The sequence below is a fragment of the Alcaligenes sp. DN25 genome (assembly GCF_023674485.1).
Lineage (GTDB): Bacteria > Pseudomonadota > Gammaproteobacteria > Burkholderiales > Burkholderiaceae_B > Alcaligenes > Alcaligenes phenolicus.
Genome location: NZ_CP098408.1, coordinates 3,306,378 through 3,364,048 on the forward strand (window position 1 = coordinate 3,306,378; position 57,671 = coordinate 3,364,048).

The following is a 57,671-nucleotide window of genomic DNA, read 5'->3' on the forward strand; positions in this document are numbered from 1 at the left end:
CACGGCCATATCAATATCGCCGTGGCCGGTAATCAGCACGACGGGCTGCTCGGGATCGCGAGCATGCAAGGCCTGCATCAGCGCCAGCCCGTCCATGCCCGGCATGCGAATATCCGTCACCACCACGCCGGAATAATCCTTGGGCAAGCGGCTCAAGGCCTCCTGCCCGCTGGCACAGGCCACTACTTTCAGGCCCGCCAGTTCCAGACTTTGCACCACGGCGGCACGCAAGTCCGCATCATCATCAACAAACGCGACTTCCATTCTTATCTCTCTCCCTGGCCCAGCTCGCTATCGGCATTGCGCAGCACGATATGGAACGTGGCGCCACCCAGGCGCGAAGGCCCTTCTTCCAAACGGCCACCCAAGGCCGCCACAATATCGTGCGAGATCACCAGCCCCAAGCCCACACCTTGACGGCGGCTGGAGCTAAAGGGCGTAAACAGACGCTGGCGGATTTCCGGGCTCAGGCCGGGGCCGTTGTCGGAAACAACAATGCGCACATGCTGCTGCTCGCTCATGACTTCTATACGGATACGCCCTTGACGGCTCCCATCCAGAGCATCGAGCGCATTACGCAGTAAATTCACCAGAACCTGCTCCAGACGTACCGGCAAGGCCCATACACGCACAGACTCGTTCACGCCCTCCAGTTCCAGGCCCACACCTTGGGCCCGCGCCCTGTGCTCCAGCAATTGCCAGGCGCTATCCACAGCCGAACGAACCCGTACCGGGCCTTCCTGTTCCTGGGGCTTGCGGGCGTAATGACACAGTTGGGAGGTAATACTGCCAATGCGTTGGGTCAGCGTCTGGATGCGGGACAGGTTCTGCCGTGCCGTTTCCGTCTGGCCCTGATCCAGCAAGCGCAAAGTGTTGTCCGCATAGACTTCAATCGCCGCGACAGGCTGGTTGATCTCGTGAGCCACCCCGGCCGTCACCTGCCCCAGAAAGGACAGCTTCTCGGCCTGCTCCAACTGCTCACGCAGATCACGCGCACGCGTACGGGCTTCTTGCAGGGCCTGCATCTCCTGCTCCAGGCGACGACGCGCCACCTGCAACTGAGCGGTCCGGGACTCTACCGCTTCTTCCAGCGCATCACGCAGTAGCTCCTGACGCGCCTGTGCTTCCCGGCGCTGTTGATTGCGTTGCAGGGCCAAGGCCGTCAGTACCAGCGCTGCACATAACAACCCCATCACCGTCAGACGGGATTGAAAGGCCTGGGTCTGCAATGCAGCATCCATGGGAGCCATCGCGTGCAAAACCCAATCACTGCCTGCGACAGGCTGCTGCACATGCAAAAAGCGCTCCTGCCCCAATGTCCAGAAGGAGGCCCGTTCGCCGGAATCCGACATATTCAAGCCCACTGACTCCAAGGGCTCATTACCAAACTGCTGACTGGCCCGCAGCTTGACCAGTTGCTCGGGCGCGGCTTGATCCAGACTATGCAAACGCCAGTCCGGTTCACCGCTTAGCAAGATCACGCCATTGGGATCGCTTACAAACATGCGATCGCCATAACCTTCCCATTCTTTTTCCAGCAGATCGAATACCAGCTTGATGACGACCACACCAACCGGCTTGCCGTCCTGATCTTGCACCATGCGTGAAATGTACAAACCCGCCTTGCCGCTGGCAGTCCCCAAGGCAAAGTATTCCGCATGCCCCTGCTCCAGGGCTTTGGTGAAGTAAGGGCGGAAACCGTAGTGATTGCCCACGAAGCTGTCGGGCTCCTGCCAGTTACTGGACACCAGCGTCTGCGAATGAATATCCAGCAGGTACAGAACAGGAGCGCCCGTATCTTCGGCCAATTGCTCGAACTTGCGATTCAAAGCCTCGGCATCCCCATAGGCAGGATTGCCCATCAGGTATTGGCGCAGAGCCTCGTCCTGTGCAAGAGCAAAGGACAAGGTACGAAATTTGTCTCGGATAGTCCTGATCCAGCCGGCATTACCGCGCATCAAGGAATCAAGCCGCTGTTCGCTTTGTGTCAGCAAACGAGCCGTGCCCAAATCGGCCGAACGCCAGAAGGCAAACAGCCCCAGCACGACGGCCAAGCTCAGCAGCAGCAACCATTCGAGCCTGAAGCGCCGCCGCATGCTCGAAGAAACCGGAATGGAGTTCATGAAACCTGTGCGAAATATCGCCAAAAATTAGTAATAGCTGTGCGGATTTTCGCACACATAAGCAGATAGCGGGGAAGTCTCCTGTCCGCAAGCCGCTTATTTACTGGTTTTCTGCCGGCGAACAGATTGGCACGGATGTTGCTTTAGTCATGAGCTTATGGGCCGGGACAAGGATCCCGGCGAGCTTAAACCGCCTGCCCACACACAATTCCAAGCAGGCCACCAGCTGACTGCCAGGTCGGCTACATCAAGTCACGGAGACGACATCATGATGGATATAAGCACAGGAGACCGTTCGGTACCGCAGATCGTCAAAATCAAGTGGTATCGAATTTTGTACGTACAGGTCATCATCGCCATCACTATCGGGATTTTGCTGGGCCATTTTTACCCCTCGCTGGGCGAGAGCATGAAACCTTTGGGCGATGCCTTCATCAAGCTGGTCAAAATGATTATTGCGCCCGTCATTTTCCTGACGGTAGCCACCGGCATTGCCGCCATGACAGACCTGCAAAAAGTGGGCCGTGTGGTGGGCAAGGCCATGATTTACTTTCTGACTTTCTCCACGCTGGCCCTGATTGTAGGCTTGGTGGTCAGCAATATCGTGCAGCCCGGCCATGGCATGAACATTGACCCCAGCACCCTGGACCCCAGCTCTATCCAGGGCTACGTGCAGCAAGCCCATGACAGCACGCTGACGGGCTTTTTGATGAACATCATCCCTGCCACCCTGATCAGCCCCTTTACCGGCGGCGACATCCTGCAGGTGCTGTTTGTGGCCGTGCTGTTTGGTATTGCCCTGGCCGCTGTGGGCGATCACGGCAAGCCCGTGCTGAAACTGCTGCAAGCCTTGATGACGCCTGTTTTCAAGTTGGTTGCCATCCTGATGAAAGCCGCTCCCATCGGGGCCTTCGGTGCCATCTCTTTCACCATCGGTAAATACGGGATTGAATCCGTGTCCAGCCTGGCGCTGCTGGTGGTGACTTTCTACGTCACCTCCGTGCTGTTTGTGCTGATCATTCTGGGTGCCGTGGCCCGCTACAACGGCTTTTCCATCACCAAGCTGATCCGCTACATTCGTGAAGAACTGCTGCTGGTGCTGGGTACCAGCTCCTCGGAAGCGGCTTTGCCTACCTTGATGCAGAAGATGGAACGCGCCGGGTGTGCCAAGTCGGTTGTCGGCCTGGTTGTACCTACCGGCTACTCCTTCAACCTGGACGGCACCAATATCTACATGACCATGGCGGCCCTGTTCATCGCCCAGGCTTGTGATATTCCACTGACCTTGCAGCAGCAGGTTCTGCTATTGCTGGTTGCCATGCTCAGCTCCAAAGGCGCGGCGGGTGTAACGGGGGCCGGTTTCATTACCCTGGCGGCTACCCTGTCCGTGGTGCCTTCGGTACCTATCGCTGGCATGACTCTGATCCTGGGGATTGACCGCTTCATGTCCGAATGCCGTGCGCTGACCAATCTGGTGGGCAATGCGGTTGCCACCATTGTGGTTGCCCGCTGGGAAGGCGAACTGGATACCGATCAACTCAACAGCGCCATGAATGGCGAGCTGCCACCGCTGGATACCAGCGTCACCTTGCATCAGCGCGGTGACATGGAGATTCCCGCACAAGAGGCCAGCGAGCCGCGCGCGACTGTTGCAGCCTGATTCGGGCACTTGAAAAAGAAAGGCCGGTTTTCAATTGAGAACCAGCCTTTTGCTTGTCTGCTTGTTCTTGCCAAGCTGCTCCCGCTCGTATTGCTTTGGGCAGGTCGTTAGCGACTCAGTCAGACAGAAGGAAACCGCACAATCTCGCTGTCTGGCGTCCAGGCAGGGTATTTATCCATGATGCTCAGGAACAAAGGGCTGGACTGAAAGTTCAGCAACCAGGTCGACAAGGCCGTCCAAGGCTGCGCATCAAACCAGTCCCTGTTCACTTGTGCGAATTGCCGCACAAAGGGGGCAATCGCCAAATCTGCCAGACAAGGACGCTGTCCCATCAGGTAGCCCTGCTGTTCGATGCGGGCATTCAGGCCCATCAATAATTCACTGGCTTGGGCTCTATGCAGGGCCGAAAAACTGGCGGCATCCGTGAATTGTTCATCCTCGGTATGGCGATCCGGGTATTTATAGCAATCCAGATGCCGCTTGAAAGGCCCGTCATTGGCCGCAATCAGGGCCAGCATTTGCTCGACATCGCCCTGCTCAGGCTGCAAATACTGCTTGGGATCTTGAATCGCCAAAGCCCAACGCATGATGTCCAGGCTTTCATCAATAACCTTGCCATCGGGCAAGACCAGCACCGGGACGGTGGCTTTGGGAGAGGCCAGGCGCAGGGCCTCGGGTTTGTCGCGCAGTACGACTTCGCGCAACTGACAAGTTACGCCGCTGGCCGCAATAGCCAGCCGTGCCCGCATGGCATAGGGGCAACGGCGAAAGGAATACAAAATGGGCAGATCAGATAAGGACATGCTCAATCCCGTTAAAAAGCCGCGCCACAGGCACGGACTTAAAGCGCTGGCGTTTATGCAAAGCGCCCTTCTGTAGCAGAAGGGCGGACTATAAACGACGCAGCGCCAGAATCAAGCTAGTAGAGGTAACACAGTGGCCCGATCAGGGCTAGGCGTCCTTGCCTTGCTGAGCCAGCAGGCGTTGCTCTTCCGCCTTGCGGCGGGCGGCCTCACGGCGCTCGGTCAACTCGTCCATGCTGACGCCAATGTGACGCTCTTCACGCTCGCGCGCCAAGGCCACTTGCTTTTGACGCTCGCGGAAACGCTCGATCTGCTCGGGGGAACTGTGGCCGTGGCAGTAGGGACAGCTGACGCCTTCTTCGAACTGGGGCGAGGCTTTTTCCTCTTCGCTGATAGGCATGCGACAGGCACGGCAGAAATCATAATCGCCGGGTTCCAGACCGTGACGCACCGATACGCGCTCGTCGAACACAAAGCAGTCACCATCCCACAGGCTTTCTGCTGCTGGAATCTCTTCCAGATATTTCAGAATGCCGCCTTGCAGGTGGTAAACCTGATCAAAGCCTTGCGAACGCATGAAGGCTGTGGATTTTTCACAGCGGATACCGCCGGTACAGAACATGGCCACGCGCGGTTTGCCATGCAAGACACCGCCTTCCTTGGACTGCTCGGCCACCCACTGAGGAAACTCGGTAAAGCTTTGGGTCTTGGGGTTGATGGCACGGTTAAAAGTGCCAATACCCACTTCGTAATCGTTGCGGGTATCCACCACCACCACGTCCGGATCGCTGATCAGGGCATTCCAGTCTTCGGGAGCAACATACTCGCCCACCATTTCGGCGGTTTTCAGATCCGGTACACCCAGGGTAACGATCTCTTTTTTCAGCTTCACCTTGAGGCGGTAAAACGGAGCCTTGTCGGCATAGGATTCTTTATGCACCAGGCCAGAAATACGTGGATCGGAGTTCAGATATGCCAAGACGGCACGAATACCCTCCTGAGGGCCGGCAATCGTGCCGTTAATCCCTTCGCGCGCCAGCAACAGCGTGCCTTTGACTTCATGCTGCTCGCAAAAAGCAAACAAGGGGTCGCGCATTTGTGCGAAATCGGGCAATTCCACGAACTTATATAAAGCCGCGATCAGGTAGGTAGACATAGGTAAACGAATTCTCTGGATAGAAGCGGTGGCGCAGCCCGCAGGCGGTAGGACAGCGTAGGCCGTCGTACACTATACGCGACTGATACCCCTTGGGCCTTTGACGCCCGTCAAAAAAATAGGGCGGGCCGGGGATTCAACTTTAAAATCATAACGCTAAAGCCGTCAGGCCGCATCTGGCCCCGGTCCCTGTTTCACTTTGCACGAGAGCTATGGATTCCGTAACACAAGCAGTCCTCGGTGCCAGCATCTGCGGCTCCCTCCTCGGGCGGCAGTATGGCCGCAAGGCGATCCTGTCCGGTGCCATCATCGCCACCCTGCCCGATCTGGATGTCTTCATTCAATATGGGGACCCGATTACCTCCATGGTCAGTCATCGCGGTTTCTCGCACTCTTTATTTGTGTTGAGCGCGGCAGGCATCCTGATCACCCTTTTATGGCGACTGCTGTTTCCACAAGCACGTGCCTCTGCGGGGAGGCTGGGGCTGGCGGTCTGGCTGGCGCTGATTACCCACCCTCTTCTGGATGCCTTCACCAGTTACGGAACGCAATTGCTGTGGCCTTTGGCCGCTACCCCGGCAACCTGGTCCAGCATCTTCATTATTGACCCGCTCTATACCGTGCCCTTACTGATCGCCACGATCATAGGCTTGATACGTGGACCGGCACCCGCAACGATACGGGCCTGCAACTGGGCCTTGCTCTTGAGCAGCCTGTATCTGGCAGCCTCGGTAGGTGCCAAGTTCTGGGCCGAGCAACAGGCGACCGCACAGCTCAAACAAGAGCAGGTGGAAATCACGCGGGTATACTCCGCCGCCCAACCCATGAACATCCTGCTCTGGCGTGTACTGGTGCGCGACACACAGGACCGGGAATGCGAAGTCATGGTGGGCCTGCTGGACCGGCTGCGTGCACCCAAGGGGCATCAATACGAATCCCTGTGCCTGCCCGTTCATAGCGACTACACCCAGTTGTTCCCCCCCTTGAAACAGCTGGAGCAACTGCGCTGGTTTTCGGACGATTGGCTGCGCTACGACATCATCGATGACCTGCTGGTGGTCAGTGATATACGCATGAGCCTGGGCCCCGGCCAGTACAGTTTCCGCTTTGTCGTAGCCGAACGCATTGCAGACGACACCTGGTTGCCCGTGATTCCGTATCGTTGGGCCAGTGGCCACAATATTGCTTTGCTAAAGCCCGTTCTGCGTCGTATTTGGGAGCCGACTCCACCGCTACCGCTACAAGAATGGGCCAAACGCATTGATGCCGGTGTACCTATTCCCAGGGCAAGCCCAGACTTCCAGGACATGGATTAAGCAAGGCCAAAAACCAGAGATGGAGACGGGCCTGTGCAAGGTGGGCATAGCAAACTCTTGCTAGCCCGCCCGGCCGCGTGTAGCACGCCCTCCTGAAACATAAGGTCCTAGCTTGATACAAAATACGAAGTGGTGAAGCTATAAAATTGCGTCCTGCCCGATAGGGGTTTTAACGTATTGCCAACGCATCAAAAGCATCAATCACTTTCATCATGAATTTAAAAAAAATATCTGTTTTCGCCACGCTGGGCCTTTGCATCGCTATTGCGGGCTGCAACAGCGAAGAAGCGACAGAAGCACCATCTCAAGCGGTCTCATCCGAGCAAGGCTTTATCCAGAAATACAATGCCTATGTTGAAGTTGCCAATAGCTTGCATACGCCTTTCTACCGTGCGCTTTCCGATTATCAAACCGTCTACGAGCCTGCCGTGCGCTCGGGCAAGAAGCTGGATAACTATTCCGTTGTTTCACTGGTAAGCATCAAGAACACCCAGGAAAAACTGAAGTCCGCCTTGGCACTGGAAGCCAATATGCCGGAAATAGATGGGCCAGCAAAGCAGTTTGACGACTCCTTGACCAAGCTGGCACCTCTCAATTCCGAGTTGAACAACTATGCCGAATCAAAAGAGTTTCTGACGGATGGCGGCAAAAAGGCAGCCGACAATAACGAGGCGTTCGTCAACGCCCTGACAGAAGTCGTACAGGCAGAGGCTGCATTTCTCCAAGGCATTCAGAAACAGGATGAGATAAACATCCAGACCTCTTTCGATAAAGCTCCCAAGGACTCCATGGAGCATTACCGTTTGGGTGCCGTGCTGTTCAGCAAGCAGGCCATGAACAAAGTCGACGCTATTTTCGAGCAGCAGGGGGCAAAAGAGAGCATCCCCCCCTTCCAGGAAAGTCTTGACCAGGCAGCTGCGATGATCAGTAACTGGGATAAAAAATTCAAGGAAGAAACGCCGCAAGGATGCCCACGAATCATGTCGAAAATGAATGAATTCCTGGCCCAGGGCAGAAGCGTCATCCAGCATGCCTCTGAAGGCAATTACGTACCTCAGGAAGGCTCGATCAGCTGGCAGATCAATAACCCCATAAAAAATGACGCCAGCAGCTTGCAATTGAAATTCAATGCAATGATCGGGGCGCTTAACTATCCCCGTTGCTAATGGCACCCAGAGACTGAGCTTGAAGCCGTAAACCTGGCGTCAGGCTCCAGTCTCAATGCAGGCAGTCATGCCGGCTCTGGCGGGCACGCTTCGTCTTGAAGCGATCCACACAATAAGCCCCCACGCTGCGCCTTTGGCTTAGTGCCTCCGAGGGGCTTTTTACCGGGGGCGCCGAGCTTTAGGGCAGCACGGCGCCAAAAAAAACCCTGGACGATTACGTCCAGGGTTTAAATTTACCCACTACGGTCACTACAAAATGACACCCGGCGCTCTGTCAAACCCGAGGATCACAAACAAGCCTTATTTCAGCATCCCTTCAACACGCTGGCGCAAGGCCGGGTCCTGCTGAATCGCCAGACTGATGCCGTTGTAGTCCGCCAGATCCATGCCATTGGCACTGACCACGCCTACCAGGCGCTGGTCGGCTTCCTGAACAATAGCCTGACGCTCTGCATCACTTTTGGCCGCATCCAGACGCGGCTGATATTCCGAAGCAGTTTGGGCGACCTTCTTGTAGGTGCGCGCATATTGCTCCAGCTGAGAATCCGTAGGTTTAACGATCTGGGTGGCAGCAGGGGCTGCCGAGTTGGCCGGAGCCGCATTGCCCTGGGCCATCGCAAAAGGGCTGTACATGCCAAATGCGACTGCGGTAGCAGCAAGAAAAGCTTTAACTGAGGGCTGCATGGATAGAACCTCCTAAACAGAGTCAATGAACGATCATCATGACAAGAGCGGCAGCAGCTTACAAGTTTCTCAATGTAGTTTCGTGTATCTGCATGCCACCCTTCCCGTTACAGACTTCAGTCGCGCGAGTAAGGACGTCCATTAAAGTCCACGGTTACCAAATTGCCGTCCATCTGGCCCATGCCGGGTGAATTGGCGGGCATGCCTGGCGCGGCCACCCCACGCACACTGCCATCATTCATCATGCGTTTGACGACCTTGGCAGGCACATGGCCTTCAATCAATTGCCCCGTCTCTTCAATCATCGCGGTGTGGCAGGACGCCAGGTTCTCCGGCACTCTCAAAAGCCGCTTCACGTCTTGAATCTTCACGACCTTGACCTCTTTGACCTCAAAGCCTTCATCGCGCATGTGCTGTGCCCAGCCCCCACAACAACCACAGTTAGGATCCTGGTACATCGTAATAGCGGGACCCTCTGCCAACGCCATGGAACTGAAGGCCATCAGGCTGGCCGTCAACAATAAAGGTTTAATCACAATTACATTCCTGTTTTGCAGCGCCACGGCGCTCTGGTTGACACTCTCATGCACTTGACTAAGACTAGGCACTCGCAAAAAAGTTTAACAAAACACACTAATCCGTCCTGATCCGCCATGAGTCTTGATTCCGTCAAACAGTTTTTTAACGAACACGCTGCCGATATTCAGGTAATTGAAACCACCGAAAGCACAGCCACCGTCGTGCTGGCTGCGCAAGTGCACCAAGTCGAGCCGGGACAAATTGCCAAGACGCTTAGCTTGAAAGTGGGCGATAAAGTAGTACTGCTGGTCGCTCGAGGTGATGCCCGTCTGGACAACAAGAAGCTGCGTACCGCCTTCGGTACGCGCGTAAAAATGCTGGACCTGGAAAGCACTGAAGCCTTGACGGGTCACCCGGTTGGCGGGGTCTGCCCCTTTGGTCTGGCTACCCCGCTGGAGATTTACTGCGATCTGTCCTTGCAGGACTACGACACGGTCTTGCCCGCAGCAGGCTCTATTAATTCTGCGGTACGCATCACCCCGCAGCGCCTGGCCGAGCTGACCCGCGCGCAATGGATTGATGTGACTCAGCCGCCTCCAGCTCAGTCCTGACCCCCACCTGCGATTGGGTCAGAGGTTGACCTGCTGCCTTGTGCCCCCCAGGCGCAGGCAAACCTGCCCGTCGCTGACAGGTAAACAGATGTGTAAGTTGAATACGTACATGACCAGGCGACAAAAAACGCCATAAGAGCTCAAGGCATGGGGACGCGGCCATAAGGTATTTTCAGAAAATAAGCGGGTTCGTCCTTGCCATATCTGGTAACGAATGCCCTTTCTATCCTGATTAGGATAAGACATCGGATCTCAAATTAACTTTGTCTATCCCAGAGGAAAAAATGCCCCACCTATTATTGCTGGAGACAGATTCAGCTTTTATAAGCCTTTTTTTGGCATTGGCGCGGCAGATGAACTTTTCCGCCATCGCTGCAAATACGCCAGAAGATGTTCTGATCCGTTATCACCAGAAAACTCCTGATGCCCTGCTGTTTGGCCCCAGTGTCAGCGCCCTGCAGGCTCAGGAGTTGAGCCGTCGCATCGGACTGGATGCGGTGGAAAGCTATACCTTGCACGCCTACAGTGGCTCGACCCGGCAAGACCAGGCGCAATTGCGCACCTTGCTGGAGCAATTAAAAGCCAAGTATCAAAACGGTGCCTGTGCTTTTCAAGCCGAGCAGCATCATGACTTTGGCGAGTTTGTAGGCTGTTCCGCCCCCATGAAAAAACTCTATGAAAAGATCAGCAAAGTGGCCAGCACCGACCTGCCTGTGCTGCTGATTGGCGAGAGTGGCACCGGCAAGGAACTGGCGGCCCGGGCCATTCACCGCTGCAGCGCTCGCAAGGAACAGGCGTATGTACCTATCAACTGTTCAGCCATTTCAGAACAACTGATCGAAAGCGAGCTGTTCGGCCACGAAAAAGGCAGCTTTACCGGAGCCGAACGTAATCGGCAGGGCTACTTTGAACTGGCGGACCAGGGCACGCTGTTCCTGGACGAAATAACCGAAATGCCCATAGACGCCCAAACCAAGCTGCTGCGCGCATTGGAAAATGGCGAATACATGAAGGTAGGTGGCGACAAGTTGATCAAACATGATGCCCGCATCATCGCTGCGACCAATCGCCCGCCCATGCGCGCTATTGAGGACAAGAAACTGCGCGAAGATCTGTATTACCGCCTGGGGGTCTTTCCGATTCAAATTCCCCCCCTGCGTGAACGCGGCGACGATGCCGTCCTGATCGCCAAGCACTTGGTAGAACAGCTGAACCAGGAGCATCAGCAGAACCGCTCACTGAGCCTGGCCAGCATGAAGGAGATCGAGCGCTATCACTGGCCGGGCAATATACGCCAGCTACGCAATGCAGTATTGCGCAGCTATGTAATGAGCAACAGCGATCAAGTGGAAATCAATATGGAGGCCGACCCCATGGAATAAATGCTTGCCCAGTGTGGAACTGAGCAAGCTTGGCAAAAGCTTACTGGGCCACGGCAGGCTTCATGGAGTCTGCCAGCGCATGAGCATGCCGCAAGTGTTGCTGCAGCATGGGCAAAGCGTCCTGAGCAAAACCCATGACTTCCTTGTCTTTGCCATCCTTGATGTAGTCCTCAAAGAGCTTGATGGTGTCCTCATGCGCTTTGACTGCCGCTTCGTTGGCATAGTCCGCATCGAACTGTTCACCCTCCGCGCCCTCTAGCATGGAGATCTTGCCGCGCTGCATCAGGCTGGGCTCGGTGGGCAGTTCCACCTTGCGGGCCTGTGCCAGCGTCTGCAGTTCCTTGGCCAGCTGCTCGTGGTCGTCGATCATCATTTGTGCAAATTCGACCACTCTATCGTTGTTGCTGCGCTCCAGAGCCAACTTGGCAGCCGTCACTTCAAAATGTCCCGATTGTGCCGCATCTCTCAAAAACCCTTTATCCGGAGAAAACAGCTCAATGGCAGAAGCACTGCGAACACTCAAACCCAATACCAGACCCGCCGCCACCGCCAAACACATCAGATGTCTTACTCGCATCGCACACCTCCAAAAACGTCAGTCATTGCCTGAAGCCAGAACATCTTTGCTGACCTGAGGCCAATCCGCATGGCCAGCAAAGCCTTGACGGTGTCCTAGCAAGGGCCGTACCCGCGCCTTCAACCTTGGGGCAGGAACGGAACTTGCTATGTAAATAGCACAGGGCCCGGATCATCCCGGCAACTGTGTCCGAAGAACTGTCGGTTCGCATCACCAAGCACAAGGAGACGCCACCATGAAGCTGGAAATGGTTCCGCAGCTGCACATGCAGCAAACCCTCTCGCAGCGACTGCAACAGTCCGCACAAATCCTGCAGCTCTCGGCGCAGGAGCTGCAAACGCTGGTACAAGACAGCCTGCAAGACAATCCCCTACTGGAACCCGCTCCAGAACCCGCCGCCCCCGTACGAGAGGGCCTGTCCCATCCTGGGTCCAGCCAAAGCGCTCACCTGATCGATAAGCACGACATAAGCCCGGCTCCGCGCAGCCGTGACGAACAGATCCTGGAGCATGTACGTTTGAGTCACGCCAGTGAGCGCTGCAAGGCCTTATGTGCCCTGATCGTGAACGCCCTGGATGACAACGGATACTTGCGCGATCACTTTGAAGACCTGCTCCCCACCGGCTACGAACACATCCCCCTTGCCGAATGGCAAACCGCGCTGGCGCTGGTCCAGTCCCTTTCTGTTCCCGGTACAGGTGCCCACTGCCTGTCCGACGCGTTGCGCTTGCAGATCCAGGCGCGTCAGTCTCTAGACCCGGTTCTGAAACAGAGACTGCTCAAGTTAGTGGCTACCGAGCTGCCCGCGCTGGCGCAAGGCGAGTGGTCACAAGTGCAGAGCCGCCTGAATCTGTCCGATGCAGACTTTCATCAGGCGCTGCGCGAACTGCAAAGCCTGGACCCCAAGCCCGGTCTGGCTTATCTGGAGCCGTTACGCCAGGCCATTACGCCAGACGTCCACGTCTACCGCGATGGCAAGCATTGGCGTGTGCTCGCGGACCCTCGCAGCCTGCCACGCGTTCAGGTGCATCAAGAATATGCCGCCACCCTGGAGCAACAGGCACGCACGCAACAGAACCGCCCTTTGCACAGCGCCCTGACTCAGGCTCGCTGGCTGGCCGAGAGTCTGGCGATGCGACGCAGCACGGTGTGCCGTGTCGCTGAATTCATCGTCCGGCACCAGATCCTTTTTTTCGAGCTAGGTGAGCAAGGCCTGCAACCCCTGCGCATCAGCGATCTGGCCAAGGAGCTGGATCTGCATCAATCCACCATCTCCAGAGCGACTGCCAACAAGTACATGAGCACTCCCTTTGGCACCTTGAGCTTCAGGCATTTTTTCTCCGGCGAGCTGGAGACTGATTTCGGTGGCAGTTGCTCCACCGCCCTGGTCAAGGAGCAGATACGCCGGCTGATTGCCAGCGAACCAGAACGTCAGCCTTTAAGCGATGTCGACTTGCATCAGGCGCTGCGTCAGAACAGTGTGGAGCTATCCAAACGAACCGTCACCAAGTACCGCCTGCAACTGGGTATTCCCAATGCCCGCGAACGTTTGCAACGGGCACGCCTGCGTGCTGTCAGCGGGCAGGATGTGCACCCCTTGAATTGAACGGGTACGCAATTTGCTGATTCTCCAACGAAGATCCCTTAATAAAACAAAGCGAGAATCAGCATGAGCAAAATCATTGTGGTGTCCGTACGCGTGGCCAGTTCCGATCAACCTTGCACAGGCGGGCTGGCCGTCGCAGTAGATCAATTGTTAAAGCACCCGCAGACCCAGGGCATCTGGCTGGGGTGGAATGGTCAATGTGATTCACAGCCGGGTTCGCTGCGTACCGAAGATCGGGGCAGCTACCAAGCCGTCACCTTCTCCTTCACCCAGGAGCAATACGAACAGTTTTACTGCGGTTACGCGAACACCTGCCTTTGGCCCGCCTTTCACTACCGCCTGGACCTGATGGACTTCCAGACCCACCACTTCCAGCAATACCTGGAGATCAACCGGCAAATTGCCGCTTATTTGCGCCAGATTGCCGAAGAGGACGACTTGATCTGGGTCCATGACTACCACCTGATGCCATTAGCCCATTTTTGCCGAGAGCAAGGAATGCAGCAGGCCATTGGCCTGTTCTTTCACACCCCCTTTCCGTGCCCGGAGATTCTGCGCTCTATTCCCCGCTATGAACAATGGCTGCCCATGCTGCACCATTACGACCAGATTGGCGTCCAGAGCCGTGGCGACCATCATGCGCTGACAGCCGCACTCCAGACCTTAGTGCCACCGCGTACGAGCGAGTCAGGCGCCCGTACCGTCAGCACAGACGTCTATCCCATCAGTATCGACGTGGATCTGGTTCAGGCTCTGGCCAAGGCCCCCTCATGGACCGACAGCGCCACACCAATCGAGCCAGTCAACGGGCCTGACACCATTATCAGTGTGGACAGGCTGGATTACACCAAGGGTCTGTCCTATCGGCTGCGCACCCTGGATACGCTGCTGCGTAGTTACCCGACGCTGCACGGGCAAACAACGTATGTCCAAATCGCCCCCTCTACCCGCGGCGATATTCACGATTATCAAGTCATGCGTGAAGAGCTGGAAAGTCTGGCCGGACAGATTAACGGTCAATTTGCCACGCCAGGCTGGAGTCCAGTGGTGTACATGAACCGCGCCTTTCCGGCCGGCCAGCTGATGCGCATGTTGCGCCGCGCCCGCGTCGGTTTTATCGCGCCCTTGCGTGACGGAATGAATCTGGTGGCCAAAGAATATATCGCTGCCCAGGACCCCGCCGACCCCGGTGTCCTGGTTCTGTCCACCTTTACGGGCGCGGCACAATCCCTGCAAGGCGGCTACCTGCCCGTCAACCCATTTGATGCGGACGCCACCGCCCGCAGCCTGTATCAGGCCTTGAACATGCCGCTAGAGGAACGACGCCGACGCCACCAGCATTTAATGATGCAACTGCGACAGCAGGACCTGAGGCAGTGGTGCGAACAGTTCCTGCATGATCTTGGCATCAGCTCGGGCTTGAATCAGGCCCATGACCCTCTGGCTGAGCTTCCAGCATCCTGACGCGTACAAATGCATCCGGTTGGTGCTGACCCAGATAGGCCACCAAGCGCTCGCGCAACAAACAGCGCAAGTCGAACAAACGGCCCGAGTCGGCAGCACTGACCAGAAAGCGCAACTGCATCCCCCACTCATTGGTATCGGTCACCTGCAACACCTGAACGCGCCCATCCCACAATTCAGAGGACTCGCACAAGTCCTTGAATGCCGTGTTCAAGCCCTGCATTTCAACCTTGTAGTCCACCCATAGAAATACCGTGCCCAGCAAAGAGGCGCTGCGACGGGTCCAGTTCTGGAAGACAGTTTCTACAAACCATTGCAAGGGAACGATCAGACGGCGCTCGTCCCACACACGTACCACCACATAAGTGGCCGTGATTTCCTCTATCCGGCCCCACTCCCCTTCCACAATCACCACATCGTCAATGCGTATGGGCTGGGTGAATGCGATCTGCAAACCGGCAATAAAGTTACCCAGCACCGGCCGGGCAGCAATACCGGCTACCAGCCCCGCTACCCCGGCCGATGCCAGCAGGCTGGTGCCCAGTTGCCGTGCGCCGGGTAGAACCATCAAAGCAAAGGACAAGCCCAGCAAGACCAGCAAGAAATGCACACTGCGTGCCAGCACACGCGCCTGGGTGTAGATCTGACGCGAACGCAGATTGTCGGACACATTCAAGGGGTGACGCACCACCACAAGCTGGAACAGAGATTCGACTGCACTCATCAGCATCCAGGTCGTGCAGATAATCAGCACCAGCATGTCCCCAACGATCAGATAGGACTGCCACTTGGCCGAAATGGGGGCCAGCGGAATACATATGCGCAAAAATACGGCCAGAAAAAACAGCCGCGACGGCCAGCGTATCCGTTCGCTGAAAAACCGCAGAAAGTGCTCTGGCGAGGCCAGTCTTTCAATAATCTTGCCACCCAGAAAATGCACCAGCAGCAGTATCGCCCAGCCGCCCAGCAATAACAGCAGCCACATCCACCACGTCATTGACATCATGATTGCTCTCCTGAAAACCATGTCTCCAGATACAGCAACTTGTGTGCCGCGCCCCGCCCCCAGGCAGTCAGGCACGCTTTGTGCTGGGTCAGTCATAACCAATCACGTGATTGGTGTTCTTTCTCAAGGAGAGTTATATGACCCAGCACACCAACAAACAGGATCATAAAGATCAACGTGGCTTTGCCTCCATGGACGACAAAAAGCAGCGCGAGATTGCTGCTGAAGGTGGGCGTGCCTCGCACGAAAAAGGCACCGCGCACGAGTTCACCCCGGAAGAGGCCCGTGAGGCTGGCGCTAAAGGCGGCCGTGTAGCCCATGAACGCGGTACGGCGCACGAGTTCAACTCTGAAGAAGCTCGCGAAGCCGGTGCCAAGGGCGGTCGCGCCGCTCATGAAAAGGGCACAGCTCACGAGTTCACTTCTGAAGAAGCCCGTGAAGCCGGTGCCAAGGGTGGCCGGGCAGCCCATGAAAAGGGCACGGCCCATGAGTTCGACTCCGAGGAGGCCCGCAAGGCCGGCGCCAAAGGTGGCAAGGCCACCCAGGACCAGCGACGCTAAGCCTTAACCAAGCCCCAGTTGGACGCGGCGCACCCACCAGGGCCGCCGCGCCCTGTCCCATTCCTTGTCTATTTCAGGAGCCGTCATGACAACGCGTCAAACAGTGAAAGAGCAACGTCACCTGCAAGAACAGCAGGACCAGAAGGACAAGAACGGGGTCGGCCAGAACGAGCCCGTCACGCACGATAAGAGCCACCCAGGCAGCGATTACCCCACTCCCCCCCTGCCGCAACAACACCTGGAAAAGCCTGGGTGTGAAAGTGATCTGGACCCGGCCCCCCGCTACGAAGCCTCCAGCTACAAGGGCAGCGGCAAGCTGGAAGGAAAAGTAGCCGTGATTACCGGTGGGGACTCGGGCATAGGCCGGGCCGTTGCCGTGCTCTATGCCCGAGAAGGTGCCGATGTGGCGATTGTGTATTTGCACGAGGATGAAGATGCCGGACGCACTCGTCTGGCCGTCGAGGCCGAAGGCCGCCAATGCCTGACACTGCGCGGCGATGTGAAAGACCCTGAATTTTGCCGACAAGCGATTGAGCAGGTACTTGACCGCTTCGGTCACCTGAATATTCTGGTCAACAATGCCGGCTTTCAGGAACATGCCCAATCCTTGCTGGACCTGACCCCGGAGCGGCTCAATGAAACCTTCCACACCAATATCTATGGCTATATCTACATGGCCCAGGCCTGCCTGCCGCACCTTCACGCGGGCGATGCCATCGTCAATACCAGCTCGGTCACAGCCTTGCGCGGGGCCGCTCATCTGCTGGACTACTCCAGCACCAAGGGCGCCATTATTGCCTTCACGTACTCCCTGGCGGCCAACCTGGCGCCCAAAGGTATACGTGTAAACGCGGTCGCTCCCGGACCCGTCTGGACCCCCTTGAACCCCGCTGACTCCCCGGCCGAAAAAATCCCCGAGTTTGGTGCCGATACGGTCTTTGGCCGCCCCGCCCAGCCGGAAGAACTGGCGCCTGCCTATGTCTACCTGGCCAGCCCGATCACCGCCAGCTACATCACCGGCACCGTGCTCCCCATCACGGGTTACCCAGGAAGCTGATATGAATAACGCTCTGCATTTGGATCAGACCGCCTTGTTTCTGGATCTGGACGGTACCCTGGTCCCCTTGGCTGCGCGGCCTGACCAGGTATTTCTTCCCCCGTCCACCGCCGGCCTGCTGCTGAATCTGCACGCTGCCTGCGACGGCGCGGTGGCACTGGTTTCAGGCCGCGACCATGACAGCCTGCATATCGCCTGCACCAAGCTTCCGCTTGCCATGATCAGCAGCCACGGCGCAGCCATGTATGACGCCGAGGGTCAGGAATGCTGGAACATCCCGATCAACCCGGCTGAGCACCACAGCCTGTCCCGCTCTGTCGCCGCCCTGATCCACCCCTACTCACTGGTTTGGATGGAGCGCAAATCGCACGGTGTGGCTGTGCACTTTCGGCAACGCCCTGAAGTTGGCGAGGCCTTGGCCACGGAACTGCACGTGCTGTGCTCGGAATATCCCGGCTTTGATCTGATCCGCGGACATTGTGTCATCGAACTGCGCATGAGCGGCTTTGACAAAGGCCAAGCCCTGGCCCGGGCCCAACGCCTGCCCGCGTTCGCCGACCGCAAGCCCGTCATGATTGGCGACGACTTGACCGATGAGGCCGCCTTTGAGTTTGTGAACCAGAAAGGCGGGCTGAGCATACGCATCGGTCCTCAGGAGCCAGCCAGCGCGGCCCAGCTTTCCTTGCCACACCCCTCTGACCTGCTGACACTTTTGCAAACCAGTCTGCTGGAGACGCGCTTTTTCTCCGAGCTGGCACAGCGAACGCCCTCAGGCGCCAAAACGGTTGCGCCATGACTCGCTGACACTGGCCGCACTCTCTTTACTTAAAAGGATGGCCCCATGAGCAAGATACTTACCTCTACGCCCAAGACCTCCTTGCAAATCAGCCTGCCCAGCAAGGGCTGCAACAAGGGCGCGCTCCAAAGTCTGGAATTCATGGCCAGGGAACTGGCGCAATTCCTGGATCTGCCTCGAGTCCATATTGACTATGAAGACCAGCTAAAGCCCAGCTCCGGAAACACTTACTACCTCCCCCTGCAGACCTTGAGCCTGGAGCAGGCGCGACAACTGGGTATCGAACAGGCCTCCCAACTGTATGGGGGTGTAGTGCCATATGACTTTCTGGCCCATAAAACCGTCGCCCATCCCCTTCCCCAGGACGATATGGACCGCCCGGAAGGCTGGAACAATGAGCTGGGCCTGGCGTTACGGCACACGGTCTTGCCAGGCTACAGCGTCTTTTCAAGAAACGACGCGCTACGCATAATGAGCCTTCTGGATGAAGCAGGCCAGACCGGCATACGGGCCAAACTGGCCAGTGCTAATGCAGGCAAAGACCAGAAGGTGATCTACAGCCGTCAAGAGCTGGAAGAGCTCTTGAACCTGCCGCCGTGGCAGAGTCAACTGGAACAGGGTCTGGTACTGGAGGAGAACCTGCTCGATGGCGAGACCTTCAGCATCGGCCAGACCCAGGTGGGCGAGCATCTTTTTTCCTATATCGGCCAGCAACACCAGACCACCAACCTGCAGCACGAGTCCGTATATGGCGGCTCCAGCTTGCTACTGGTTCGCGGCGGGTTTCAGCAGTTGCTGCAGCTCTCGGGCATGAAGCGCATTGAGCATCTGCTTGAGCTGACCATAAGCTACGAAAAAAACATCAGGCAGGCCTTTCCTGAACTGTATGCCTCACGTCGCAACTATGACCTCATCGTCGGTAAAAATGCGCGTGGCCACTACAAGGCAGCCGTACTGGAACATTCCTGGCGTTTTGGCGGAGCGTCCATTGCAGAGATTCTGGCCATCCGCACCCTGCAACGCCACCCTGAGCTCCAACATACTCACGCATGGACACGCGAGCGCTATCTGGACGATGCCAGCCTGGTGAAAAACTCCCCTCATCTTTACAGCCTCGACCAAGAAGACGAGGCGTATCTTGCCCGCTTCGGCGGCCCACTGCCATCATGAGTACGGAAATTTTCAACACCACCATCAAAGTGCCCCATCAGCACCTGGATGCACGCCTGCTAGTCCCCCAATCCCCTGTCCCTGGCATTTTGTTCGTGCACGGTTGGGGCGGCAGCCAGCACTTTGACCTGAAACGCGCCCACACCATTGCCGGTATGGGCTGTATTTGTCTGACCTTTGATCTTGCCGGACACAATTCCAATCAGCACGAGCGCGAGAACGTCACCCGAGAACAGAACTTTCAGGATATCTGCGCGGCCTTCGACACCTTGAGCAGCCACCCTATGGTGGACTCCAGCTCCATCGCCATTGTGGGGCACAGTTATGGCGCCTATCTGGCCTGCCTGTTAAGTGAATTTCGATCGGTACGCTGGCTTAGCTTGCTGGCTCCTGCCTTGTACCCGGACGACGACTGGCTGTCTCCAAAGGATCAGCTCAATCGAGAGTTGCTGCAGGACTACCGTCTGCATACTCATTCTCCGCAAGAGAACCGCGCCTTGCAGGCCTGCTCCAAATTCACGGGAGATGTTTTGCTGTTTGAAGCGGAATACGATGAGCTGATTCCCCGCCAGACCTTGCTAACGTATCGCCAAGCCTTCAGTCAGGCTCATTCCCTGACACATCGAGTGCTGGAAGGCAGCAACCACGCACTGGACGAGAAAGTCGCCCAGCGTGATTACTCCGTGCTGCTTTACCGCTGGATTCAGGAAATGATTATTGGCGCCCGTATTGGGCACCTGCCCAACAACACCACTTGACTCACGCGACAGCCGGACGGTTGGCATAGCCGGAGACAAACTCCTTGGCCTGCCCAGTCTGCGGGTCAAAGACGTGACGGCGTACCTTGCCGATATCCGCACCATAAACGTGAATGCTGATGGATACCTGGTCGTCATACATATTGGAGACCTCGTGTATATCACCCACCGTGGGTGACACCACTTCCACCACGCCTGGTTCCAGAGTCTGTGTGTCTTGTTCTGTCATATGGCCGGTATCGGGATCACGGTCAAAAGGCCGGGAGCGTTCCGCGCCACGCAACATACCAATCAAGCCCCACACGGTATGGTCGTGGATAGGGGTTTTCTGGCCGGGACCCCACACAAAGCTGACCACGGAAAAGCGTTCCTGCGGACAGCAATACAGCAAGTACTGCTGATAAAACTGGGGATGGGGCTGGGTGTACTCCGGGGCCAGCCAATCGTCCTGGGCCACCAGTTCGCCCAGCAGGACACGGCCATCACGCAGGATATCCGCCTCGGCGACAGCCGGGCGGACGGTCAATTCATTCATCCCTTGAATAAAACGCTCAAAACGGGGGTGCATAAGGGGATGTCTCCATAGTTGACTGGGCCTTGCGGCCCAATTCGTGAATCAGTTCTTATTTGTTCAGATACACCGGGGCACGTTTTTCTTTGAACGCGTTCATCCCTTCCTTGGCATCATAACTATCCTCGATCGCTTTCAGTTGCCGCATGGTGCGCGCCATTTGCTCGGACGGGCCGCGCGTCAGCACTTCATTATTGATAAAGCGCTTCAAGGTTTGCAAAACACGCGGCGACATCTTGGCCAAGTCCTGCGCCATACGCACAGCAGCCTGGACTTGCTCGCCTACCGGCACCACTTCATTGGCAAAACCCAGATCGTAAGCACGGCGGGCTTCCAGCGTACGGCACAACAAGATCACTTCCATGGCGGCATGATGCGGAATGCGCGAGGCCAGGCCCGAGATGATGCCGCCAGTAAAGCCCAGCTTGGCTTCGGGGTAGGAGAACTTGGCGCTCTCGGACGCTACCAGCAAATCCGTCATCATGGCCATCACCAGGGCTCCACCCACACACCAACCACTAACGGCCGCAATAATGGGCTTGTCGGTTTCAAAGCCTACCGTGGGAATGGCGCGCCACAACTCGGGCCACTCATTAATATCCGCCCCGGCAGAAAAAGCATCATTGCCTGCCCCGGTCAGCACAGCTACGCGGCGTGTGGGGTCTTCGTCAAAGGCCAGAAACGCTTGCTGCAATTCCTTGACCACGGTAGCGCTCAAGGCATTGCGGCGATCGGGACGGTTGATCGTGAAGATTGAAACACCGTCATCATGGTTTTCTACAAGAATGCACTGATAATCCGACATGGTTTACTCCTCCTGGGTATTTTTCAAAGAATAGGTTTTGGTTTTATTCGCCTATGGACAGGCGGGCATCGACGGCGTGACAGCGGGTAGCCGCCACGATCAAGGGGTTGATATCCAATTCAAAGTTGGTGTCGCGCAAGTCGTGGGCCAGGAAGCTGACACGCACAATCGCATCGAGCACACCGTCACGATCCAGCATGCGTCCCCGGTACCCCTTCAGCAGCTTGTCGATCATCAAGGTAGATAAAAGTCGATCTGCATCAGCCAGGGTTAAAGGGGCCGCGGCAATCACCCGGTCCGACAGCATTTCCACCAGAATGCCGCCTGCACCAAACACCACGACCGGGCCAAACTGCGCATCCTGACGGGCGCCGATCAGCAGCTCCACATCCCCCTTGGCCATGGCCTGTACCAAAACGCCTTCCAGACGGGCATCTGCTTTATAGGCTTTGGCATTGGCGTAGAGCCGAGCAAAATCGCGTCGCAAGCTGGCGTCGTCGGCCACATCCAGCGCCACCCCACCCGCCTCGGTTTTATGGACGATGTCGGGAGACACAATCTTCATCACCACCGGATAGCCAATCTGCTCGGCCTGCACCACGGCCTGTTCCACGTCCTCGCACACCTGGCCCAGATTCACGGGCAGGCCGTAATGCGCCAGCAGACGTTTGGACTGATCTTCATTCAAAACACCGCGCGGCATGACCGTGGGCGCTTGGCAGGCACTGGGACGCAAGGCTTGCTGGCGCGGCACAAACTGACCGTGACGTTTCCAGGCGGACAAGGCCAGCGCTGCTTCCAGGCTGGAGCTGGCATACGCATGGCCATGCTGGGCCAGCTTCTGCCGCAAAGGCTCGGACGTTACGCCCGCATCAAACGCCACCATGACGGGCTTGGCCCAGTGCGGTTCGGGATGGATGATTTTTTCAATCAGGGCCGCCATCCACTCCTGCGGACACATGGAAGCCGTGATCAATACCGCGTCACTTTGCTGATCCTGCATCAAGGCATCCAAAGTAGCGCGGGCCACTTCGGTGGAGTCCTGCGTCAGACGCGCTCCCAGATCAACCGGGTTATCCGCCTGCCCTGCCGGGTAGTGGGCAGCCAGAGCCTGCTTGGTAGTAGCGGAAAAACTGGACAGTTCCACGCCATGCTCTGCCAAAGCATCTGCAGCCAAGGCCCCACCGCCACCCGAAGGCGTCACAATCGCGACTTTGGAGATCTTGTTGCAGGTAAAGCGCACCATGCTGTTTGCCAGCAAGAGCATGGCCCCCATATCGTCCATCAGGCTGATGCCTTCATCGCGACAGACACTGGCAAACACATCATGGTCGCCCGCTACGCTGGCGGTATGCGAAAAGGCGGCCGCCTTGCCCGCACTGGAGCGCCCTGCCTTGACGGCCAGCCAGGGCTTGCCCGCGGCCTGCGCCCGACGAGCTGTGCGACGCAAAGCCTGAGTATCTTTAATGCCCTCTATATAAGTACAGATCACTTGCGTCTTGGGATCATCAATCAGGAAATCCACAAAGTCGCACAGATCCAGGTCAGCCTGATTACCCACCGAAAAACCGTAGGTAAAGCCACCGCCCATCGCCCAGGCCCGATCAAAATAGGTAGTCATCAAGGCACCGCTTTGGCTGACAAAACCAATAGGCCGTTCCGGCAGGCTGTCTCTGTCCAGCACCGGCGAAGAGCACAGCACCAGACTGCGGCTGGGGCTGATCATACCCAGGCAATTGGGGCCGATCAGTCGCATGCCCGAGTCACGACAGATACGCAGCAAGGCCTGCTCGCGCTCCAGCCCGCGCTCGCCTGCATCAGCAAAGCCTGCGGAGATCACCAGCAAACCGCGTACCCCCATTTGGGCCGCAATCTGCGCCTGTTCCAGAACGGTATCGGCCCCCACCGTAAACACAGCCAGATCCGGAGCGCTATCCAGTGCAGCCAGACCGGGCACAGCGGGCAAACCAAACAAACTGCTGCGGCTGGGATTGATAGGCAGGACCTTGCCGCCATAACCGTGCTTGAGCAGCATACGGAACAGTCGCCCGCCAAACTTGGACTGATCTTCCGAGGCGCCGACCAAAGCTATGGATGCCGGGTCCAGCAAAGCGTCCAGCGTGCTGGCGCAAGTGACGGTTTCCATCACGTTTGTCTCCTGTTGGTGGTTCTGTGAGCGTTTAGTCATCGCTCATCTTGATGGTCTTGAGCAGCTCGCTGTAATAAGCCCGACTCTGCTCCAGATCCTTGGCATACGCATCGCCGTCTTTCCAGCTGGCACTGACACTAATGCGGTGGAAACGCTCTTGAGTCTGCGGCTCGGCCAGAATTTCTTCGGTAGCCTTGGCCAGCTTCTTCATGACATCGTCAGGGGTGCCAGCCGGCACCGCCAGCCCCCAGAACCCTTCAAAAGGCAGGGCCAGATCAAAACCGGCTTCTTTCGGTGTGGGCACATCCGGCAATTCGGGATGACGCACGCTGGCATAGGTCACCAGGGCTTTGGCCTTGCCGCTCTTCACCAGCTCCAGCCCGACTCCATCAATAAAGAAATCGATGTGATTGCCCATCAAGGCCGTCATGGTGTCTGCCGAGCCTTTGAACGGCACATGCAGCAAGTCCAGTTTCTCGGCGTTTTCCAGAATTTCTCCAGCCAGGTGACCGCCAGACGCAATACCTGCCGAACCATAGGTCAAGGTGCCGGGCTCCTTGCGGGCCAGCTCGACAAACTCTTTCAGGTTGGAGACCGGCAAATCATTGCGCACAGTCATGATGGGCAGGTAACCGGCCAGACTGCCTACAAAATCAAAGCCCTTGATCGGGTCATAAGGCACGTCGCGTATATAGGGCAGCACGGTAAAGGCGGTGCTGGTGGCCAGCAACAAGGTGTAGCCATCGGGTTTGGCGCGACCCACGATAGACGTGCCCAGTGAGGTGGTGCCGCCGGGCCGGTTTTCAATCACGATGGGAACGCCAAGCTTGACGCGCAGACGGTCGGCAAACAGACGCGCCAGATTGTCGCTGTTACCGCCTGGGGGATAGGGAACCACAAAGGTCACTTCACGGCTGGGATAGGTATCGGCCGCGATGGCCGCCGGGGCAGAAAAGCTGCTGACTGCCGCCAGTCCCGAGACCAGCACTGTGCGTAGAAGCCCTGTGCGCGAAAAAAAAGAACTGAACATGATCCTTGCCTCCTGTGTGAGAGTTTTTCTCTCTTTGTGTTCCAATATATAGAACGCTGTTCTTGTTTTTGATATTAAAAATGCCGTGAGAACGGCTTGAATACAACAGACAGCAACAACACAAGTAACTTAGGACAACGGTTCAAATAGTGGGATATTTGATTTCAGGTGTCAACTATTAAACCCCTTCGGGATTTCCCCAGTTCGATCATCTGGTCGCATTGGGCTTGACCGCAACGAGCTTCTGGATAAAATGAAAACACTGCTTTTCCATGTCAATTTGAAGAACGCTGTTCCAAATATCAGAACACAAACCCTTAACTGATCGAAGGAATTCACTCATGTTCTCTGCCATCGTCATCGACAAAACCGACGGCCAATACAAAGCCAGCCTGCAATCCCTGGACGAGTCCGCCCTGCCCGAAGGCCAGGTTACCGTCCGCATCGACTACTCCACCCTGAATTTCAAAGACGGCCTGGCCATGACGGGTAAATCCCCCGTAGTGCGCCAGTTCCCCATGGTGCCCGGCATCGACTTTGCTGGCACGGTGACCGACAGCAGCGACCCGAATTTCAAGTCCGGCCAGAAAGTGGTGCTCAATGGCTGGGGCTTGGGCGAAGTACATTGGGGTGGCCTGGCACAACAGGCACGCGTGAAAGGCGATTGGCTGATTCCCCTGCCTGAGGCCTTCTCTACCCAGCAAGCCATGATGATAGGCACCGCCGGCTATACCGCTGCCCTGTGCGTGCGTGCCTTGCAGCGCCAAGGCGTCACGCCGGACAAGGGCCCGATTCTGGTGACAGGTGCCGCGGGTGGCGTAGGCAGTGTCAGCGTGGCCCTGCTGCATGCCCTGGGCTACACCGTCATGGCCAGCACAGGCCGACCTCAGGAAGAAAGCTATCTGAAGGCGCTGGGCGCCAGCGAGATTGTGGACCGCAACACCTTGAGCGAACCGGGCAAGCCACTGGGCAAGGAGCGCTGGGCCGGAGCCATCGACAGCGTAGGCAGCCATACCCTGGCCAATGTCTGCGCAGGCACGCAATACCTGGGTGCAGTCGCCGCTTGCGGTCTGGCCCAGGGCATGGATTTCCCCGCTTCCGTGGCCCCCTTCATTCTGCGTGGTGTGCAATTGATTGGGGTGGACAGCGTCCATTGCCCCAAACCCGAGCGCCTGGCGGCCTGGGACTTGCTGGCCAAGCATTTGTCTATCGAAGCCCTGGAGCGCATCGGCGCCAGCACCATCACACTTTCCCAAGCCATTGATCAAGCCGGCCAGTTACTGGAAGGCAAGGTACGCGGCCGCATCGTGGTTGATGTGAACGCATAAGGCCCTGTCGGCCCCCATCTACCTATCATGCTCTGGAGCTGATTCATGGATACGACATTGCCCCTGAACGGGGTTCGGATACTGGAATTTTGCAATGTGGCCGCTGGCCCGTACTGCGGTATGTTGTTGGCCGATATGGGGGCTGACGTCATCAAGATCGAACACCCCAAAGGGGGTGACACCTTGCGAAGCTGGCCGCCCATCAACCAAGGATATAGCGAGAACTTTGCTTCGCTGAACCGCAACAAGCGCTCGGTAACGCTGGATCTGAAGAACCCCGAAGATGTAGCCAAGGCACGCCAACTGGTACTAGATGCAGACGTCTTGCTGGAAAACAATCGGCCCGGCGTCATGCAGCGCTTGGGGCTGGATTATGAAAGCCTTAAGGCCCTGAATCCCAGACTGCTGTACTGCTCAATTTCTGCCTACGGACAAAGCGGCCCCCGCTCGCAGGAAGGCGGTTTTGACCTGACGATTCAGGCCATGAGCGGCGTGATGAGCGTGACGGGCGAAGCAGGTGGAGCCCCCGTTAAATGCGGAGTTCCACTGGCGGACTTTGCGGCCGGTTTGTATGCGGCGTTTGCCATCAGTGCCGCCTTGCCTCAAGCCCGCGCCACCGGTCAGGGCGCACATATCGACGTGCCCATGCTGGGGACCACCCTGGCCATCGCCGCACTGCAAACCTCAGAGTATTTCGGCAGTGGTCGCGACCCGGACAAGCTGGGTTCCGCCCACCCACGCAATGCCCCCTACCAGGCGTTCCAGTGCAAAGGCGGTTACTTCGCCATGGCAGCGGGCAACGATGCGCTGTGGCGCTCCGTCTGTCAGGTTGTAGAACGCCCGGACCTGACCGAGGACGAGCGTTTCACCAGCACCACCCTGCGCGCCAAACATCAAGACGCCTTGCGTGAACTGCTGGAAGCCATTTTTGCGCAGCACGACTCCGAACATTGGCTGACGCAATTCCGTGCCCAAGGCGTACCCTGCAGTCCCATCAACCGCTATTCCGACGTGCTGCGAGACCCGCAGGTCGAGCACATGGAGTGGGTGCAAAACATTCGCCTGCCGGGCACAGACACCGAGACGCGCACCTTTGTCTCGCCCCTGCGTATCAATGGAGTGGGCTTGCCCGTCCGCATGGCCCCCCCGGCATTGGGCGAACATAACGACAGCATCTTGCACGGAGTTACCCCATGACAGAGCCGTATTGCAGCAGCAGTCCCGGCTTGATCGTGGACTGCGCGGGCAAAGTCTGGACACTGACGCTGAACCGGCCTGACAAGCGCAATGCCTTGTCGGCCGATCTGGTCGAAGCCTTGATCGCGGCCGTGCAGGCCGCGGAAAAGGCCCAGGCGGATCTGCTGATATTGCGCGGTGAAGGCCGCAATTTCAGTGCCGGTTTTGACTTCAGCGACTACGAGCAAGAAAGCGAGGGGGACCTGGTACTGCGCTTTATCCGCATTGAAACCCTCTTGCAGATGCTGGCCTATACGCCCTGCGCCACCCTGGCCCTGGCGCATGGGCAGAACTTTGGCGCAGGCGTGGACTTGATTGCCGTGTGCCGTCAGCGCATCGCCAGTGCCGACGCCCGCTTTCGCATGCCTGGACTGCAGTTTGGTCTGGCGTTGGGAACGGGCAGACTGGCTGCCCTGATCGGCGGCCAGCAGGCTCATCAACTTCTGGCAGGAAGCCAGATTTTTGATGCTGCCAAAGCGGAGCAACTGGGTTTTATTAACGGCATACAAGAACCCGATACATGGCCTGCTGTCATCGAGCAGGCTCAACAGACTGCGGGCTTGCTGGACGCCACCAGTCGTACCTATCTGCATCAGTTAACGGGCTGCCCACAACAAGCTGATCGGGATATGGCAGCCTTGGTACGCTCTGCTTCCGCACCCGGCCTCAAACAAAGAATTGCGGCCTTCCGGCAAGCCGCAAAATCTTAAACTTTCTTTCCTGAATGGAACTGCCCCCAAAAACTGGAGACGCATCCAGATTTTGGGGGCAATTGGCATCCGGGCGGCTTCTTGCAGCCAGGGCAAGCTGACTGGGGCTGTAGCAGCTTAACGGCCGCTATAGCCCAAACGGCGCGAGATCTGTGCCGCTGCCGTCATCAAGGTTTTACCGGCCTGAACCAGCCGGGCTTCCTCCAGACGTTCCGCAGGCCCGGAAATACCCAAAGCCGCCACCACCATTCCACGACTATCGTAAATAGGCGCAGCCGCCCCCACGACCTGCTCACGCCATTCGCCACGGTTAATGGCATAGCCCTGTTCACGCACCTGCTCCAACTCTCGGCGCAAATCACCAAACTTGACCAGACTGCGAGGCGTATAAGGCTTGAGGCGGTTCTTGACCAGATTCAAGGTGTCTTCACTGGCCCATGCCAGCATGGCCTTGCCGGTAGCCACACATTGCGCAGGCGAGCGACCACCCACCGTGGTGTAGGCGCGCACGGGCTGCGGGCTGTCTATCTTTTCGATATACAGCACCTCGACCCCGTCCAGCAACGACAAATGCACCGTCTCCTGGGTTTGCTCGGCCAGCTCTTTCATGAAAGACAAGGCTTCCACCCGCACATCCAGACGGTTGGCCAGGCCCGAGCCCAGCTCCCAGAGCTTCATGGTCAGCTCGTAGCGACCCGTATCTTCATTCTTGCGTGCAAAGCCCTGGTGAACCAGGGCCTGCAACAGGCGATGCACATTGCTTTTATTGAGCATCAATTGATTGGCCAGTTCGGTGACACCCGAACCGCGTTCGTGCTTGGCCAGGGCTTCCAGGAGCACCAGGCCCTTAACAAAAGTCTTGTCCAATCGAATATCCCATCAGTCACTAAAAGTGCATGAATTGTCTCATGGAACAGAACCACGCCATAGCCAGACAAGCCCGTATAGCAAAGCAGCAAGCGGCTTTCGCAACAGTTCCATCCGCTGTTCAAGCAGAAAGGCTTCGAGACTTGAACCTTAAACAACAAGCCTGCTACCCACCAAGGCCAAACACCGGCCAGCAGCACAGAGGTTTTTCCGCTTTCCAGCCCAGGCCAAATGCGTGTACAAAGAGCCTTGCCTTCTCTTTCTACTGCCCGGAGCCACACCCCGATGGACACCAATTCCCCGCCTCTTGCCCTTGCGGCCATCGTGCACGCAGGCAAAGGCAGTGCCGACGCCTTGCTACTGGAATTCGTGCAGGAATTGCGCGCGAAGAACTATCGCGTCTGTGGTCTGGTGCAAGGTCCGGAAATTCAGAAGGAAGGCCATAGCCTGCGCACGGTACAGGATCTGGACAAGGGTACGCTGTATCCCATTACCCAGAACCTGGGGTCGGAATCCACCGCCTGTTGCCTGGACATTGGTGCCTTGCTGGAAGCCAGCGCAGTACTGCGGCAGGCGCTGGAAAGCTCGGCTGATCTGGTGATTGTGAATCGCTTTGGAATCATGGAAGCGGACGGCCAAGGCTTCAACAACGAGATCCTGGCCTTGATCGACCAGGGCTACCCGGTGCTGACTGTTGTGGCCCACACCTACCTGCCTGCATGGCGTGAGTTTACAGGTGGCCTGGCGGTGGAACTGGAGCCGGAGCGTCAGGCACTGTGGGACTGGTTCGAGAACAGCCGCCAGGCCGCCTGAAGGCCTTCAACGGGGCTAGCGTGATCCAATTTACGGAGCTGCCAGAATCAATCCGGCAGTTCCCTATCAAATTATCATGGCTAACAAATAGCCCTTTAAAACCCCGGCTAACCCCGCCTAGAACGTCCAGTTCAGCGACACATTCCCCGAAATATCTGCCCGGCTATTGCCCAGCAAACGGGTCCCCGCCGATACCCCCAGACGCAAGCGCTCGGAGCTTTGCAGCGTCAATCCTGCGCGCAAGGCCAACGCATGATTGTCTACCCGTGCATAGCGACCATCAAAGCCCGTCTGTGGCGAGGCCTCAAACTGTGCGTACTGCGTCTGCTTGCGGCCCAGCAAAGCCTGCTCCCACGAAGCCGAAACCTCAGCCTTCAAACGACGGCCCTGTTTCAATTCCCAAGCCTGGCTAACAGCCAAGCCCAGCGACGCTTGCAAGGACTGGGCGCGGGTCGAATCCAGCTGCAAGCGGCTACCTGCATCACCCTCTTCACCTAAACCGGGGCGACTGTAACGCAGGTAATCCAGGGCCAGCACTGGACCTATGCTGCCTGCTTCACCCAAGGGCCAGTGATAGGCCGTCTGCACGCCTGCAGCGAAGGTATGGCCCGTCCAGTCAGATTTGGGATTGGCCTGATAATCAGAAAACGCAATGCGTCGGTTCAATTTACCCTGCTCCAGGCCCATACGGACTTGCGCCAAGCCTTTCCAGCCCTCACGAGCATCCGCACGGTACAAGGCATGCACACCGGCACCCAACCCCGTCAGCGTGCTCTTGGCCTGATAAGGGGCATCTATATTCAAGCTTTGCTCATTGGCAGTCGCATGGGCACCCCAACTCCAATCGCTGCCTGCAGCGCGATGTTCCGCACCGAACACGACACCATAAGTCTGGCTGCGGTGGTCTACATCATTGCTGCTTAACTGCCAGTGATAACGGCCACCAAAAGGCTGGATGAAAGTCTGCCAGCCATCCTTGCCCAGGCCAGGGCGCTGACGCAGTTGCTCGGACACCAACTGCTCGCGACGCAAGCTGGCCGCCAATTGAGCCCCATAAGCACCAGCACTTAACTGATTGAGTGCGTCACCAATCTCGCTGCCATCCGCTGCGGAGAAGTCCAAAGCCTGGTAGACAGAGGCCAAGGGACGCTGATTGTCAGTGGAGGCCTGCTCCAGACTGCGGCCTACGGCAGCCGCATTCGGATTAACTGCATAGGGCGAGTAAGCTGCTGCCTGACGGCTGACCGACCAGCCACCGTTATTCACGTGCACGCTCAGGCTGGGCGAATTCAGGCTGGCAGTCAGCAGATCAAAACCACCCTGGGTCTGTGTGGCCTGAAAGACCGTGTTCTGGCTCAAGGACCAGCCATCGGCATACCAGTCAGGCTGCAATTGCAGCTTCAATTCACCAGCCAGTTGAGCCAGACCTTGCACTTCAATCCGGTCATTCTGACGCGTGTCGGCTTCGATCAATACCCGGCCTTCAGGAGCCTGAACGAAATCGCCTTGAATCGTCATCTGACCAAAGGAGTTACCCGGGCTCAAGGTGCCGTGGTTACTGAAATTACCTTCCGGATTGATGGCGTAGCTGCTATTGCCGCTCAGCGTAGCGCCTGCATCCACACGCAGACCATGCAGTTGATGCTGGCCATTGAGCGAGCTTTCGCCCCCTGCAATCACCACGGCCAAGTTGTCCGCGCCCTGAATATTGCCGTCATAACGCAGGCGGAAATCAGGATCGGCCTCTAGCGTGGCACGCCCTTGCTCATCTGCTTTCTGCCCAAAATTCACATGGGTGACAAACAGCTCGCCGTTGCTTTGACGAGTGGAATAGTCAGACAGGATATCGCCCTGAATCCGGGCACCTTGCATGACGTTGATATTCTCAACCTGTGCATTGCTGGAAATCTGGATAGCGGCTTTCTTGCCCGACAAGAGACCGGCTAAATGGTAGTCCTTGATGAGTGCGCCCTGCAAAATCTGGGGCACATAGCCAAGCGGCTTGTTCTCCAACGGCGAGAACCATTGCCATGAACCATGATAACCATCCTGATTGCCCCTGGCGTTATTGCCAAAATCAAACAATGCCGCCACCCCGTCCTCACCCTGCGCACGCACTTCGCCCTGCTGCACGATCGTGTGATTACGGCCATAGCTGAACTGCAGACCACGCCCAACCCAGCCCTGGGCATGGATACGTGTAGAGGCCGGAATAATCAGTGTGTTTTCACTACCGTCCACCCGCACGCCTATACCGCCAGGGCCGGCGCCAAGCAAATCCGCCGCTTGGGTAATCGTATTGCGCTGGCCATAAATGTGCAGGCCCAGGCCCTGAGTCGCGGTGTTGTACTGCCCCGGCAGATACGCCGTACCCTCGGCATTACGGGCAAAGAAACCATTCTGATTGACCAGAGTGACGTCATCCCCGTAAACCGAATAACCATAGAAATTACGCCGGTCGATCTGCAAGCCCAGATCCTGCATCACCGCGATTTCAGCTTCTATGAAGTTGGTGTAATTGCGGTAACGTTGATGGCTCATCAAGCTGTTGCGCAACTCGCTGTGACTCATGTAATCCGTGTCTATACCGGCAGCAGGATTGTCATGAAAAGTCAGAATGCTGACCGGGACGCCGGGCATGGCATCACCCAACACCTCCTGCACATGCTGGCCGGTAAAGTAGCCCTGATCCTTGCGCAGATCGAAGGCCTGCGCATCATAGGGATGACTGCAAGGCGTACACAGAATGTTCTGCTCAGGGCGGGCCGGATTGCCATTGTCATCCCGCAAACCCGCCGCCCACCGATTCAGGAAAGGAGCAAACTGCGGTGTACCTGTGCCAGGCCCATTCCTGTCGGCAACCACATTCCCCAAACCCAGGGCATGCGCCAACTCGTGAAAAATGACCCCGTTATAGTCCGCCTGACCCGTCAAGGGTAATTGGCTGGGATTGACCGGGGCCGTATCAAAGGGCATCAGCCCGATATTGATAATCCCATGGGGGCTGTCGTAGTCCTCTGGCGACAAGGCATTGAACAGAGCGGCCTGCAGCATGGAAACCGCCACCGGATCACCCGCCATCAACCAGGGATCGCTGCTGGCAGAGGCACCGGGCGCCGCGAAGGTGCCCAGATGGACAACGCCGGGACGGTAATTCGGCGGCAGAATCAGGATTTCAGCCCAGCGCTCCAGCGCCGCACGAATCTTGCGGCGGCCGTTTTCGTCCACATCAAAGGCCGACGGCCCAATATTGCCATAAGGGCCATCCTGAGGGCCAAAGACCCGCAGTTCAAAGGCCGCTTCCCCTTTCTTGTTGTAGATAATTTCAGTCTGGTAGGCGTGGGCGCTGGCCGAAGCCGCTAGCAAGACACCAGCACTGAACAGGGTTTTCAAAATCGCGGACATGAGCTTGGGCTCCAGGCGTGGGCAATACACAAGACGTCCCATGTAGTAAACGCCCCAGGGACAACCTCCGAGCAAGCACATTAATGCAAATAAAGCCTGGAAACCGTTTAATTCAAACCACCAAAAACCCGCTGTGGCCATATGGCAACGCGGGTTGGTGGCTCAAAACACAATAAGCGGTTTACGCGTCCCACCCCTCCAGCACCAGCTTGCCACGTGCTTTACCCGACTCCAGCAAGGCATGGGCTTTTTTCAGATTGCTGGCATTGATACTGCCAAAACGCTCGGTCAAGGTTGTGCGGATCAGACCGGCATCAATCAGGTCAGCGACTTCGCTCAACAAGCGATGCTGGGCCAGCATGTCGTCCGTGCCAAACAAGGAGCGGGTAAACATGAACTCCCAATGCAAGGACACAGATTTGCGCTTGAGCTGGCTGACATCCAGACTGGCGGGATCATCAATCAGGCCAAACTTTCCTTGCGGGGCGATGGCCTGAACAATCTGCTCAAAGTGCTGATCGGTATGCGTCAGACTGACGACATAGTCCACTTGCGGGTAGCCGATACGCTCCAGCTCGTCAGTCAAGGGCTTGCTGTGATCAATCACATGGTGGGCACCCAGTTCACGCACCCAGGCCTGGGTTTCGGGGCGGGAAGCGGTGCCAATCACGGTCAAGGAAGTCAGGCGGGATGCCAGTTGCGTCATGATGGAGCCCACTCCACCGGACGCCCCTACAATCAGCAGGCTCTTGCCGCTGGGAGCCTTGCCAGGTGCGATCCCCAGACGGTCAAACAGCATTTCCCAGGCAGTGATGGTGGTCAGGGGCAAAGCGGCTGCTGCGGCAAAATCCAGCGATTTGGGTGCATGCGCCACGATGCGCTCATCGACCAGATGCAGTTGGCTGTTCGTGCCCGGACGCGCAATCGAACCGGCATACCAGACGCGATCACCCGGTTTGAACAAGCGGACCTCAGGGCCAACCGCCTTCACAATGCCACTGGCATCCCAGCCCAACACCTTGTACTGCTGCCCGGCATCCGGCCCACCACGCTGTCGCACCTTGGTATCGACCGGGTTGACGGACACCGCTTTTACCTGGACCAGCAAGTCGCGGCCTGTGGCCACCGGGTCGGGCAACTCAATATCCATCAGGGACTCAGGCAGCTCTATCGCTTGGGGCGCTTTATACGCAATCGCTTTCATCTTTTTTCCTTATAAAAATCAATGACCTGTCTTAGGCCATGCTCGGATAATCGGTATACCCGTGTGCGCCACCCCCAAACAAGGTTTGTGGATCGAAGCTTGCCAAGGGAAGCTGATCACGCAAGCGTGCAGGCAAATCCGGATTGGCGATAAAGGGGCGACCAAACGCCACCAGATCAGCCAGGCCACTCTTTACAATCTTCTCGGCTCTGTGTGCGTCATATTTGCCCGCAACCATAATTCGACCCGAAAAGTGGGCACGCAAGGCATGGCGAAAATCATCAGGAATCTCAGGGGCATCATCCCAATCAGCCTCTGACAAGTGAATGTAGGCCAGACCCTTGCCGTCCAATCCCTTGGCCAACTGCAAGATCGTTGGAATGATTTCGGGGCAGTTCATGGCTCGCTGCGTAATAAAGGGGGCCAGACGGATACCCGTGCGCTCTGCTCCTATCTCTGCCGCTACTGCTTCGACCACCTCTGTGGCAAAACGAATACGGTTCTCCACACTGCCCCCATAAGCATCTTCACGGTGATTGGATGTGGTGCGCAGGAACTGATCAATCAGGTAGCCATTGGCACCATGGATTTCCACGCCATCAAATCCCGCTTGCATGGCCTTGGCGGCCGCCTGGCGGTAGTCCTTAATCACAGCTGCAATCTCTTGCTCGCTCAGGGCGCGCGGTACGGGGCAATCCAGCATCCGCCCCACCCCGTCCTCCCCCACTACCCAAACCTGAGCCTGGGGAGACAAGGCGGAAGGGGCCACAGTCTGACCATCTGCATGAAAGCTGGCATGAGACATCCGACCCACATGCCACAGTTGCAAGACAATCCGGCCACCTGCTTGGTGCACAGCATCTGTTACCAAGCGCCAGCCCTGCACCTGCTGCTGGGTGTAGATGCCGGGAGTAAAGCTGTAGCCTTGCCCTTGTCGCGAAATCTGCGTCGCTTCGCTAATTAACAAGCCTGCACTGGCACGCTGAGCGTAATACTGGGCCATCAGCGCATTCGGAATATCTCCTGGCTGATCAGTACGGCTACGTGTCATGGGAGCCATCACGATACGGTTAGGCAACTGCAAGCTGCCCACTTTCAATGCCGAAAACAAAGTAGATGTTGCTAGACCCATGATTTGTATGCCTCATCAAGAAAATGAAAATGTGGATCACAGTGTGCCTTTTCAGGACCTTTAGAAAAACAGGCTTTTGCTTGAAACGATATTCAAAAATACGTTGAAAATAGCGTCATAATTAATTCCATTAATTAGCTTTTCAGCATAAAAACCCAGCCCAGCGAGGCACGTTATGAAAGCACTGCAAGATCTGGAAATTTTTGTTCGCACCGCTGACAACGCCAGTCTGTCCGCCACGGCACGAGGTTTGGGCATAACACCGGCAGCCGCCAGTGCGGCAATCAAACGCCTCGAATCAGAAGTGGGTGTACAGCTTTTTCTGCGCTCCACGCGCCATTTGCGGCTGACCTCTGAAGGCGAAGTGTTTCTGGCTCAATGTCGTCCCGCCCTGTCCGCCTTGCAGCAAGCCAGCCTGCAATTGTCCAGTGGCCGCCCAGGCTCCCGGGGCCAATTGAAGCTGGCCGCCCCGTCCGATCTGGGGCGCAATGTGCTGTTGCCTTGGTTAAATGAATTTCAGGATGCCAATCCGGGCGTGGACATACGCCTGCATCTGTCCGATCGGCTGGCTAATGTATACAGCGAACCCATTGATGCAGCCTTTCGCTATGGTCATCCGGCAGACTCCAATTTGGTGGCTCTGCCTATCGCCCCCCAGCATCGGCGCGTGCTGTGTGCAGCCCCCTCTTACCTAAGTCGTCACGGTACCCCCAAGACCCCTGATGAGCTCAAAAACCATGACTGCCTGTGTTTTATGCTAGGTGAGGACGTACACGATCGTTGGCGTTTTGAACGAGGCGGTGAGCCGACAATGACTGTAGCTGTAAGAGCCGTAAATGTGTCTAACGATGGGGATGTTGTCAGGCGCTGGGCTTTATTGGGCAAAGGCATTGCCTATAAAGCCTACTTCGACGTAGCGAACGATCTTGCCAAAGGGCACTTGCTTCCACTTTGCCAAGACTGGGGCTTTGAAGCCTCGCCCCTTTACCTGCTGGCTGCTGGCCGCCAGCAGATCACACCGCTATTGCGCGAGCTGCACCAATTTATAGTCCAGCGAATCAAGGCATGGGAGCAGGCACCCTCTTATTGAGGGTGGTTATTGAAACAGACTGGGCTTAGCCGCATAAATCTTTACCTTAGTCCGTCCAAAAAAGCATCCACACGGTACGCAATCACGGCATCCAGTTCATCAGGCACCTCAAGCTGATACACCCATTTGCGTACCCCCATATAAAAGAAACTACTGTGTAGCCCCCACCAAGCCTCGTTCTCCAGCATCGCCTGATCTGATGTCAAGGCCTGCTCCCGCCCCAAGTCGTAATGCAACTCCTGGCTCAGAATTCTGAAAATCCGTTCATGAAGCATTTGCAGATAACGTTGGTTCAAAGACGGATCCTGCAAGCCCGCATACAGAAAAATCCGTACCCATTCGCTAGTTAATATTGCCTGGGTGTAGTCCACAAAGTACTGCACCAAACGATCCCGGAATGGACGACTTCGATCAGCCAGCCAGACCTCCCAAAGCGGATTCCAGCGACTTAAGAACACCCGCTCATACACTTGCTCAATCAGCTCCTGCTTGCTAGGAAAGTATCGATACAACAGTGGTTGCGTGATGTGCAGCTCACGAGCCAACTCTCTGGTCGTCAAGGCAAATCCCTTTTGAGCAAAAAGCTCGATGGCCTGCTCCACCATTTGATCTCGTCGGTCTACCCCAGACAAATGCTTCCGTGGCATATCAGCCTCTTTTCTGGGTGTATCTGAAGGCGGTAAGTGCTCAGCCATACTAGGGAAACCCCTCATTTAAATTAAATTGCGGAACTTAAATTATCGCACGATAATCTTTTTTATCGTTTGATAAACTTTAAGGAAAGAGACAATGATTGAGCACAATCAAAACCCCACTAATTCCAACCGCATCATCCCCTGCAGAGTTGCCTCTCGCCAGGAGATGCTGACCCGTGTCGCTAGATTCGCAGATCTGCGTGGTGCCAGCACAGGACTGCCCGATATGAATCACCCATTGGGGGTCCGAACCCTGATGAACGTCATAGGCTTTGCTCCACCTGAAGAGGGTGGGCTTTCTCCTGTCGGCTCCGCCGCCTCTGCGGCTGCAGCCATTGCAATCAATGAGGGATTTAATCTGGGCTTTGCCAGTGCCAAGCCAGGTTGCGGTGCCTTTGCCCATGTGCATGACACCAACGAGACTTTTATGCCTTTAACAGGCCGTTGGCGATTTTTCTTTAACGAGGGCTCTGAGCAAGAGCATGTAGATCTGGGCCCCTACGACGTGATTTCCATGCCAGCCGGCATTGCCCGCGGATTTGAAAATATCACCGAGGGCGACCCCGAGGCAGAGTCCCTGCTGCTTTACGTCATTGCCGGAACACAGCCTAAGGTCGAGTACACCGAAAACGCGGTACAGCGGTTTGCCCCTTACCAACCCAATACTCAGTAGTCCTCCAGTTGCCTGGCCCATGCTCTCAAGGATCCCTCTCATGGATAAGAACGCTCTCTGCTCCCCAAAGCGTCGTCGATTACTCCAGTTTTCGGCGGCCTCACTCACGGCTTTATCCGTGCCTAGCTGGGCACGGGCACAAGCCAACTCACCTATAAAGGTCGGTTTCATCGCTCCACTTACAGGCCCTTATGGCGCCGACGCTCGCCTGGAAGTGCTGGGTGCCCAATTAGCTATCCAGCAATTCAATGAAGCTGGCGGCCTGGGGGGGCGCATGGCTGAACTGCTGGTACGCGATTGCAGGCTGAATGCCGGCGAGGGTGCAACACGCGCACTGGAACTGATCGAAACGGAAAAGGTTAATTTCATTGCAGGTCCTTTTGGCCCAGCTGCCTTCTCGGTCAACAGTGTCATCAAGGCCAAAGGTGTACCGTACACCCCTATAGCCAATTCCGATTCGATAAACCAGGCGACTGAATGGAGCAAGTACCTGTTTCATGAAGGGCTAACACCAACGGCCACTGCAGGCGCACTGGCTCGCTACGTGGTGCCACAAGGTGCCAAGCGTATCGTCATGCTGACTGCCGAATATATCTATGGGCAAGAAATGGCCGCAGGTTTCAGGCTCGCAGCAGAACAGCAAGGGGCAGAAATCATCGACGATATTCGTCACCCTTTAGGCGTCAATGATTACTCCACATTGTTCCCGCGCATTCTGGCGCTCAAACCGGACCTGCTGGTCATCAATAATTTCGGTAGAGACCAACAAGTCGCTTTAAAGCAAGCCCGGGAGTTTGGCCTGAAACGCAAAATGAAACTGGCTGTTCCCCTTATGGTGCATACCGCCAGGCAAGTGGACGGACATAAGGTCTATGAAGACGTTTTAGGCTGCATCGGCTACTACTGGGGAATTGAAGACTCGGTGCCTAGCGCGGCCAAATTTAACGCTGGATTTCGTGCAATTTCGGATGGTGCCAATCCATCTGATTACGCGGCCTTGGGTTATGCCAGCGTCCTGTCTCCCTTGAAAGCCGCAATCCAGGCTCAGTCGATTGAACCTGACGCACTTGTTCACACGCTCAGCTCAATGCAGTACGACTACTACAAAGGCCCCCAGTTTTACCGTCGTTGCGACCATCAATCAGTGCAATCTGTTTTTATCGTGCAGTCCAAAGCTCCCGAACAAGCCAAGACTGACGATGATTTATTTGAGATTCTGGCAACCGAAGAGGCGGCGGAAAATCGTTTGATGTCTTGTGAAAGCCTGGGCTTTACCGCATAGGGGCAGCGCTATGGAATGGACAATAGACCTGATTTTCCAACAAGCTGCAGCTGGACTGGCGCTCGGCTCCATCTATGTTCTGCTAGCGGTAGGACTAACACTGATTTTCGGCCTGCTTAACGTGGTGAACTTCTCACATGGAGCCTTTTACATGCTGGGCGCCTACCTGGGCTTTGTCACGCTGGAGTACACGCAAAGCTTTACTGCAGCCCTCGTTGTAGCCGCTCTGGGTGGGGCTGCCATTGGAGGACTTTTTGAGCGCTTTCTGATTCGGCGCTTGTACGGCAAAGGTATCGATTATCCCCTCCTGCTTACTTTTGGGGCAGCATACGTCATCGTCGATGCGGTGCGCATGATTTTTGGCCGAGAGGGTGTCCATATTGCTACTCCTGAGGCCCTAAGCGAGGTGGTTGATCTTGGGTTTGGCCTCTTGCCGGGGTATCGGCTCTTTCTAATCGCGCTCTGTCTGGGACTCGTATTGCTGTTGTGGCTGCTGCTGGAGCGCACACGTTGGGGACTGATTATCCGCGCTGGAGCCCAAGACGGGACCATAATCCGCATTCTGGGCATCGACATTTCGCGAGTCTGGCTTATGGCCTTTGCCCTGGGGTCAGGACTGGCCGCCCTATCAGGAATTCTGGCTGCACCCATGCGGGGCGTCCATCCGGATATGGGTTCGGCCATTCTGGTTGATGCCTTCGTTGTAACGGTCGTAGGGGGGATGGGGTCCTTATCTGGCGCTGTACTGGCCGGCCTGCTGATCGGCATGGTTGTCAGTTTTGTGACCCTGTTCGCCCCCGAGTTCCAAGAACTCTCCATCTATGTGCTGATGACTCTCATGTTACTGGCGCGTCCCCAAGGCCTTCTGGGGCGCCGTGGGGCTTTAGGCTAAAAAATTATGCAAACATCAATTCTTACAAGAGCACACCGCGACACAAGACCGGCTGCTCGCATCCACCGATCCGGACGCTGGCTGGACCTGCTTGGAACACTGGCGTTCCTGGGCCTGCTTCCCTGGCTGGTTCCCCATCAATCCCTGGCTACCTCCATGCTGATTTTTGCACTCTTTGCCAGTGCATACAATTTAGTCTTCGGTTATGGCGGCATGCTATCGCTAGGACACGCAGCCTTGTTTGGAGGTGGAGCTTATGCGGCTGGCATCGCGGCTGTCCACGGCCAACTCCCTTGGGAACTATCTTTGCTGTCTGGCGCCTTGGTGGGTTTGGGGATCGGCCTGCTCTTTGCTTTTTTATCCTTACGGGTGCGTGGAATCTACTTTGCCATGATCACATTGGCATTGGCGCAATGTGCGTACTTCTTCGCTTACCGCAATCCAAACTGGACCGGAGGGGACAACGGCTTGCGAGGCGTGCCCCCCTTGGAAATAGACTGGGGATTCTTACAACTGTCCAGTTCCGACCCACTCAGCAAGTACTACCTGATTTTTGCAATTGTAGCGGGCGCTTTGAGTCTGCTGCGTGCCTTGCTCTACACCCCCCTGGGTCGCTCCTTGTCCATGATCCGTCAAAATGAGCAGCGTGCAGCAGCTTGCGGTGTGCCTGTTCTACGTGTTCGGCAGATCACCTTTGCAATCTCCGGCTTGCTGTCCGGTTTAGCAGGAGCTCTATATGCCTATCACATAGGAACAGTCCCCCTGGAGACGCTCTCGGTCCACCTGTCCGGGCAAGTAGTGATGATGGTGCTACTAGGGGGCATGGCCACTTTTGTCGGCCCGGTGGTAGGAGCGGTTGTCTTTCTAGGCGCTGAAAACCTTCTTTCCGACTTGACTGACTACTGGCAAATGATCAGCGGTATTTTGTTCATGCTGCTGGTACTGTTTTTCTCAAAAGGTATTTGGGGTGGCGTTCAAGCAATACGACAGAGCCGTCCTGCGGAGCCAAAGCCATGACACACGACATTATTCTTTCCGCCCAAGGTTTGAGCAAAACTTACAGTGGCTATGTCGCCAATAGAGACATCAGCTTTAACATCCGACGCGGAGAGCTGCTTTCAATTATCGGCCCCAACGGGGCCGGGAAAAGCACATTATTCAACATGTTGAGCGGCACCATCAAACCCGATACTGGTCAACTTTTGTTTAAGGGCCAAGACACCCGGTCTACCCCCCGGCACCGGTTTGTCAATATAGGTATTGCCAAGTCTCATCAAATCACGAGCCTCTTTCTGGAAAGCACTTTGGCGGAAAATATTTTTCTAGCCTTGGAAACTCCTAAAACCACCCTGAATTTCTGGACCGTACGTGATGAGCGCCCCCAAGCCCAAGAGCGCATCACAGAACTGCTAGCCATGGTCAGACTGGATCATAAGGCCGGTTTACTGGCTAGTTCCCTATCTCATGGAGAGCAGCGTGCACTAGAGATTGCCATGGCTCTGGCCAGCGATCCAGAGCTGCTTTTAATGGACGAACCAACGGCCGGCATGGGACCACAAGAGACAGTACAAATTATCGAATTGATCCAGGCATTGCGCCAACAACGCACCATTGCACTAGTCGAGCACAAAATGAAGATGGTCATGGATATAAGTGATCGGATTCTTGTCCTCCATCATGGTGCCCTACTGGCCGAGGGCCCTCCCACCGACATCATGAACAATGCCGAGGTCAAACGTGTTTATTTAGGGGAAAAACATGCCGCCCACCACTAGTAGCCCACCGCAAGACACGCTGCTGCACATTACCGGCCTCCAAGCCTGGTATGGGCCCAGCCATATTCTTCAAGGTATCGACCTCTCCGTTAAAGAAGGTGAACTGTTAGCTATTCTTGGTCGAAATGGTGCCGGCAAAACCACTACCTTGAAGGCAATAATGGGCCTGGTACCGAAAGTCCAAGGATCAGTCTTGTACGGAGGACAAGAAATACTTGCCCGGCCCGCCCATCAACGCTTCCGCTACGGTCTGGGCTACGTCCCTGAGGAACGCAGGATCGTCCCGGGACTTACGGTCCTGGAAAACCTGCAGTTAGGTCTGGCAGCGACACCCGGCCAGTACAAGCTGACAGAGCGTATTGAGGAAATTGCACAAACCTTCCCCCGCCTGAAAGAACGCTTCAAGCAAGCAGCCAGCACCATGTCTGGTGGGGAACAGCAAATGCTAGCGATTGCACGTGCCCTGATGAGCAATCCGAAGCTCATTTTGCTTGATGAGCCCTCTGAAGGGATTATGCCCAAACTGGTCGATGAAATGTTTGCGCTATTTACCGAGCTGCGCCAGCAAGGAAAAACGTTGGTTTTAGTCGAACAAAATGTGGCTCTCGCTCTGGAGATCGCAGACCGTGCGGTGATTATCGACAATGGCACTGTTGTGCACCGTGCCAGTGCTGCCGAACTACTAATCGATCAAGAAATGCAGGACCGCTACTGCGCAGTTTAAAAAGAGTCTGTCATGTCCAATATTGTTTTACTACATGGAGCTTGGCACGGAGGCTGGAGCTGGGGCGGCCTACAGACCTTGCTAGAGCAACATGGCCACCGGGTTTTCACACCCACCTTCACAGGCTTGGGAGACCGTGCCCACCTTCTGACACCAGAGGTTGGGATACACACTCACATACAAGATATTGCGATGTTCTTGCAATATCAGGAGCTCGATGACTGTGTCCTGATCGGACATAGTTATGCGGGTCTGATCATGCCCGGCTTACAAGAGCAACTGCATATCACCGGCAGCACGCACATACAACGTGCCATTTATCTCGATGCTGTCCTGGTCCCTTGCGGTCAAAGCTGGTCCGACGCACACGACCCCGCGACACGCCGACAACGCTTGATTTCCAGCTACCAGGGTAGCAACAGCACAACGGTCTTTCCTGTCCCCACGGTTGCAAATATGGGGGTACATGACCCAGCAGACATTCGCTGGGCAGACCGCATGCTGACGCCGCACCCCGCCCGCACCTACACAGATATACAAGATGTAGGCCCAGACTTATATCCCGGCATCTACGTAGACTGTACTCAACCTGCTCTAAGCGCTCTGGAAAGCAGCAAGCTATATGCCCGCCAACTAGGCTGGCCTTATCTGGAACTACAAGCTGGCCATGACTGCATGATCTCCCATCCCCTTGAAACACTACAAACTCTGAAGCCTTACCTATCCTGCGCAACTCCTACTGTTTAAGCGTTCCCTCTTTAACAAAACAAGCCCGCTAACAGCGGGCTTGTTCACACTCCAGAACCGGCACTGTTGACTCGCGCTCCAAACCTCCAAGAGATTCCGCCGAAAAAACAAACAGCAACGACGATGAACGTCTAGGATATCGACCCAAGGCCGTCATGCTGCCTTGCTCTAATTCGATCGATCCTTTCTTAACGTCAGCGACAAGGCAATCGAATCATGAGACATGCGCACATGGCCAGCCCCCTTTCTCAAGGGCCCGGCTTTCCCCCTCCTTCTGCAACCCGGTATCTGAACGCGGCCCAAGCTGGCTGCTTGCAGCACCCGCCCGTGGGCCGCGCAGGACGCAGCAAAACAGGCCTGATCAAGGCCCTGGCAGTAGCAAGCCTATCTGCCGCTCTGGCCGCTTGTGGTAGCTCTGAAACTAGCTCGGGCCCGGCCACCGCCCCCGAAACCCCCACCAACCCGGTAAAGCCTGACACACCCAGCACTCGTCACGCCCTGATCATTGATCTGGACGGGGCCACCTACCGCGCTGTGCAGCAAGGCATGGCAGCGGGCAGCCTCCCCAATCTGGCCAAACTGAACGTCCAACTGGCCTATAGCGGCGGTGTGGTGGGCACCCCCAGCCAACAAGCCAATCTGGACATGCCGGGCTGGGCCAGCCTGCTGACCGGCACCTGGGCCAATCGTCACGGCGTGGTATCTACGGCACCAGACCAGGTCTTGCGTCAAAACAGCCTGTTTCACTCTGCCCAACCAGGCCAGAATGCCGCGGCCGTTGCATCCAGCGGACTGGCCCATTTGCTCAAGGCTGACCATGATGCCGAGCGTCTGCACGAGCTGGCCGATTGTTCTGCACAAGCCGTGACCCTGTCCTGTGTCTCTACCCAGGCAATGAAGATGATTGAAGGGAACTACCGCAAGGTTCTGGTTCAGTACCGTTCTGCCAAAGATGCGGCATTGGATTTTGGTGTCGAGTCACCTGACTACCTGGCCACCCTGAGCAAGCTGGACAAGGAGATCGGTACCTTGATTGCGGCCACGGCCAAGCAGCAGGATCGCCAATGGTTGATTGTCGTGACAGGCAACCACGGTTTGAGCGAGCATGGGCAAGACAATGGCCTGCCCTTGCTGTCCCAGTCCGCTACTTTCCTTGCCTTCAACCAAAGCGTCAACACAGGGGAACAAGGCATAGGCGCCAGCCTGCCCCAGACACTGACCGAGCTGTATCAGTACAACAGCCTGGTTGATGTCGCTCCCACCGTCATGCGCTATCTGGACACGCTGCCCCCAGCGGCAGAATACAAGCTCGATGGCAGCAGCCTGCTGGGCCCACAAGCCGTGTCCAATCTGAATGCCACCGTCGTGGACAACAATTCTTCGTCCGTGGCCATCAAGCTGGACTGGAAAGCACCGGCCGACGCCCCCATCGATATCCTGCGCGATGGCCAGGTCATTGCTTCGCGTCTGCCCGCAGGGACACAAAGCTATACCGACAATCAGTTGACGGCCGACCTGAGCAGCAAAGGCACGTATCAGTTTGACTACACCGTGCAGGCAGGCTCGGGCGAGCAGGCCGCCTGGCGCAACCTGATCAGCCCGCCCATCTCCTACTTGCCGCCTGTGCCATTGGCCACCACCTTGCGCAACGGTCTGCTTTCTTACTACCCCTTCAGCGCGACCCTGCCGCCTGTTGATGCACAAGGCAACAGCAGCATGGCCCCCGCCTCTGCCGATCTGCCTTCGGCCGCAGGGGTAGTGGTACCCGGCCCCTTTAGCGGCACGCATGGGCTGCTGGTCGATACCAATCATGTCACCGTGGAAGGGCTGGAAGGCTACCGCATGACGCCGACACAAGGCTTTGATATTTCCACCGGCAGCAGCCCCCAGTTCACCATCGGCTTCTGGTATCAGGTGCCCCAGTGCATTGACCGCAATAACGTCACCATCCTGTCCAACAAGAACTATGTCAGCGGTGGCAATGCCGGTGTGGCGATTGGCCTGTTCAGCAGCTCCACCAAGAACCAGTGTGGCGTGGCCTTCAATATTGGTTCAGGCGGTGTTCGTGCCGACGGCCCCACCAATCCCTACACGCAAATTCCGGTAGGCCGCTGGGTCTACATTGCCTTTGCGGTGGACGGTGTGGCCAAGAAGATGAACATGCAGATCTTCGACCCGGTCATCGGCCAGACAACGCAGGTTGCAGCTGGCAAATCCACTGGCGCTGTTGATCTGTCCAAGCTCTCTCCCTATCCGCAATGGGGTATTGGCGATGATGGCACCGGCAAGTTCCTGATGAACAAGTGCAATGGCTCGGTTACGCCGCCCTACACCGTGGGCAAATGTGCTGTTGCTCCGCCAACCCAGCAAATGTTTGGTGATCTGGCCATGTGGAATCGTGTGCTGAGCGACGAAGAGCTGCAGTCGATCTATTGGTCCAACAAGCCGCTGTCCAGTTTGTCCACCCACTAAGCGAGCGCGCCATGACCTCTTTGACTCTTCTGGCACGCTTGATGCGCACCTTGGCACTGGCTAGCGTCACGGCCCTGATACTAAGTGCCTGCAGCGATGGCAGCAGCGGCGACCCTTCCCCAGCAAGCGACACGGGCTCGGGCAGTGAACAGGTGCCCATCGTCACGCCTCCGGCCAGCGGTTCGCTGGGGGAACAGGGTACTAACAAGCCCGCCACCCCCAATTCGCAACTGGACTGCGCTCCCTGATAGGGCACCTTGGCCGGGCGGTGGCCACTGCCGCGCCTGGCCCTCTTGCAACACTCAATCGACAAGGCTTTCCCATGACTTACCTTAATCGTCGCAATTTTCTGCGGCTGGCCGCCAGCGCCGCTGCCTTGGGGCCCTTTCCCCCCGCCATTCAGAAAGCACTGGCCATCCCGGCCAACAATGCCACCGGCACCATCAATGATGTGGAGCACGTCATTATCCTGATGCAGGAAAACCGCTCGTTTGACCACTACTACGGCACCATGCCGGGAGTACGCGGCTTTAGTGACCGCTTCACCATCCCCATGGCCTCGGGCGAATCGGTCTGGCGTCAGCAAGGCAGCAGCGGCGTGGTGCAGCCCTATTATCTGGACGCCACCAAAGGCAATGCCCTGCGCGTGGGTGGTGCACACGACTGGAATGACCAGCAGGAGGCTTGGGACGGCGGCCGCATGGCCTTTTGGCCCAAAGCCAAATACACCAATGTGGCTATGGGCTACCTGAAGGAGTCGGACCTGTCCTTTCACTGGTCTCTGGCCAACGCCTTTACCGTCTGTGATGCCTATCACACCTCCATCAACACCGGCACCTTCACCAACCGCATGTTCCTGTGGAGCGGCACCAACGGGGCCAATGTCACCGGGCGTGCCTGCGTGACCAACTCTAACTGGGGGGGCCTGGGCCCATCCGAAGACGGGCTGGACTGGACCAGCTACCCGGAGCGTCTGCAGGAAGCAGGCGTGCGCTGGAAGGTCTACAACCGTCCCGGCAACAACAGCAATAACAATCAGCTGGTGGCATTTGCGTCCTACCGCAAGGTCAATGAAGAGCTGGCCTCGATGGGCTCACCCTCGGCCACTTATTCACCACAAATGGAAGCACTGTCCCCCTTGTACAAGGGCTTTGGCAATACCATGCCCGACGGCGGCTTTCTGCAAGCCATTGCCGACGATATCGAGATGGGTGCCCTGCCACAGGTCAGCTGGATTGTGGCCCCTGGCCCTTACAGCGAACACCCCAGCATGGGCGTGCCCGGACAGGGTGCCTGGTATCTGGAGCGTTTGCTGAACATCCTGACGGCCAACCCCGAAGTCTGGAGCAAAACCGTTCTGATCGTGAACTACGACGAAAACGACTGCTTCTTTGACCACATGCCCCCACCAGCCCCGCCATGGCGTCACCGCGACGGCACTCCGGCCGGCAAGTCCACCGTGGATGTCTCGAACGAGTACTACACCATGCCCGCCCCGGATGGAGACTCGCGCAAACTGCCCCCCGATGGCCGCCCCTTTGGTGCCGGCCCCCGTTTGCCAACCCTGATCATTTCTCCCTGGAGCGTGGGCGGCTGGGTGAACTCCCAGCAGTTTGACCACACCTCCGTTCTGCGCTTTCTGGAGCAGCGCTTCGGTGTGCAGGAGCCCAATATCAGCCCCTGGCGTCGAGCCGTATTCGGCGACATGCGCTCCTGCTTTGACTTCAAGTCCCCCAATGCCAACAAGCCTGCCCTGGTGTCAGCCCCCACCCGCGATCAGGCCGATGCCACACTGGCGCAGCAAGTACAGGCGGGCAAGGTTCCCATGCCGCCTGTGGGTTCCGAGCCCATGCCCACACAGGATCTGATGCTACGCCCCTCCCGTGCCCTGCCTTATCAATTGCATACCAGCGCCAATGTGGATCTGGACAAGGACAAGGTCTGGCTGACCTTCAGCAACACTGGCACCCAAGGCACCGTGTTCCATGTGTACGACGAGCTGCATCTGTCCGAGTACCCACGTCGCTTTACCGTAGAAGCCGACAAGATGATTTCGGACTCCTGGACCGTGGGCGCAGACCAGAACGGCGACTACAGCTTGTGGGTGCTGGGCCCCAACGGCTACCACCGTCATTTCAAGGGCAATCTGCACGCCCTGCGCCAGGGCCCCAAACCCGAAGTCCGCGTCTGCTACGAGCCCAAGGCCAACACCGTCTCCCTGACCATCATGAACGTGGGTAGCGAAGCGGCGACCGTCACGGTCACCGCCAATGCGTATCGGGAAGATGGCCCATGGGTGTACACCGTGGACCCCGGCATGCAGATTGACGCGCGCTGGTCGCTGGAAGGCTCGGCCAACTGGTATGACTTCACCGCCACCATGGGCGAACATTTCGAGCGCCGCTTTGCTGGCCGTCTGGAAAATGGCCGCGACGGGATCAGTGATCCGGCCATGGGCGTCGCACGCTAGTCATACTGATCAGGCAAGATAGGGCAGCCAGTCCCGAAAAAAAACAGTTAGAGAAACACGATGACGCTCAACCAGATTCGGGCCTTCGTCATGGTGGCCCAGCACGGTGGCTTTACCGCCGCCGCGCGGGCCCTGAACATGAGCCACACCACGCTCAGTTCACAAATACAGATGATTGAACGCGAATACGGAGCCGAGCTGTTTCATCGCCGGGGCCGGCGTGTCGAACTGTCCACCCTCGGGCTGGAAATGCTGCCCATGGCCCGGCGCATGATCTCGCTGGAATCCGACATGCGCCAAATGCTGGATGGCACGGGCAAGCTGCACTACGGCACCCTCAAACTGGGTGCCGTCAGCCCTTACCACGTCACCGAACTGATCGAGTCCTTCCACGCGGTGTACCCGCGCATCAAGCTGTCCGTCAAACTGGGCAACTCCGAGCTGGTCCTGGACGATCTGGACAAGTACGTCTGCGATGTCGGCGTCGTGGCCAGTTGCCAGCCCCAGCGCCGCTACTACATGCAGCCCTATGCCCGTTATCCGGTCATTGCCTTTGTGCGCCATGACCACCCCTTTGCCAAGCGCGATGCCATTGCCCTGGACGAACTGGCTGGCGAGCCTTTGCTGATGCGTGAGGAAGGCTCCACCACTCGCAAGGCGCTGGAAGATGCCTTGCATGAACACAAGATCAAGGTGGATATCGCCATGGAAATCGGCAGCCGGGAGGCCTTGCGCGAATCCGTGGCTCGTGGCCTGGGAGTGGGTACGGTCTCCGAGTCCGAATACGTGCCAGACCCGCGCCTGCGGGTGGTGCGTATCCAGAATGAGCCGGTCTGGACGCAAATCCATGTCTGCTGTCTGCACGAGCGACGTGAGTCGCGCCTGGTGGCCGCCTTCTTCGAGGCCATTGCTCAACACCAAAGCGCCCTGTCCAGCGACTGCAAGCTACGTGCCTAGTCGCCTGGCGGCGCAATACCTGAAGCACGCCCGGCCATACTGATACCAGGCATAAAAAAAGCGGGGCATAAAGCCCCGCCCTTCCCTTCACGCCTGATTCAATGCCCCCACGAAATCAGGGTGTTTCGCCTTGTGCCAGACGCGCCTGGATCGCCTGGACAATGGCTGGGAAGTCCGCAATGGTTTCAATCACGTAGTGCGCGCCGGACTGGCTCAAACGCTCGCTGGCTCGCTCGACTCGTGCTTTTACTTCAGCTGGGTCAGCAGTCTTCAGTTCGGCCAGCGACAAGCCCACTTCGTTACCCGACAGGCTCAAGCCCACCGTCCACATCCCCGCACGGCGGCCTTCTTCGATACCGGGCACGGTATCGTCCACTTTGATGCAACGACGCACATCACCCACGCCCAGAGCCAGAACATTGGCCAAGGCCATGAAAGGACCGGGACGACCACCCGCAGGCAACTCATCACCAGCGATAACGCAATCGGGAGCCAGGCCCTGGCTGGCTGCAGCAGGTAGCAACACATCAAGCACCTGACGAGGGTAGCCCGAGCAGGAACCCACTTTGATGCCCTTGGCACGTAACTGCTCCAGAACAGCTGCCGCCCCTTCAATCGGAGCCGAGTACTCGGCTACTTTCTCGATCTGCATGGGCATGAAACGCTCGTAGATGGCATCAATATCGGCATCCGTGGAAGCACGCTCGAACTGGGCCACCCATTGGTCCTGAATCGATTCAGTCGCCAGCAAGGTACGGATATGATCGCGCTTGGACAAGCCCATGGGACCACGTGCCTGCTCCAGGCTGATCTGAATCCCGAAGGTGGCAAAGGCATCCACAAAAATCTGTGTCGGTGCCAGAGAACTGAAATCGACCAGCGTGCCAGCCCAGTCAAAAATAACGGCCTCGACCTTGTCCGACATAAGCGTATCCAGAGCATTGAAATTCTGAGTCATTATTGAAAAACCTTCAGTTTTGAAAACAAACCGGATCAATAGCCGGGCTTATACCTGCACAGCATCCAGAGTCTGTGCACCAATGAAATTACGTCCTCGCGGGCCTTCCAGAGCCTGGGCAATTCGTTCTTGCCACTGCTCGGGAGCCAGACCGTAAGCGGCCGGGTCTGTACTGACGCCCAGCCCCTGCAGAAAACGGGCCAGAGCCGTCACCGCCTGCAGGCCGTTGTGCGCATCAAAAATGGACAGCAGCAAGCGGTCCAGATCTGCATCCTGCCCCAGTGCCATTTGCATCACATGCGGCAAGCTGAAGGAGCAGGCGATGCCATGCGGCAGCCCTTGTTCCAGAGTCAGCTCGTAAGACAGGGAGTGAGCCAGAGCCGTCTTGGTATTGGAGAACGCCAGCCCTGCCATGACGGCCGCAACCGCCAGTTGGCCGCGCAGCTCCAGGTTGGACAGGTCCTGCATCAGCAGTGGCAGGCTGCCCATGATCTGGCGCGCTGCCGAGACCGCCAGACTGGCCGACACCGGATTGCGGTTGACGTTCCACAAAGACTCCAGGGCGTGCGACAAGGCATCCAGGCCGCTGGCCAACGTCGCCGCTGCAGGCAGGCTGCGCATCAAGCCCGGATCAATAATGGCGGCCTGAGGCCAGGTCCAGGGCAGATGCAGGGAGTACTTGCGCCCCTGTCCCTTGTCCCAAATCGTTGCCCAGGGGGTAACCTCGCTCCCGGTGCCTGCCGTGGTGGGCACGGCAATCAGGCTGCGCACCCGCCCTGGAGGCTGGCTCAGGCTGGTCTTGCCGGACAGGCAGTCCAGCAATTCGGAAAACGTGCCCGAAGGCGTGCTGCTCAGCATGGCTTTGGCACAATCGATCACGCTGCCACCACCCAGAGCAATGATGCACTCCACATCGGGATGATCGCGCCACAGGCGCTCATACAGCGGGGCCAGCCAGGACACATCCGGATTGGGCTGTATATCGGTTTCGATCGCCACCAGTTGATCGCCCAGCAAGGCTTGCAAACGATCGCACTGGCCCAGCTCACGCGCTTCGGGAAAGGCAATCAGAATGGCTCGCCGGGTTCCCAGATGCTCGGGCAGACGCTCAAAAGCCCCATGCCCTGCATCGATCTGAACTGGATTGAAAAAATGCCACATAACAATCTCAAAAGAAAAACTGCAATCAATCGCGCCCGTTGTGGCGAATCGCTTCGCGCAGGCGGTTGGAGATAAGGTCGGCCACCACCACCATCACGGTAATGACCACAATGCAGGTCGCTGTTTCCTGGTACTTGAACAGTTTCAGGCTGCTGACCAGTTCAAAGCCCAAGCCACCGGCCCCCACCATGCCCAGCACGGTGGCCGAACGCAGGTTGACCTCGAAGCGATACAGGATCACGGCAATCCAGGCGGTAATAACCTGAGGCAAGACACCGAACACAATCACCTGCAAAGGACGCGCGCCGGTAGCACGCAGGGCATCCAATGGCCCCTGGTCAATTTCCTCAATGCTTTCGGCAAAGAACTTGCCCAGCATTCCCACTCCATGTACGGCCAGAGCCAACACACCAGGAAAGGGGCCCAGACCCACGGCAGCCACAAACACCAGGGCCAGAATCAGCTCATTGATACTGCGGATGATGTTCAGGCTTTGGCGGGTAAAACCGTACAAGTAGCGGTTGACCTTCAGGTTACGGGCAGCCAGAAAGGACACGGGAACTGCGCCGATCACGCCCAACACCGTGCCCCAGATCGCAATCTGAATGGTCTCGATGGCCGGAGCGAGCAAATTGCCCAAAATGCTCCAGTCCGGTGGAAAGGTGCGGCTTAGAAAGTCGGCAATTTGTGGCAGGCCGGCAGCAAACTCGGCGGCGCTTAACTGCGCCCCCTCTGCGCTCCACTGCAATCCCACCATAATGGCGGCCACCATCAGGGCGGTCAGAATCCAGCCCTTGGCGCTGGTCGGGGTAGACATGACCCAGGAGTACTTGCTGTCCATCTTCACGCTCCCTTGGTAACAATGCTTAGCGGTTCGGCCAGAAAAGAAGCGGCATCACCCGTACTGCCCGACACACCGCTGTGCCCAGGCTCGGGGCCGGGGTAAATGCGTGCCAGATCATCCTCAGTCATCTGCTCCGGGGCACCGTCATACACCACACGGCCATGAGCCAGACCCACAATGCGATCCGCAAATTCGCGTGCGTAATCAACCTGGTGCAGGTTGCAGACCACGGTAATGCCCAGTTCCCGGCTGGCATCGTGCAGATAACGCATCACCAGACGGGCCGTTTTAGGGTCCAGACTGGCAACCGGCTCGTCGGCCAGAATGATGCGCGGGCGCTGAGCCAGCGCACGGGCAATGCCCACCCGTTGACGCTGACCACCGGACAGGGAGTCGGTACGGGCCTGGGCCTTGTGCGCCAGCCCGACCCGTTGCAGACAGTCCTGGGCCAGAGCGATATCTGCCCGGCTGAACAGTTGCAAAATGGAACTCCACACGGGCACCGCCCCCAGGCGCCCAGTCAACACATTGCGTAGCACCGACAAGCGCGGCACCACATCGTGATGCTGGAAAATCATGGCAACCTGGCGCCGCAAAGCTCGCGTATCCTGGGCGGACATGGCGTCAATGCCGGCCACGGACAACTCGCCCGTATCCGCTTGGGCCAGCCGGTTCATGCAGCGCAGCAGGGTGGACTTGCCCGCCCCGGACTGGCCTAGTACCACCAGGAACTCGCCAGCCTCTGCATCCATGTCCACACCACACAGCACCTTATTGCTGCCGTAGCACTTGTTCAGGCCACGCACACGGATCATTTCATGCTCCGCAGATCCAGATCCAGCACCTTGGCAGTATCGCGCACTACGTTGTAAGCCGCGTCAGTGGTAGGCTGGAAGCCATTGAGCATGCCTTGATCGCCCCAAGGAACATTTTTAATATTGGCCAGAGCCTTGGCGACTTTCTCTTTCACGCTTGGGTCCAGATCCTTGCGCCAGACCATGGGCGACTCGGGAATATCGCTGGACGACCAGACAACCTTCAAATCGCCTTCGGCCAACTGACCCTTGGCAATGGCGCTGGTATAAATACGGTCAGCAACAGCGGCAGCATCAACTTTCTTGTTGGCCACGGCCAGCAGACTGGCATCGTGCGAACCGGAGAACACCACACGGGAAAACAGCACCTCGGGCTTGTAACCGTCGTTCTCCAGGCCCGCTTTAGGGAACAGGTGGCCGGAGGCGGAACTGGGGTCAACAAAGGCAAAGGTGCGATCTTTCAACTGCTCCACATTTTCAATGCCACTGTCTGCGCGCACCACGATCAAGCTCTTGTAAGCGCTTTTGCCCGTCTTCTTGGTCACAGCCACGGCAAAAGCTTCTACATCGGCCACCGAATTGGCCAGCACATAAGAGAATGGGCCCAGATAAGCCACGTCCAGCTTCTTGGCACGCAGGGCTTCGATGATGCCGTTGTAGTCCGTGGCGACAAAGGGCTCGACCCTCATGCCCGACTCGCGCTCCAGCTGTTCAATCACCTGCTTGCTGGATTCGATCATGGCTTGGGAATCCTCGGCAGGGATCAAACCAATGGTCAGCGTGTCCTGTGCGGCCTGAGCCGCTGTACCGAACACCGAAAAAACAGCTGTAGCGGCCGTTGCCGCGATGAAAGAGCGGCGGGCAGTCTGAAATACGTTCTTGTTCACGGCAGTCGTCCTTAGGGTTTGTAGGAGGAATGCCAACATCTTAGGAAGGTCACATTGCCTTCATGTTATCGATTTAGGATTGAAAACATCAGTTATCTATAGATGGAGTCTATATGTCCGCCGCACGCCTACGTGCCTTTCTGGCTGTTGCCCGCCACGGCAGCTTCAGCGCCGGGGCTCGTGCCCTGGGACTGGCCCAACCCACCGTTACCAAACAGATTCAGGGCCTGGAACAACAACACGATGTCGAGCTTTTTCATCGCCGGGGGCGCGGGATTCAGCTAACCCAGGTCGGGCTGGCCCTGCTGCCCGTGGCACAGCAACTGGGGGCTCTGGAAATAGATGCCTTCAACCTCCTGCATGACAGTGGCAAGCTGCACGTGGGGCGCTTGCGCATTGGGGCCGTGGGGCCTTTTCATGTGATCGAAATGGTAGAGGCCTACCACAAGCTGTTTCCAGGGGTGGATATCTCCATTCATATGGGGAACTCGGCCGAGGTGCTGGCCGACCTGGCCGACTATGCCACCGATATTGCCGTGCTGGCCGGAGCCTGCGAGGACCCGGCTTTTCACACCGAGCACTACGCCAGCCATGCTGTCATTCTGTTCGCCCCCTTGTCGCACCCTTTGGCCCGGCACGACAGCGTGCCTCTGTCCGCCTTGCAGGATGCGCCGTTATTGCAGCGGGAATCGGGCTCTACCACACGGGCCTGTCTGGAAGCAGCACTGGAAAAGGAGCATATCCGGCCCCGCGCCGTCATGGAAATTGGTAGTCGGGAGGCCTTGCGGGAAGCCGTCGCCCGAGGGCTGGGCGTCGGTACGGTATCCGAGGCCGAATTCATTCCGGACCATCGTTTCAAAGCCGTTCGTATTCAGGGAGACCCCGTGCGCACCGACACGTATTTATATTGCCTGGCCGAGCGCCGGGACAGCCGCATGATTGCCCAATTTTTCACAGAAGCTTTGGCATTACGCAAGCAAATACAAACGACTACATAGACGTATTTGTGAGTTTCAGGCTACTGTGCAAACGTAGGCCATGACAGTCAGTGATGTGTTTCGTCCATTTTCTGCGCGTAGACTCACAGTTTCAAGGCCCGTCAGTTCTGTTTGATTTACTCCCAGGGAGGACGAAGACCATGCTTGGCATGATGATGAATACCCCACTGCTAGTATCATCCATACTGCGTCACGCAGCGAACTATCACGCAGACCGAGAGGTCGTCTCCCAAACCGTTGAAGGCCACATTCACCGGTACACCTATACAGATCTGTCCAAGCGCAGCCAGCAACTGGCCAATGCGCTGAAAAAAATGGGTCTGCAACATGGCGACCGCGTCGGCACCCTGGCCTGGAACGGCTATCGTCACCTGGAGCTGTATTACGGCGTATCGGGCTCGGGCCTGGTGTGCCACACCATCAACCCGCGTCTGTTTCAGGATCAAATTGGCTACATCATTGAACACGCAGACGATAGCGTGCTGTTTGCCGACCTGAACTTCATGCCGATTCTGGAGGCCTTGGCCGATCGGCTGTCCAAGCTGAAAGCCGTGGTCATCATGACGGACGAAGCGCACATGCCCAAGTCGGACCTGCTGCCCAATCTGCAGTGCTATGAAACCCTGATTGCGTCTGAATCCGATCATTTCGACTGGCCGGTGTTTGATGAGAACACGGCCTGCGGCCTGTGCTACACCTCCGGCACCACGGGCAAGCCCAAAGGCGTGCTCTACAGCCATCGCTCCACGATCTTGCATGCCTTTGCCTTGATCATGCCCGATGCCCTGTGTCTGTCTGCTTCCGACACCATCACCCCCATCGTGCCCATGTTCCACGTCAATGCCTGGGGCCTGCCCTATGCGGCCTTGATGGTGGGCGCCAAACTGGTCTTGCCCGGCCCGAAACTGGACGGCGCCAGCCTGCATACCCTGTTTGAAAACGAAGGGGTCACCATGACAGCCGGTGTGCCTACCGTCTGGCTAGGCCTGCTCGACTGGATGCAAGCCAATGGCAAAACCTTCAGCAGCCTGCAACGTCTGGTGATTGGCGGCTCGTCTGCGCCTCCAGTCATGATTACCCGCTTCCAGAAGCTGGGTGTCAAGGTACGCCACGCCTGGGGCATGACGGAAACCAGCCCGGTCGGTCTGGCGGCTGCCCTGCTGCCCAAGCACGAGTCCTTGCCGGAGAACGAGAAACTCAAGCTGCTGGCCAAGCAAGGTCGTCCGCTCTTCGGGGTCGAGTTCCGGGTAGATGGCGACGATGGTCAACCCATTGCCCGCGACGGCAAGATGTTTGGTGCCATGATGGTGCGCGGCCCCTGGATTGCGGCTTCTTACTTCAATAGCAATGACACCTCTGCCCATACAGAAGATGGCTGGTTCAATACGGGCGACGTGGTGACCATTGATCAGGATGGCTTTATCCAGATCGTGGACCGAACCAAGGATGTGGTGAAATCCGGTGGCGAATGGATCAGCTCCATCGAGCTGGAAAACATTGCCCAGGCTCACCCGGCGATCAAGGAAGCGGCTGTCGTAGCCAAGCCCGACGAGCGCTGGGGCGAACGTCCGGTTCTGGTGGTGCAGCTACAGGACGACGCCACCTTCACCAAGCAGGACATGATTGATCTGTTTACAGAACAAGTCTCCAAATGGAGTATTCCTGACGAACTGATCGTGGTCGATGAACTGCCCCACACAGCAACCGGCAAGCTCTTGAAAACCGCTATTCGCAAGCTGATTCAGGAGGATCTGGACAAGCTGGCTGCGCAGAACAAGGCCGGTTAACCAGGCTGCATCCAGCCAGATGCCTGAAAGCAGAATCAAGAAGCCAGGCTCGGCTTTCTTGACGCGCAATCGCAAACAGCCCCCCGACAGTTATCCAACTGTCGGGGGGCTGTTTTTTGCCTTTGCCATTGGCTTTGTCAGGGCCAGAATCAAGGCCAGTATCTATGGCTGGCCCATATCAACAGCATGCCCCCTTCAAGGATGCACAGGCGTAGGAATATCCCAGATATTGAGATCCGCATTCTCGCGCTCCCAGGCCCGCACAGAGAACTTGGCACGATTGAACAGACCCAGATAGTTTTCATAGCGAATCTTGTTGCCTATGGCCACTGGCAACTCGTCCAGAAACTCCCTCATCTTGGACAAGTCCGCATGGTACTGAGCCGGTTCCATCAAACCGCCCGGTGTCACTGAAGTGGGAGGGGCCGACTCAAAGCGATTACGCGTAAAGATCACCACATCTGAACCCCACAGAATCCGGTTCTGGTATTCATTGAAGAAATTCAGCCAATCCTGGCGACTGGGCATGCCCGGCTCGGGATTCAACATATAGTCCTGCACCAGATCCCAGGAAATATCGGTAGACCAGCTGGGGCAGGCATCCAGCACTTCTTTCACGCGCGTAATGTGGTCGCTGGTGGGTTTCACAAAACGCCCCAGGCCCGTATGCGCCCACACCACCTTGGCTTTGGGCGCATGTCCACACACGTGCTTCAAGCCGTCCACATAGTCCTGATCGGGATAGGAATGCTCCAGCTCACCCTGGTAATTGACCTCTAC

Annotated in this window: 53 protein-coding genes (2 of these 53 cut by a window edge); 30 read left to right on the plus strand and 23 right to left on the minus strand. The window is 57.1% G+C overall.

Features of this window, described 5'->3' with window-relative positions:
* On the minus strand, positions 1-264 hold the 5' portion of the coding sequence (locus tag NBV64_RS15340) for a sigma-54-dependent transcriptional regulator (RefSeq protein ID WP_250756075.1). Its footprint begins 1,077 nt before the window's first position; only the first 264 of its 1,341 coding nucleotides appear in the window; it begins with the start codon at positions 262-264; the stop codon falls past the left edge of the window.
* Between the two features lie 2 nt (positions 265-266).
* Positions 267-2,123, minus strand: a complete 1,857-nt coding sequence (locus NBV64_RS15345) for a sensor histidine kinase (protein ID WP_250756076.1) — start codon at positions 2,121-2,123, stop codon at positions 267-269.
* 268 nt (positions 2,124-2,391) lie between these two features.
* Here NBV64_RS15345 and NBV64_RS15350 point away from each other — a divergent pair, with 268 nt between their 5' ends.
* Entirely contained in the window at positions 2,392-3,783 is a 1,392-nt protein-coding gene (locus NBV64_RS15350) for a dicarboxylate/amino acid:cation symporter (RefSeq protein WP_009460813.1), read from the plus strand.
* A gap of 119 nt (positions 3,784-3,902) precedes the next feature.
* Here NBV64_RS15350 and NBV64_RS15355 read toward each other — a convergent pair whose 3' ends face one another.
* Positions 3,903-4,586, minus strand: a complete 684-nt coding sequence (locus tag NBV64_RS15355) for a glutathione S-transferase (protein ID WP_250756077.1) — start codon at positions 4,584-4,586, stop codon at positions 3,903-3,905.
* Between the two features lie 148 nt (positions 4,587-4,734).
* Entirely contained in the window at positions 4,735-5,742 is a 1,008-nt protein-coding gene (trhO, locus tag NBV64_RS15360) for an oxygen-dependent tRNA uridine(34) hydroxylase TrhO (RefSeq protein ID WP_022983316.1), read from the minus strand.
* Between the two features lie 212 nt (positions 5,743-5,954).
* Between trhO and NBV64_RS15365 the strand changes: the two genes are divergently transcribed.
* Together NBV64_RS15365 and NBV64_RS15370 are read left to right on the plus strand one after the other, a co-directional pair.
* The gene (locus tag NBV64_RS15365) at positions 5,955-7,058 is read left to right on the plus strand and encodes a metal-dependent hydrolase (protein ID WP_250756078.1); all 1,104 of its coding nucleotides are present in this window, start codon (positions 5,955-5,957) and stop codon (positions 7,056-7,058) included.
* Between the two features lie 212 nt (positions 7,059-7,270).
* Positions 7,271-8,224, plus strand: a complete 954-nt coding sequence (locus NBV64_RS15370; protein ID WP_009460805.1) for a DUF3829 domain-containing protein — start codon at positions 7,271-7,273, stop codon at positions 8,222-8,224.
* A gap of 300 nt (positions 8,225-8,524) precedes the next feature.
* Here NBV64_RS15370 and NBV64_RS15375 read toward each other — a convergent pair whose 3' ends face one another.
* Positions 8,525-8,908, minus strand: a complete 384-nt coding sequence (locus NBV64_RS15375; protein WP_026485377.1) for a DUF4168 domain-containing protein — start codon at positions 8,906-8,908, stop codon at positions 8,525-8,527.
* Positions 8,909-9,024: 116 nt separating this feature from the next.
* A complete protein-coding gene (locus NBV64_RS15380) occupies positions 9,025-9,444 on the minus strand; it encodes a DUF411 domain-containing protein (protein ID WP_009460801.1) in 420 nt (139 codons plus the stop codon).
* A 117-nt stretch (positions 9,445-9,561) separates the two neighbouring features.
* Between NBV64_RS15380 and NBV64_RS15385 the strand changes: the two genes are divergently transcribed.
* A complete protein-coding gene (locus NBV64_RS15385) occupies positions 9,562-10,038 on the plus strand; it encodes a YbaK/EbsC family protein (RefSeq protein WP_009460799.1) in 477 nt (158 codons plus the stop codon).
* Positions 10,039-10,391: 353 nt separating this feature from the next.
* Complete coding sequence (locus tag NBV64_RS15390) at positions 10,392-11,420, plus strand: sigma-54 interaction domain-containing protein (RefSeq protein ID WP_250756079.1); 1,029 nt, start codon at positions 10,392-10,394, stop codon at positions 11,418-11,420.
* A gap of 40 nt (positions 11,421-11,460) precedes the next feature.
* Here NBV64_RS15390 and NBV64_RS15395 read toward each other — a convergent pair whose 3' ends face one another.
* Positions 11,461-11,997, minus strand: coding sequence for a DUF4142 domain-containing protein (locus NBV64_RS15395; RefSeq protein ID WP_250756080.1), 537 nt, complete (start codon positions 11,995-11,997; stop codon positions 11,461-11,463).
* A 235-nt stretch (positions 11,998-12,232) separates the two neighbouring features.
* Here NBV64_RS15395 and rpoN point away from each other — a divergent pair, with 235 nt between their 5' ends.
* Together rpoN and NBV64_RS15405 are read left to right on the plus strand one after the other, a co-directional pair.
* A complete protein-coding gene (gene rpoN / locus NBV64_RS15400; protein ID WP_022983319.1) occupies positions 12,233-13,603 on the plus strand; it encodes an RNA polymerase factor sigma-54 in 1,371 nt (456 codons plus the stop codon).
* Between the two features lie 63 nt (positions 13,604-13,666).
* On the plus strand, positions 13,667-15,067 hold the full coding sequence (locus tag NBV64_RS15405; protein ID WP_250756081.1) for an alpha,alpha-trehalose-phosphate synthase (UDP-forming): 1,401 nt from the start codon (positions 13,667-13,669) through the stop codon (positions 15,065-15,067).
* Here the strand turns inward: NBV64_RS15405 and NBV64_RS15410 are convergent.
* Positions 15,012-16,073 carry a mechanosensitive ion channel family protein gene (locus NBV64_RS15410; protein ID WP_250756082.1) on the minus strand — a complete coding sequence of 354 codons (1,062 nt, stop codon included), beginning with the start codon at positions 16,071-16,073 and terminating at the stop codon, positions 15,012-15,014. The genes NBV64_RS15405 and NBV64_RS15410 overlap by 56 nt on opposite strands.
* Before the next feature lie 137 nt (positions 16,074-16,210).
* Between NBV64_RS15410 and NBV64_RS15415 the strand changes: the two genes are divergently transcribed.
* From NBV64_RS15415 to NBV64_RS15435, 5 genes are all read left to right on the plus strand, one after another.
* Positions 16,211-16,633, plus strand: a complete 423-nt coding sequence (locus NBV64_RS15415; protein ID WP_035273453.1) for a KGG domain-containing protein — start codon at positions 16,211-16,213, stop codon at positions 16,631-16,633.
* 85 nt (positions 16,634-16,718) lie between these two features.
* Positions 16,719-17,690, plus strand: a complete 972-nt coding sequence (locus NBV64_RS15420) for an SDR family oxidoreductase (RefSeq protein ID WP_022983321.1) — start codon at positions 16,719-16,721, stop codon at positions 17,688-17,690.
* Between the two features lies 1 nt (position 17,691).
* Positions 17,692-18,486 (plus strand): trehalose-phosphatase, encoded by a 795-nt coding sequence (gene otsB / locus NBV64_RS15425; RefSeq protein ID WP_022983322.1) that lies wholly within the window; start codon positions 17,692-17,694, stop codon positions 18,484-18,486.
* A 45-nt stretch (positions 18,487-18,531) separates the two neighbouring features.
* Positions 18,532-19,656 carry a DUF3182 family protein gene (locus NBV64_RS15430; RefSeq protein ID WP_250756083.1) on the plus strand — a complete coding sequence of 375 codons (1,125 nt, stop codon included), beginning with the start codon at positions 18,532-18,534 and terminating at the stop codon, positions 19,654-19,656.
* Positions 19,653-20,414, plus strand: a complete 762-nt coding sequence (locus NBV64_RS15435; protein ID WP_009460775.1) for an alpha/beta hydrolase family protein — start codon at positions 19,653-19,655, stop codon at positions 20,412-20,414. Before NBV64_RS15430 ends, NBV64_RS15435 begins: the two co-directional genes overlap by 4 nt.
* Before the next feature lies 1 nt (position 20,415).
* On the opposite strand, the gene NBV64_RS15440 is transcribed toward NBV64_RS15435, so the two are convergent.
* From NBV64_RS15440 to NBV64_RS15455, 4 genes are read right to left on the minus strand one after another with little or no spacing between them, the layout of a single operon-like run.
* Positions 20,416-20,982 carry a cysteine dioxygenase family protein gene (locus NBV64_RS15440; RefSeq protein ID WP_009460773.1) on the minus strand — a complete coding sequence of 189 codons (567 nt, stop codon included), beginning with the start codon at positions 20,980-20,982 and terminating at the stop codon, positions 20,416-20,418.
* Positions 20,983-21,037: 55 nt separating this feature from the next.
* Entirely contained in the window at positions 21,038-21,790 is a 753-nt protein-coding gene (locus NBV64_RS15445) for an enoyl-CoA hydratase/isomerase family protein (protein WP_035273445.1), read from the minus strand.
* Between the two features lie 43 nt (positions 21,791-21,833).
* On the minus strand, positions 21,834-23,936 hold the full coding sequence (locus NBV64_RS15450) for an acetate--CoA ligase family protein (RefSeq protein ID WP_250756084.1): 2,103 nt from the start codon (positions 23,934-23,936) through the stop codon (positions 21,834-21,836).
* Between the two features lie 34 nt (positions 23,937-23,970).
* Positions 23,971-24,969 carry a Bug family tripartite tricarboxylate transporter substrate binding protein gene (locus tag NBV64_RS15455; RefSeq protein ID WP_250756085.1) on the minus strand — a complete coding sequence of 333 codons (999 nt, stop codon included), beginning with the start codon at positions 24,967-24,969 and terminating at the stop codon, positions 23,971-23,973.
* 341 nt (positions 24,970-25,310) lie between these two features.
* On the opposite strand from NBV64_RS15455, the gene acuI reads away from it, so the two are divergent.
* From acuI to NBV64_RS15470, 3 genes are read left to right on the plus strand one after another with little or no spacing between them, the layout of a single operon-like run.
* Positions 25,311-26,297 carry an acrylyl-CoA reductase (NADPH) gene (gene acuI / locus NBV64_RS15460; protein ID WP_009460764.1) on the plus strand — a complete coding sequence of 329 codons (987 nt, stop codon included), beginning with the start codon at positions 25,311-25,313 and terminating at the stop codon, positions 26,295-26,297.
* Positions 26,298-26,342: 45 nt separating this feature from the next.
* A complete protein-coding gene (locus NBV64_RS15465; RefSeq protein ID WP_035273440.1) occupies positions 26,343-27,494 on the plus strand; it encodes a CaiB/BaiF CoA transferase family protein in 1,152 nt (383 codons plus the stop codon).
* Positions 27,491-28,243 (plus strand): enoyl-CoA hydratase/isomerase family protein, encoded by a 753-nt coding sequence (locus tag NBV64_RS15470; protein ID WP_009460760.1) that lies wholly within the window; start codon positions 27,491-27,493, stop codon positions 28,241-28,243. The genes NBV64_RS15465 and NBV64_RS15470 overlap by 4 nt, the downstream gene beginning before the upstream one ends.
* Positions 28,244-28,360: 117 nt before the next feature.
* Here NBV64_RS15470 and NBV64_RS15475 read toward each other — a convergent pair whose 3' ends face one another.
* Positions 28,361-29,110 (minus strand): IclR family transcriptional regulator, encoded by a 750-nt coding sequence (locus NBV64_RS15475; protein WP_250756086.1) that lies wholly within the window; start codon positions 29,108-29,110, stop codon positions 28,361-28,363.
* 285 nt (positions 29,111-29,395) lie between these two features.
* On the opposite strand from NBV64_RS15475, the gene NBV64_RS15480 reads away from it, so the two are divergent.
* Positions 29,396-29,923, plus strand: a complete 528-nt coding sequence (locus tag NBV64_RS15480) for a DUF2478 domain-containing protein (RefSeq protein WP_250756087.1) — start codon at positions 29,396-29,398, stop codon at positions 29,921-29,923.
* A 117-nt stretch (positions 29,924-30,040) separates the two neighbouring features.
* On the opposite strand, the gene NBV64_RS15485 is transcribed toward NBV64_RS15480, so the two are convergent.
* The 3 genes from NBV64_RS15485 to NBV64_RS15495 form a co-directional block, all read right to left on the minus strand.
* Positions 30,041-33,328, minus strand: coding sequence for an autotransporter outer membrane beta-barrel domain-containing protein (locus tag NBV64_RS15485; RefSeq protein ID WP_250756088.1), 3,288 nt, complete (start codon positions 33,326-33,328; stop codon positions 30,041-30,043).
* A gap of 181 nt (positions 33,329-33,509) precedes the next feature.
* The gene (locus NBV64_RS15490) at positions 33,510-34,532 is read right to left on the minus strand and encodes a zinc-binding alcohol dehydrogenase family protein (protein ID WP_250756089.1); all 1,023 of its coding nucleotides are present in this window, start codon (positions 34,530-34,532) and stop codon (positions 33,510-33,512) included.
* Positions 34,533-34,563: 31 nt separating this feature from the next.
* On the minus strand, positions 34,564-35,664 hold the full coding sequence (locus NBV64_RS15495) for an alkene reductase (protein WP_250756090.1): 1,101 nt from the start codon (positions 35,662-35,664) through the stop codon (positions 34,564-34,566).
* A 175-nt stretch (positions 35,665-35,839) separates the two neighbouring features.
* Here NBV64_RS15495 and NBV64_RS15500 point away from each other — a divergent pair, with 175 nt between their 5' ends.
* Positions 35,840-36,754, plus strand: coding sequence for a LysR family transcriptional regulator (locus NBV64_RS15500; RefSeq protein WP_250756091.1), 915 nt, complete (start codon positions 35,840-35,842; stop codon positions 36,752-36,754).
* Positions 36,755-36,795: 41 nt separating this feature from the next.
* Here the strand turns inward: NBV64_RS15500 and NBV64_RS15505 are convergent, their stop codons facing one another.
* Positions 36,796-37,401 (minus strand): TetR/AcrR family transcriptional regulator, encoded by a 606-nt coding sequence (locus NBV64_RS15505; RefSeq protein ID WP_022983581.1) that lies wholly within the window; start codon positions 37,399-37,401, stop codon positions 36,796-36,798.
* Between the two features lie 142 nt (positions 37,402-37,543).
* On the opposite strand from NBV64_RS15505, the gene NBV64_RS15510 reads away from it, so the two are divergent.
* The 11 genes from NBV64_RS15510 to NBV64_RS15560 all read left to right on the plus strand — a co-directional run bounded on the left by NBV64_RS15510 (position 37,544) and on the right by NBV64_RS15560 (position 49,441).
* Positions 37,544-38,122 (plus strand): cupin domain-containing protein, encoded by a 579-nt coding sequence (locus NBV64_RS15510; RefSeq protein ID WP_009460742.1) that lies wholly within the window; start codon positions 37,544-37,546, stop codon positions 38,120-38,122.
* 40 nt (positions 38,123-38,162) lie between these two features.
* Complete coding sequence (locus tag NBV64_RS15515; RefSeq protein WP_031233034.1) at positions 38,163-39,404, plus strand: ABC transporter substrate-binding protein; 1,242 nt, start codon at positions 38,163-38,165, stop codon at positions 39,402-39,404.
* A gap of 10 nt (positions 39,405-39,414) precedes the next feature.
* Positions 39,415-40,296 (plus strand): branched-chain amino acid ABC transporter permease, encoded by an 882-nt coding sequence (locus NBV64_RS15520; RefSeq protein ID WP_009460738.1) that lies wholly within the window; start codon positions 39,415-39,417, stop codon positions 40,294-40,296.
* 156 nt (positions 40,297-40,452) lie between these two features.
* Positions 40,453-41,313: a branched-chain amino acid ABC transporter permease gene (locus NBV64_RS15525; protein WP_009460736.1), complete on the plus strand. Its 861-nt coding sequence runs from the start codon at positions 40,453-40,455 to the stop codon at positions 41,311-41,313.
* Positions 41,310-42,071 (plus strand): ABC transporter ATP-binding protein, encoded by a 762-nt coding sequence (locus NBV64_RS15530; RefSeq protein ID WP_009460734.1) that lies wholly within the window; start codon positions 41,310-41,312, stop codon positions 42,069-42,071. The genes NBV64_RS15525 and NBV64_RS15530 overlap by 4 nt, the downstream gene beginning before the upstream one ends.
* Complete coding sequence (locus NBV64_RS15535) at positions 42,055-42,795, plus strand: ABC transporter ATP-binding protein (protein ID WP_009460732.1); 741 nt, start codon at positions 42,055-42,057, stop codon at positions 42,793-42,795. Before NBV64_RS15530 ends, NBV64_RS15535 begins: the two co-directional genes overlap by 17 nt.
* A gap of 12 nt (positions 42,796-42,807) precedes the next feature.
* Positions 42,808-43,542: an alpha/beta hydrolase gene (locus NBV64_RS15540; protein ID WP_250756092.1), complete on the plus strand. Its 735-nt coding sequence runs from the start codon at positions 42,808-42,810 to the stop codon at positions 43,540-43,542.
* A gap of 216 nt (positions 43,543-43,758) precedes the next feature.
* Positions 43,759-46,014: an alkaline phosphatase family protein gene (locus NBV64_RS15545; RefSeq protein ID WP_250756093.1), complete on the plus strand. Its 2,256-nt coding sequence runs from the start codon at positions 43,759-43,761 to the stop codon at positions 46,012-46,014.
* An 11-nt stretch (positions 46,015-46,025) separates the two neighbouring features.
* Complete coding sequence (locus NBV64_RS15550; RefSeq protein WP_250756094.1) at positions 46,026-46,262, plus strand: hypothetical protein; 237 nt, start codon at positions 46,026-46,028, stop codon at positions 46,260-46,262.
* A gap of 74 nt (positions 46,263-46,336) precedes the next feature.
* Positions 46,337-48,484 (plus strand): phosphocholine-specific phospholipase C, encoded by a 2,148-nt coding sequence (locus tag NBV64_RS15555; protein ID WP_022983583.1) that lies wholly within the window; start codon positions 46,337-46,339, stop codon positions 48,482-48,484.
* A gap of 60 nt (positions 48,485-48,544) precedes the next feature.
* A complete protein-coding gene (locus tag NBV64_RS15560; protein ID WP_250756095.1) occupies positions 48,545-49,441 on the plus strand; it encodes a LysR substrate-binding domain-containing protein in 897 nt (298 codons plus the stop codon).
* A gap of 115 nt (positions 49,442-49,556) precedes the next feature.
* Here the strand turns inward: NBV64_RS15560 and phnX are convergent, their stop codons facing one another.
* From phnX to phnD, 5 genes are read right to left on the minus strand one after another with little or no spacing between them, the layout of a single operon-like run.
* Complete coding sequence (gene phnX, locus NBV64_RS15565) at positions 49,557-50,399, minus strand: phosphonoacetaldehyde hydrolase (RefSeq protein ID WP_009460724.1); 843 nt, start codon at positions 50,397-50,399, stop codon at positions 49,557-49,559.
* Positions 50,400-50,447: 48 nt separating this feature from the next.
* Positions 50,448-51,560, minus strand: coding sequence for an iron-containing alcohol dehydrogenase PsrA (gene psrA / locus NBV64_RS15570; protein ID WP_250756096.1), 1,113 nt, complete (start codon positions 51,558-51,560; stop codon positions 50,448-50,450).
* A gap of 25 nt (positions 51,561-51,585) precedes the next feature.
* Positions 51,586-52,401, minus strand: a complete 816-nt coding sequence (gene phnE, locus NBV64_RS15575) for a phosphonate ABC transporter, permease protein PhnE (protein ID WP_009460720.1) — start codon at positions 52,399-52,401, stop codon at positions 51,586-51,588.
* A gap of 2 nt (positions 52,402-52,403) precedes the next feature.
* Positions 52,404-53,219, minus strand: coding sequence for a phosphonate ABC transporter ATP-binding protein (gene phnC / locus NBV64_RS15580; protein WP_009460718.1), 816 nt, complete (start codon positions 53,217-53,219; stop codon positions 52,404-52,406).
* A complete protein-coding gene (gene phnD, locus NBV64_RS15585) occupies positions 53,216-54,106 on the minus strand; it encodes a phosphonate ABC transporter substrate-binding protein (RefSeq protein WP_425541741.1) in 891 nt (296 codons plus the stop codon). The genes phnC and phnD overlap by 4 nt, the downstream gene beginning before the upstream one ends.
* A gap of 113 nt (positions 54,107-54,219) precedes the next feature.
* On the opposite strand from phnD, the gene NBV64_RS15590 reads away from it, so the two are divergent.
* Complete coding sequence (locus NBV64_RS15590) at positions 54,220-55,104, plus strand: LysR substrate-binding domain-containing protein (protein ID WP_009460716.1); 885 nt, start codon at positions 54,220-54,222, stop codon at positions 55,102-55,104.
* A gap of 140 nt (positions 55,105-55,244) precedes the next feature.
* Positions 55,245-56,891, plus strand: coding sequence for a long-chain-fatty-acid--CoA ligase (locus NBV64_RS15595; RefSeq protein ID WP_250756097.1), 1,647 nt, complete (start codon positions 55,245-55,247; stop codon positions 56,889-56,891).
* Between the two features lie 195 nt (positions 56,892-57,086).
* Here the strand turns inward: NBV64_RS15595 and NBV64_RS15600 are convergent, their stop codons facing one another.
* Positions 57,087-57,671 carry the 3' portion of an amidohydrolase family protein gene (locus NBV64_RS15600; RefSeq protein ID WP_250756098.1) on the minus strand. It continues 639 nt past the right edge of the window, so only the last 585 of its 1,224 coding nucleotides appear in the window; its start codon lies beyond the right edge, outside the window; its stop codon occupies positions 57,087-57,089.

Coding starts and splice junctions, on each gene's coding strand:
- NBV64_RS15530 (WP_009460734.1), top strand. CDS start 41,310: ATGACACACGACATTATTCTTTCCGCCCAAGGTTTGAGCAAAACTTAC.
- NBV64_RS15415 (WP_035273453.1), top strand. CDS start 16,211: ATGACCCAGCACACCAACAAACAGGATCATAAAGATCAACGTGGCTTT.
- phnE (WP_009460720.1), bottom strand. CDS start 52,401: ATGGACAGCAAGTACTCCTGGGTCATGTCTACCCCGACCAGCGCCAAG.
- NBV64_RS15555 (WP_022983583.1), top strand. CDS start 46,337: ATGACTTACCTTAATCGTCGCAATTTTCTGCGGCTGGCCGCCAGCGCC.
- NBV64_RS15480 (WP_250756087.1), top strand. CDS start 29,396: ATGGACACCAATTCCCCGCCTCTTGCCCTTGCGGCCATCGTGCACGCA.
- NBV64_RS15490 (WP_250756089.1), bottom strand. CDS start 34,532: ATGAAAGCGATTGCGTATAAAGCGCCCCAAGCGATAGAGCTGCCTGAG.
- NBV64_RS15510 (WP_009460742.1), top strand. CDS start 37,544: ATGATTGAGCACAATCAAAACCCCACTAATTCCAACCGCATCATCCCC.
- NBV64_RS15505 (WP_022983581.1), bottom strand. CDS start 37,401: ATGCCACGGAAGCATTTGTCTGGGGTAGACCGACGAGATCAAATGGTG.
- NBV64_RS15440 (WP_009460773.1), bottom strand. CDS start 20,982: ATGCACCCCCGTTTTGAGCGTTTTATTCAAGGGATGAATGAATTGACC.
- NBV64_RS15355 (WP_250756077.1), bottom strand. CDS start 4,586: ATGTCCTTATCTGATCTGCCCATTTTGTATTCCTTTCGCCGTTGCCCC.
- NBV64_RS15410 (WP_250756082.1), bottom strand. CDS start 16,073: ATGATGTCAATGACGTGGTGGATGTGGCTGCTGTTATTGCTGGGCGGC.
- NBV64_RS15465 (WP_035273440.1), top strand. CDS start 26,343: ATGGATACGACATTGCCCCTGAACGGGGTTCGGATACTGGAATTTTGC.
- otsB (WP_022983322.1), top strand. CDS start 17,692: ATGAATAACGCTCTGCATTTGGATCAGACCGCCTTGTTTCTGGATCTG.
- NBV64_RS15560 (WP_250756095.1), top strand. CDS start 48,545: ATGACGCTCAACCAGATTCGGGCCTTCGTCATGGTGGCCCAGCACGGT.
- acuI (WP_009460764.1), top strand. CDS start 25,311: ATGTTCTCTGCCATCGTCATCGACAAAACCGACGGCCAATACAAAGCC.
- psrA (WP_250756096.1), bottom strand. CDS start 51,560: ATGTGGCATTTTTTCAATCCAGTTCAGATCGATGCAGGGCATGGGGCT.
- NBV64_RS15485 (WP_250756088.1), bottom strand. CDS start 33,328: ATGTCCGCGATTTTGAAAACCCTGTTCAGTGCTGGTGTCTTGCTAGCG.
- NBV64_RS15445 (WP_035273445.1), bottom strand. CDS start 21,790: ATGTCGGATTATCAGTGCATTCTTGTAGAAAACCATGATGACGGTGTT.
- NBV64_RS15545 (WP_250756093.1), top strand. CDS start 43,759: ATGAGACATGCGCACATGGCCAGCCCCCTTTCTCAAGGGCCCGGCTTT.
- NBV64_RS15520 (WP_009460738.1), top strand. CDS start 39,415: ATGGAATGGACAATAGACCTGATTTTCCAACAAGCTGCAGCTGGACTG.
- NBV64_RS15435 (WP_009460775.1), top strand. CDS start 19,653: ATGAGTACGGAAATTTTCAACACCACCATCAAAGTGCCCCATCAGCAC.
- NBV64_RS15350 (WP_009460813.1), top strand. CDS start 2,392: ATGATGGATATAAGCACAGGAGACCGTTCGGTACCGCAGATCGTCAAA.
- NBV64_RS15515 (WP_031233034.1), top strand. CDS start 38,163: ATGGATAAGAACGCTCTCTGCTCCCCAAAGCGTCGTCGATTACTCCAG.
- NBV64_RS15395 (WP_250756080.1), bottom strand. CDS start 11,997: ATGCGAGTAAGACATCTGATGTGTTTGGCGGTGGCGGCGGGTCTGGTA.
- NBV64_RS15430 (WP_250756083.1), top strand. CDS start 18,532: ATGAGCAAGATACTTACCTCTACGCCCAAGACCTCCTTGCAAATCAGC.
- NBV64_RS15385 (WP_009460799.1), top strand. CDS start 9,562: ATGAGTCTTGATTCCGTCAAACAGTTTTTTAACGAACACGCTGCCGAT.
- NBV64_RS15420 (WP_022983321.1), top strand. CDS start 16,719: ATGACAACGCGTCAAACAGTGAAAGAGCAACGTCACCTGCAAGAACAG.
- NBV64_RS15525 (WP_009460736.1), top strand. CDS start 40,453: ATGCTGATTTTTGCACTCTTTGCCAGTGCATACAATTTAGTCTTCGGT.
- NBV64_RS15405 (WP_250756081.1), top strand. CDS start 13,667: ATGAGCAAAATCATTGTGGTGTCCGTACGCGTGGCCAGTTCCGATCAA.
- NBV64_RS15450 (WP_250756084.1), bottom strand. CDS start 23,936: ATGGAAACCGTCACTTGCGCCAGCACGCTGGACGCTTTGCTGGACCCG.
- NBV64_RS15540 (WP_250756092.1), top strand. CDS start 42,808: ATGTCCAATATTGTTTTACTACATGGAGCTTGGCACGGAGGCTGGAGC.
- trhO (WP_022983316.1), bottom strand. CDS start 5,742: ATGTCTACCTACCTGATCGCGGCTTTATATAAGTTCGTGGAATTGCCC.
- NBV64_RS15345 (WP_250756076.1), bottom strand. CDS start 2,123: ATGAACTCCATTCCGGTTTCTTCGAGCATGCGGCGGCGCTTCAGGCTC.
- NBV64_RS15375 (WP_026485377.1), bottom strand. CDS start 8,908: ATGCAGCCCTCAGTTAAAGCTTTTCTTGCTGCTACCGCAGTCGCATTT.
- rpoN (WP_022983319.1), top strand. CDS start 12,233: ATGAAGCTGGAAATGGTTCCGCAGCTGCACATGCAGCAAACCCTCTCG.
- NBV64_RS15365 (WP_250756078.1), top strand. CDS start 5,955: ATGGATTCCGTAACACAAGCAGTCCTCGGTGCCAGCATCTGCGGCTCC.
- NBV64_RS15495 (WP_250756090.1), bottom strand. CDS start 35,664: ATGGGTCTAGCAACATCTACTTTGTTTTCGGCATTGAAAGTGGGCAGC.
- phnX (WP_009460724.1), bottom strand. CDS start 50,399: ATGACTCAGAATTTCAATGCTCTGGATACGCTTATGTCGGACAAGGTC.
- phnC (WP_009460718.1), bottom strand. CDS start 53,219: ATGATCCGTGTGCGTGGCCTGAACAAGTGCTACGGCAGCAATAAGGTG.
- NBV64_RS15590 (WP_009460716.1), top strand. CDS start 54,220: ATGTCCGCCGCACGCCTACGTGCCTTTCTGGCTGTTGCCCGCCACGGC.
- NBV64_RS15390 (WP_250756079.1), top strand. CDS start 10,392: ATGAACTTTTCCGCCATCGCTGCAAATACGCCAGAAGATGTTCTGATC.
- NBV64_RS15550 (WP_250756094.1), top strand. CDS start 46,026: ATGACCTCTTTGACTCTTCTGGCACGCTTGATGCGCACCTTGGCACTG.
- NBV64_RS15535 (WP_009460732.1), top strand. CDS start 42,055: ATGCCGCCCACCACTAGTAGCCCACCGCAAGACACGCTGCTGCACATT.
- NBV64_RS15370 (WP_009460805.1), top strand. CDS start 7,271: ATGAATTTAAAAAAAATATCTGTTTTCGCCACGCTGGGCCTTTGCATC.
- NBV64_RS15455 (WP_250756085.1), bottom strand. CDS start 24,969: ATGTTCAGTTCTTTTTTTTCGCGCACAGGGCTTCTACGCACAGTGCTG.
- NBV64_RS15500 (WP_250756091.1), top strand. CDS start 35,840: ATGAAAGCACTGCAAGATCTGGAAATTTTTGTTCGCACCGCTGACAAC.
- NBV64_RS15595 (WP_250756097.1), top strand. CDS start 55,245: ATGCTTGGCATGATGATGAATACCCCACTGCTAGTATCATCCATACTG.
- NBV64_RS15470 (WP_009460760.1), top strand. CDS start 27,491: ATGACAGAGCCGTATTGCAGCAGCAGTCCCGGCTTGATCGTGGACTGC.